This is a genomic window from Ekhidna lutea (assembly GCF_900188325.1).
Taxonomy (GTDB): Bacteria; Bacteroidota; Bacteroidia; order Cytophagales; family Cyclobacteriaceae; genus Ekhidna; species Ekhidna lutea.
On the sequence record NZ_FZPD01000002.1, the window covers coordinates 749,728 to 807,398 of the forward strand.

The following is a 57,671-nucleotide window of genomic DNA, read 5'->3' on the forward strand; positions in this document are numbered from 1 at the left end:
CGGAAGCCAACCAGGTATACATGCGCCATGTGAAAGTAGCCAGGATAGCACTGAATGGCATGCGCGGAGCTACTGAGGCGCTGCAGCTGGCCGGCAGACGAAAGCAGTCCTACTCCGGGTGGATCAAGCAATGCAATATCTTCTATACCAATGCGCTGGGAGATACCGCCATCAAAGCGAAGCTGGCAGACTTTGGGATAGATGAGGCCGTCCTGCAGGAGGCACAAACCAAAGTACGCGATGTGGAAGCCAGGCTGGCGGCACAGCTCAAGGAAAAAGGCGAAGCACAGGAATCTACCCAGCAGCGAGACGAAGCACTGGAGGCATTGCTGGACTGGACCAGTGATTTTGTAGCCATTGCACGCATAGCACTGGAAAGCGACCCGCAGCTACTGGAGATCCTGGGGATAGTGGAGCCCGGCTGATAACGAATGGAGTGCGCGTTTACACGCCATATTGGATGTAACCGAGCACTCTGACTATATTTGAAAGGTAGATAACGTGCACTGGTGTGTGTTAGATTGATGTTGTGTTTAATTACTGCATATGGAAGAAATAGATTCTAATAAGGTTGTTGCCGAAATTGTTAAATCAAATCTTGACTCATTATTTGAAGTGTCAAAATCAGTTGCAAAAAATGCTAACCAACAACTTAAATCTCGATTAAGTAGAACCTTTGCAACCTACCTAGCAGGAATTCAACGTAAGTATTCAAGCACAAAGACTATAATCTACAGAGACACTCCCCAATCAATTAAACAGTTTTATGAACCAATTGACCTGAGAAACGATAAAATGGAGTTAAAAACTCCAAAAATTGGCGATATCGTAAGCCTGAATTTACCTCTAATAATAACCGGAACTGGAGGTTCCGGAAAGTCAACACTGCTAAAATATTTACTCCTAGATACATTAGAAAACACAAAGCTTATTCCTATCTTCATTGAGCTTAGGCATGTGGAGCAAGCTCAATCCAGTTTGTTAAATTTTATTACCACCTCTCTGCAACTAAAGAGTGTGAACCTTGATTCAGAATTTTTGGAACAAGCTTTTAATAGGGGTAATTTCATATTCTTTCTAGATGGATTTGATGAACTATCAAATCCCTTTTCACAAAGCATTAGCCAAGAAATAGAGCATCTCACAGACAACTTTAGCAAGTGTACTTTTATAGTCACATCAAGGCCAGGTCAAGAGTTTATTTCATGGAATAATTTCATTGAGCTCAGAACTAAACCCTTAACTCAAAAAAAGGCAACAAGCTTGATTAAAAGATTAAATTTTGATCCCGAAATCAAAGAAAAGTTCTTGAAGGATTTGAAAGGAGATTTATATAATTCGCACAGATCTTTTTTTGAAAATCCATTGCTTCTCTCAATCATGCTTTTGACTTACAGGGATAGTGCTTCAATACCTTCGGAATTACATAATTTTTACTCCTTGGCTTTTGAAGCTCTTTATTACAGGCATGATGCTTCCAAAACTTTTAAACGACCAACCTTAACAAATTTGCCTGTTGGTAAGGGTAAGGATATTATGTCATCTTTTTCATTAATAACATACCTTAAGAATGTGACCTCTTTCAATCATTATGAATTGAAAGAATATATTAATACAGCCCTCAAGCTAGCGGATTGTGAATGCAACGTAGACCAATTAATAACTGATTTACTACAGGCTTACTGCATGTTATTACAAGATGGAACTGTATTTGAATACACTCATAGGTCTTTCCAAGAATATTTTGCCGCTTGCTATTTAATCTCAACTAATGAACAAAATCAAACGCAATTAATCGAGCATTTTTCAAAACGTGCTGATACTGATATAACACTACAGTTGGCATATGGAATGAATCCAGCAATGATTGAAGAAAAGTTGATCATACCATTCCTATCAGATTTTAAGGAGCGCATAGGGTTCAAAGGAAAAATAACAAAAACAGTGTTTAAGAAATTTTCAAAAGAATATTTTGATAATGTTACTTTCCACCACGAAAGATCGGCAAGTTTGTCCGTCCAAAGAGATGAAGAATCAAAGACCATAAACAAAAAAAGTTTGGACTTGGGAATAACAAGGCTCATCATACGAATTTTCAACATAGATACGTGGTTTGAACCTGATAAGAAGAACCAACTCTCTAACAAATACACTGACGATAAATCGCGAGTACACCAAATCAAGGTTACTGAAGCATTAAAGGATATTGAATTACTCGAATGGTTTATGAATCACTCCGTAGAATTAAGAGTATTGAGAGAACTAATGAAACTTGAGTCCGCTCTTAAAGAGAAAAACGAAAAGAATAATCTCTTATTCAATAGACTCCTCAATTAATAACTAAACACAACAAGCACTAAAATGAATATGCGAACTGAGCACTTTGATAAGACCATGCGAACCTCAACATTCAGTGCTTTTAGCAAATGTGACTGCATACTCATTTTAGTTTAGGTGTTATGGGCAATTATATCATCGATATTGTATCTACAAAATGAAGAATTTAGTCACACTCCTGTATTTTATTTTGTGTCCGATTCTACTCGTTGCACAAGTAAATTCCACACATGTTTATGTAAATGGATATTATAAAAGTAATGGCACTTATGTAAGTGGTCATTATAGAACTTCGCCTAATAGTACGAACAGAGATAACTTTTCGACAATCGGAAATGTAAACCCATATACAGGTAAATCAGGTTGGATTACTCCTGACAATAACACTTATGATTACACATACACGAATACATATTCTAATCACTCTACAAACTCATCCAATTCGAATAATTCAGGCTATACATCAAACTCAAGCTATTCATATAAAACAGAGTGGAAAGCAAGTGAAACTGGGTATAACTTCTATTACAAAGGAAATAATGTATCAACCACGAATGAATGGAAAGGAAATGACTTAGTTGTCTATTATGACAACTACGCTTATTTACTTCCAGATTACGGGGATAATAAGGATGGGATTAAGAGAGAACCGTTACCACTTGCCACATGGAAATCTACTGGTGACAGCTACTATTTCTATTACAACGAGAATAGCATAGCAAATGAAACAACTAATGATTGGTTTGGTGATGATTTAATGGTTTTCAATGGAAATCATGCCTACTTGTTAGAAGATTATAAATTGAGAAAAGATGGAAAAATTAGATTGGCAAGGAATATTCCTACATGGAAATATGATGGTAAAAGTTACTATTTCTATGTGGATGGCGAGAGTGTCGCGAACAAAACAGAAAATCTTGTATATGGAAATGACTTATTAGTAGAATACAAAGAGGACGTTTATTTATTGCCTAATTTTTATAATGAAAAAAATAATAGTCTAAAGACAGCAATTGAATTACCAAAATGGACTTCAACTGGCAATAGCTATCATTTCTATATCAATGACAATAGTGTGGGCAATAAGACCCGAAATGAATGGCTTGGTGATAATTTAATAGTGTACTTCGAGACTAATGGATATATCCTGCCAGATTATAAAAATCAAAAAGATGGAAAAATGAGAATCGCTTTACCCATCCCTACATGGAGTAGCAAGGGAGATTCTTACTATTTCTATTTGAACGGAGAGAGCATTGCTAATAAAACGTCTAACAAATGGAACGGTAATGATTTAATAGTTACATATCAAGGAAAAGACTATATCTTGGAGAATTACAAAAACTTAAAAGATGGAAAAATCAGATTCGCTAAGTATGGAAATTAAAGCCCATAACAAACACTAAAATGAATATGCGAACTGAGCTATTTGATAAGATAATGCGAACTAGATACTAACTTGCTTCTAGCAACTGGAGCGCATACTCATTTTAGTTGGGCGGTATAATGGCAATGTCAAAAATTGAAGTAAAAACCTTTAACCCTTTTGTTGGTAAATTTTCAGAGGATAAAGTAATAACGCATGAAACTTTAGCACTTGTCAAAACCCTTCGAAATAAAGGTTTCGAAGTTGAATTTATACCGGACGATTCACGTGAACTCAAGTACCTTTTTAGAAAAGGTGATTTTACATTATTTCAAGATCCATTCTTCCTTTTCTTGATTGGCATACCAACAACTATAGTTATAAATGTGATCAATGAATTCATTAAAAAGAAACTTGAAAAGTCTAAAGAGAAAAATCCAACTTTTGAAACTAATGTGAATACAGATAATGTCATAATCAACAATATCTCGGGCAATGAAATTGTGTCTATTGACGGTAAAACTTTAAGTCAAAATTCATTAGTGAGAAAAGAAAATGAAGTTCAGAAAGTCGCTAACGAATTCCATGATTCATTCAAAGCTAATTCTCCTCATCCAGAACTACCAGTTCCGATTTTTCTTGAGCACACTTCCAAGATTATTGGATGGGCAGATATTAGTATAAATGACGAAGGGATTGTAATTGAAAGTTGTACAATAGACGACCCAGAAAGCTGGAAGAGAATTAAAAACAGTGAACTTAGAGGTGCAAGCATTTCGGGAATCGCAGATAAGACCACTTGCTCAATTTGTGAAAAAGATTATGTTTCCTGTAATCACGTATCAGGTGAAATTTATAACAACAAAATGTGTGTTAACTACATAGTAAAAGCAAGACTGGCAGAAATTAGCTTAGTTAAGCATCCAGCTAATTCTGAATGCGTAATCGACATCTTAAACAAGAATAAAAAATAAACCCACTCTAGCGAAAGCATCCACTTGTGCTTAGTTAAAAACATCTCCTCCTTTCATAGCCTCGGTTCGCATCCTCACGAATCGAAAACCTAAAAAATTCAAGATGATACAGTCCCATATCCCGGCCTTGTGCCGGGATCTTCCAGTTACTTTTAGGGTTCAAATGGAAAACGATCTGTTAAATCCTTCCAGTCAGGATTCAAAGAATCAATGAGGTTTCGCTTCCACTCCTTTCTATATCTTTTCAGTTGATGCTCTCTATAAGCGGCCTGATCGCTACCCTCAAATTCTTCATAATAAAGAAGTAAATCACAATTGTACTTTTCAGTAAATCCGGGATAGATTTTGTTCTTATGTTCATACATCCTCCTACCCGGATCATCTGTCATCCCTACATAAAAGACCGTCTTTGAATAGTTAGAAAGGATGTAGACATAGTACAGTTTCAAATTAACAATTCTAAAACTTAATGGAAGATGTTTCTGTGGAAGATCCCGGAATAAATCCGGGATAGTTAATCAATATATCCCGGCCCTGTGCGGAAGATGGTTCTATGGAAGATCTCGGCTAGCGCGCGTTTACAACGCGTGCAGAAGAGAAGCCGGAACATTATATATTCAGCTCAGCAAAAGATTATCTCCGCTAGCGCGCGTTTACAACGCGTGCTTAGAACAGAAGACCGGACAAAGTGTTCGAAAACCTAAAAACCCAACCTAGCGCAAGCATCCGCTTGTGCTCAGTTAAAAACATCTCCTCCCAGCCTCATTTCGTGTCCTCACGAATCGAAAACCTAAAATCCAATATTGGATGTAACCGTGCACTCTGACTATATTTGATAGGTAGATAACGCGCACTGGTGTGCGTTACATTAATGTTACAAGTCATTTTACTTCAAGAAATAATTATATATTTATTCTCGAATCTTACCTAACTGAAAAAATTATGAAGAAAATAGTCTATTCATTTTTTGTATTATTCTTTTGTCTAGCTTGTAATGAACAGGGATTAGAACCTGAAAAAACTGAGTTAGAAACAGACCTTTTCAATGCTTTAACAGAATTATCACAATCGTCATGGAAGTTGAACATTGTAAATAATGATTTTAATACAAGTGGCAGAACAACCAATGAAATCCCAGAAGTATCTGAACTAGAAGGAGAAATTTCTATTGAAATAGTAGATGATTCTATAATACCTGAATTAAGAAAAATATTTGAGGAGTATCAACCTAACTTTGATTTCAATACATTTTTAGATTCATTAGAAAAAAATGAAAACGGTAGAATAGAAAGTTGTAGAGAAATTTGGACCTTTCAAGTATATACATACAGTGATGGAAGCTCTTTCGGTGTAATGTGGGTTTGTACTGACTGCAGCGGATCTTGGCAATGCGCACACTATATCCAGTAGACTAAAATTTAAAGGTTATGAAAAAGAATATTATTATAACAATTTTAATTATAACTGTTGTATTTGTTTCATATTCATATTTGAAATCAAATTCAAAGGTTAAGGATTTAACCGTTGAACTAGTTGACAGTAAAAATGCAATAGATTCTTTGAATTCTGAATTGGATTCCAAAATTAACGAACTAAAAGCATCTAAAGCCATAGCCAATACTTGGGCAGCTAAAGCGTACCAGTCTGGCTACAAGACACCAGAGAAATAACTATTCCCAACCTAGCGCAAGCATCCGCTTGTGCTCAGTTAAAAACATCTCCTCTCCCAGCCTCGGTTCGTGTCCACACGAATCGAAAACCTAAAAAATTTATATGGTTTGTTAATGCGTCCTATCGCGCCCTTACAAGGCATACATGAAGGAAGATGCCGGACTAGGCGTCCCCGAATTAATCCGGGATAGTTGTAAGTCCCATATCCCTGCACTGTTGCTCAACCCTTCAGTCTACATCTAAGATCCCGGACTAGGCGTCCCAGAATAAATCCGGGATAGTTGAAGTCCAATATCCCGGCCCTGTGCCGGGATCTTCCAGTTACCTTTAGGGCTCGAATGGAAAACGATCTGTTAAATCCTTCCAGTCAGGATTCAAAGAATCAATGAGGTTTCGCTTCCACTCCTTTCTGTATCGCTTCAGTTGATGCTCTCTATGAGCGGCCTGATCGCTACCCTCAAATTCTTCATAATAAAGAAGTAAATCACAATTGTACTTTTCAGTAAATCCGGGATAGATTTTGTTCTTATGTTCATACATCCTCCTACCCGGATCATCTGTCATCCCTACATAAAAGACCGTCTTTGAATAGTTAGAAAGGATGTAGACATAGTACATGTTCTAAAATTAACATTTGCTATCATGACCTAAATGGAAGATGCCGGACTAGGCGTCCCCGAATAATCCGGCAACCTGCGAGTACATATCCCCGGCCCTGTGCAGGGATCTTCCAAAAAGACATAGTTTCTTAAATAATAAACCGTTCTGATCTATCCAGAAGATCCCGGACTAGGCGTCCCCGAATAAATCCGGGATACTGCGAGAACATATCCCGGCCCTGTGCCGGGATCTTCCAAAAAGACAGAGTTTCTTAAAAAATAAACTGTCCAGATCTACGCAGAAGTTACAGGACTAGGCGTCCCCGAATTATTCGGGATAGTTGCAGTCCCATATCCCTGCACTGTTACTCAATCCTCCAGTCTACATCGAAGATCCCGGAATAAATCCGGGATGGTTAATCAACATATCCCGGCCCTGTGCCGGGATCTTCCAGTTACTCCGCTAGCGCGCGTTTACAACGCGTGCAGAAGAGAAACCGGCAAACTATATATACAACTCAGCAAAAGATTATGCTGGTTTTAAAGGTATTATTGAGGTTGAATGGATAAGTTAACAGCTTAAATTTTTAAGAATCCTCGTTGCAAACGAGGACTAGATAAGAGCTATTTAAAACCAAAGATGAGATTCATTGCACATTACCTAATCGGATTGCTCCTTCTAACATCATGCGTCCAAACTGAAAATAAAAAACTAGCAATTGAATCCACTTTAGAAAAGAAAGCCATTACACTGACAAATCGCCAAAAGGAATCAGACAGTATTGGTGGTTTTAGCATAATCAATACAGGACCAAGGGGTGGTCGTTATTTAAATTCTAGTGGCATTGACTATAGATATACAGTTTTTAGAATACAAATTATTAATGACACGATTGCACCAATAAATTTTGACATAAAACTTCCCGGAAGCTCTATATCACTTTTACCTGATTCTACTATTGAGTTAAATGTTTTCCTTGTACCTGAAAAATATATCCCAATCGCAATAAAGGACACTTTCAATTTCGGCCTGGATTTAGAAAAGTTTTTTGAGTCTGGTGATCCCCAGAAATTTGAATTCAATTCAGTGATAGAGCCGAATAAACAATCCACTATATATATAGGGATGCTTTTTGCCTCAGAAATAGCAAATGGTGCCACAAGGTCTCAATTGGCAGTTGAAGGGCATGATGAATCACCACATTATCCTGTAGAATCAACCGTCCATTACCATTTGAAAAATCAGCCTTTAGATCTTATCTACGGTATAAGCTTTGATGCACCCAATAATTATATATCGATACCATGTGGACAAGTCCGAATCAAATAATTTTGGGGTTGATCAATATTAAAAAATGAAAATGCTCGCCAACAATGAATAATAGCAATAGTGCTTCGGGAGTACTCTCGAGCCATTTATATTTTTAATTAGGTATCTTGTTCTGACATATATCCACTACTGATCTACACTAGATTATAATCAATGACTACTGATCATGATAAGGTTTGAGAGAGGAAACAATCAATTTAATTTTAGAAGTATTGCCCTTCTTATCGAAGACAACAGCATTCTAATTCAAAGAGATTTAAAGGATGATTTTTGGGCTTTACCAGGTGGCCGTGTTGAACTCTTTGAAAATTCCAATGATACTGTAGTAAGAGAGATTTATGAGGAACTTGGATGGAAAGTACAGGCGAATAGACCTGTTTGGTTCATTGAAAATTTTTTCAAAATCGGAAGAACCAACTTTCATGAGATTGCAACTATATATCTGATGGATTTAGTTGATTATGCTAAACACGAACCGGCCCATGAGTTCAAAGGGCTTGAAGATCATTTAATCTTCCAATGGTTTGATATATCCAAACTAGACCAAATTAACTTTAGGCCCAGAGAACTTCGATCAAAACTTGGTCACTTACCGAACACCGTAGAATTTTTAACTGTGGGACGAGAATAACAACTGCTAGCTCACAAGCCTCACTCTCGTCTTCGTTGTAACGAGGATGAATTAAACCTCCTCTCCCAGCCTCGGTTCGTACCCTCATGAAACGCTGGTTTGTGAAAGATACAAACCATGGCATGAGAAATTGGTTCAGAGGCAAAGTGGAAAACGTCTCCTTTCTTCACTTCAAAGCATCGCTATGGACAGCAACAAAAAACCCCAACCAATAGGTTAGGGTTATACAAAAAATAGTCTCTATAAATTAGTTGTCGTCATCTTCCTCCTCATCCATATCAGCGTCCATAGCAGCCACCTTTGCTTTTTTCTCGGCAATCAATTTTTCCATTTCAGCAATCCGAACCTCAACTCTTTTGATGGCTTCTTCTTTCTTAGTCAGCTCCTCTTCTGACACACTGCCATCTGCTTTCATTTTCGCCACTTTCTCTTTAGCTACTGCCAGCCGTTCCTTGCGCTCATTTAGTTTGTTTTCGTTTTCCTTTATTTCCTCCTCTAGTATTGCCTTCTTCTCATTCACCTTACTGCGAGCCTCTTCAGAACGCAGTTTTCCAAACTCTTTTCCAGAAAGATCACCCTTATCCTTACCATAGGCATTGCCTTTAGATTCGTCTTCATCATCTTCGTCTCCATCTTCCTCTTCGTCATCTTCGTCTCCATCTTCATCCTCTTCGTCTCCATCTTCATCGTCATCTTCATCATCATCGTCATCATCGCCTTCGTCATCCTCATCCTCATCCTCATCGTCTTCGTCACCATCATCCTCATCCTTTTCATCATCGTCTTCTTTCTTCTTATCCTCATCTTTTTCCTTCTCATCTTTTTCTTTCTTCTCTTTCTTCTCCTTCTTATCTTTCTTTTTGTCTTGATCCTGAGCGTTAAGCTCCACTGAGCCAAAGATCAAAAAGAACATTACTAGAAATCCTATTAGCTTTTTCATATTATTCTATGTCGTTTAGTAAAGAATCAATTTCATTTAAGGCTTCATCAGCTTCCGCATCCAATGCTTGAGTTTCGGCCTCCAGGTCGTCATTTAATGTCTGAACAATCTCGGCCTCCTGTTCTTCGGATATCTCTTCGTTTGCCTCTTTGGAAGAACCTCCTCCACAAGCAGCCAAAAAGAGTACGGCCAGTAATAAAGTGATTGATTTTTTCATATTCAGTTAGGTTATAAGTTTCAATAAAGGTAGTAAGATGCTAATTATTGGATTCAGGTTTATAAATAACCACCTGTTTTCGATATTGTTTGCAAACAAAACAATGAAAAACAAAACTTATTTCCACCCCACTGAGTAAGGAGGAATAGAAAATAGACTCAACTAGCAATATGGCCTGGAATTAATCCGGGATAGTTGCAAGTCCTATATCCCGGCCCTGTGCGGAAGATGATTCTATGGAAGATCCCGGACTAGGCGTCCCCGAATAATCCGGGATACTGCGAGTACATATCCCGGCCCTGTGCCGGGATCTTCAAGTCTCTTATACTTCTCGTACCTCCCCACTCTTCAGGTATAGCAGATATCCTTCCACCTCATAGCCCATCTGGGCAAGCAAAGAGGCATATTCCTTTAGCTGGCGGTTATCCTCTGATTTAGGAAAGCCACTTTTGAAGTCAATAACCCTGGCTTTGTTTCCATCTATAACTACCCTATCCATACGCTTCGTATCTCCGTCTTTTGGTAGCACTACTACTTCAGTCTTCACCTCACCTATTCCACTAAACCAAGACTTAATTTGTTCGTCTTTCCAAAGATTATTGATCAGGGTTTCGTATCGTTTGCGGTCTTCCGGAGTGATCTGCATTGACCGTTCATATCGATCCAGCACATCTTTCGTTTGTTCCCAATGAATGATCTCGGAAAGAATCTGGTGAAGTAGAATTCCTTCATTTCGTTGCTTTTCGACCTCATCGTCGTAGTAGGCCTTTCCGGTCTTGCGTACGGTCAGCTTCTTACTCCATTTAAAAGTCGGGTAGCCTTTTAAAGCAGTTAATTGATCCGGGGCTTCTCTATGCTTGACGGGAAGTGTACCCTTATGATAGATGGAAGCCGCAGCATTCCAACCTTCAGGATTCTCAGAATCAAAATATTTAAACAATAGCTTGGAAGCTGTACCAAACATGGTGTCCTGCTTCTTCGGTGGTGGTTCACAAAAGGCATAAAGTCCATTTTCTGCCCGTGTAAAAGCTACATACAGCACATTCAGGCTCTCAAGATGCCATTTCGCAAAATCCTTTTTGTAGCTGGGCGAGAAGTGGGTTTTATCCAGTTCTGACTTATAATCTACCGGTACTGCTTCAATATTATTGTAAGGCGACTGGTACCAGGTAGGTTGCGACATGGCATCAAATCGATAGTTGCAGAATGGCACAATCACGATCGGGTATTGGAGCCCTTTAGACTTGTGAGAGGTGATCACCTCCACGGCATCCAATGCTCCGGTTAGCTGAACGGATCGCTTCTTCCCGGCATCTTCCCACCACTCTAAAAATAAGCGCAAATCAGATCGGTGATTTTTACTGTATTCCAACACGGCATCCTGAAAGGCCTGTAGGTATGCAAATTCAGCCTTTACTTTGTCCAGTTCAAAACAACGAATCAAAACTTCAGTCAACTCAAGAATGGGAAGGTGAAGCAAATGCTGCTTATACTTGGTAAAACTTCCCGGTAAGCCTCCGGTCGCGAGTTTCGAAAAGTCTGCATGAGATTCAAAATGTCTGTTCTTACTGTCTTGCTGATAGCGATACACCAGATCGGCTAAAATGCTTTTATCTTCCGGTTGGATCAGGTGCTTAAAGGCAGAGAGTAACAACTGAACGACTGATGAATTTGCAAGCAACATCCCTTCTGCCGATATCACCTCCACTTTGGTTTCCGTCGTGCGTCTGTACTCCAGGACGTGATTGACTATATCTGCGGCATCTCTATTAGATCGGACGAGGATTGCCATATCATTAAGCTGATGTCCTTCAAGCAAGAGTGATTCAATCACTTCTGTTGTTCGTTCCATTGCGCGCTGCTTCCACTCCCCTCTTTCAGCTTCCAGAAACTCTACTTGTACGAGCCCATCTACCAATTGATTTTTGGGTGCCACCTCCTGCTCTACTTCATCGTAGGTTGCTAAAATGGTATCTCGCTCTTCAGAAGTAATAATTTCACTCATCTCATCTGCCATGATTCGGGGCAATGATGAGAACAGTTTATTATTAAACTCCACAATGTTTCGTGCACTCCGCCAGTTGGTGCTTTTGGTGTGGTCCAGCTCCGCTGACAAATCCTTTTGGATTCCTTTCAGTAGCAAAGTAGGATCGCCCCCCCTCCAGCCGTAGATAGATTGCTTAGCATCACCTACAACCACATTCTCATTTCCGTTTGCAAGACTTTCTTCCAGTAGTGGCTTGAAGTTGTTCCACTGAAACTGGGAGGTATCCTGAAATTCGTCAATAAGAAAATGCGAATACCGGGTCCCTACCTTTTCGTAGATAAAAGGAGAGCCTGAATCATCTATGATCTGAGAGAGGAAGTCCGGAAGATCTGAGATCATGATAACCTCTTCTTCTCTTTTGTATTCCTGTAGCTGTTGTGAAAGGTTGGCGATAAGCCCAACAGTAAACAGGTGCTTTAAAATAGCCTTTACCGTCAAGTAGTCTTTCTCATTTTGCTCCACATATTCACTCATCTGCTTTAATAAGGCAATACCGTTATTTTCCGCAAACTGAATGATTAAATCTCTTTTAGGGCTCGTTTTGGCTGACCAGGCTGAAGCATCATCTGTCGCACTTTGAATGGTCTTATTTATGGAGTAGTCTGCGTTGAGTAATCGATTAAAGAAATTGGGAATGGTACGCTTCTTCCCCCCGCTAAAATCGTCCAGTTCTATTCCTGTACCCTCAAGGGCATCAAAAAATTGTTGACCGTATTTTTTGATTGTTTGTTCAAAAGCCAGCTTCTTCTTCAACAACTCAGACTTGAGCTCTTTTACTTTCTCCCGGGCTTGCTCATCTTCAAACTGCCCTTTCGGGAGCTTCTTAAATTCTTCTTTGAAAAGCTGCCTGGCCAGCTCGTTTACATCATCCTTAAATTCATAGCTGCTTCCATCAAGTACTTTGCTCATGGAGAAATCCACCAGCCAATCCCGAAGCTGTTTATTCTCCTCTACTCCCTGAAATACATGTGAGGTGATAAATTCTGCTACTTTATCTATATCCAGCTCTATCCCAAAACTTCCCTGCAAGCCAATCTCTCGTGAAAAAGCCCGGATTACCCGATGAAAGAATGTATCAATCGTGGTGATGTTGAAGTAACCATAGTGGTGTAATAGATGTGTCAGCGACTTAGTTGCAGCCTGCATGATTTCATCACGTGACTTGCCTAATTCCTCCTCGTAGACTGAAATCAGCTCATGCTTTCCTTTAGAAATATCAATGAGAAATTCGAGTACACGCTCTTTCATCTCTTCGGCGGCTCTGTTTGTGAAAGTCACAGCAAGTATGCGCTGATAATAATCAGGGCTCCTCAAGGCCAGCTTTAAATACTCTTTGGCGAGAGTGTAGGTTTTACCCGAACCCGCAGAAGATCGATATATGGTGAGCGACATGGATACGAAAATAAGTCTTAGTCAGGCAAGGCAGAAAATTTCAAATCAATATATAAAAAAAGCCACTGCAACAAAGTCACAGTGGCTTATCAACTTAATCCAAATAGCTGTTATTCTTTAACAAATTTATTGGTTACAACTTCACCATCTTGTGGAATCATGCGCATCACATAAATACCTTTAGGAAGACTGGCAATATCAATGGTAATAACGCTCATTTGCTCAGGTAAAACCTGCTTCATCAGCATTCCTGATAAGCTATAAATCTCAATGGACCTAAGGGTAGCTCCAGCATTTCTCACCTGAATACTATTTGTAGCCGGGTTTGGATACATCGTGTAATCATAGGTGGAGGTGTTTGCAGGCTTGGCTGATTCAGCTCTTCTTGCACTAGCGCTTTGAGCGGTTTGTGTCACCTGTACATCACTAAACTCCGCTGTACTAAGCGCTCCGTAAGAATGAGAAGTAACCGCTAATCCTACATATGCTGTTTGTCCCATGTTTACACTTCTTGTTCCAATTTGCTGCCAATTTCCGTTGGTATCAGAAACGTAAGAGGTGAACGTATTTCCACTTCTCACAATTCGAATAAATTCCGGCGTTTGAACGCTATTGTAACCTTTACCTTTTGCATTTGCTCCTGTTGAGTTTCTGTATTCCAGTTGAGCCTGCGTTCCGGTCAACAATGGATTTGCAACTACAGCGGTCATTGCAAATTTTGAATTTGCATCCAGTGATTCCCTAAACATGACTGCCGCTTTCGCCTCACGGTGTGTATTCTGCAATGAATTTACCCGTGCAATAATTTCTCCATCACCATTGAGCTGCTGATAAGTAAAGTAAAACGAATCAGACTTTTTACCGATTCTTCGACCAGAGCCAGAAAGCTCAAAATTGCCGTCGATGTGACAGATAGATCCTGTAGCACCCACATTTCCTACATCTGCAGATGTCCATGGTGAAGGTGCATCCGTGCAGTATGCAAAATCCTGAACAATACTGGCGGACCCAGAACCTGAGAATGTGCCAGTATATGCGCGATACATGTCTTCACTATTAACATCAGTGACAGTACCATTTAACTGGAAGTTGCGCGCTCTATCATCCGCATCATTAATGTCACTAGAATTCACTTTGATAGGAATTAAAGCAATGGTTTCATCAAATGCGTTTAGTTCATTATCTGTAAAGTACATTGTCAGATCATACGTGGCGTTACTATTTTCCACTTCAATCCCAAATGCTTTTGAAGGTCTTGCCGTAGAAATGTTTGAGAACACGCTAAAGCTTGACCCTTCGTCTGTTACTGAAAGCGTGACACATCCTAAATCCTCGGATGTATTCTCAATCATCCCGATAAGTGCTCCATCCTGATCACTCATGAAGTAAACCACTGAACCTTTATTCACAGACGCGGAGGCAGTTGAACCTGCTTGCGTCTCAATGCCAAGTGGCGTGGCTGTCACAGTCACGTTATCAATAGCAAAACTGAACTGGGTTCCAGCGTTGGTGTCATTGAACCATTTCCATCCCAGTATGAAATCTTCACCATCCAGATCTCCCAAAGTTGCGGTATACGTCCCGCTGGTGGTTTCAGCACCCAGCACTCCGTCTCCAACAAACTTTTGTACAGGTTCAAACCATACACCATCCAGCGAGTACATCAACTCGCCATGATCATAAATAACACTATGATCCAGGGCATCTCGCTCACCGCCAGCTTCCCAGTCGAAGCTTACTGTCACATCCTTCGTTCCTTTAGCGTTGATAACGGGCGAAAGTAACATTACAGATGTCGGAGAGTTTTGGTCGTAGAATGGGATATCTGTGATTCCATCACTAATGTAAGCCCTTCCAGCTGCAGTCAAATCTCCATTGACTTTCCACATGTTATTCCCTTCAGATAAGGTTACTGAAGACCACCCCGTAGGAAAACCGAATGTGTCAAAGGTCTCTGTAGGTAATAATTCCATCACGCTACTACCGGTTCTTGGGGTAAAATCATTGTCTGAGATTGAAAATTCCTGCTTGAAAAATTCCCCGTTAAAAACGTATGAAAGACTTATAGTTTCTACATTTTCAATATCTGCATCATCGTACACAGTTATATCAACTCTTTGAGTTTCTGTGCCACTAAAAGTCAATGTTCGCGTTGAAATATCATAATCGTATCCCTCTGAAGCAGTGGTTCCGGCTGTGCTTAAATTCACAGTAGTACCAGACGGAACCTCAACACTTGAAATGAACACTGGATACACGTTGAAATCTTCACAACCATTTAAATCATTGTCCTCACTGTAGATTAACGGATTGCTATCGCTGAACATGATGGTATTAGGCTCACCTATGCTATAGGCCTCACCAACATTAACCGCATGCCAGGCATTAGTTGTCTGAATCTCTTCATCTGAAGCAAGTCCAAATAGTGTTTGAGCTGTCAAAATGGACACTTCTCTCATCTCAGCGTAAGTTGCGTTCGGAGATAACAGTGTCTCAGATATGTAAGCAATCTGAGAAGCTCGATCATAGCCCAGGCCATTTACAGCATATGACTCGCCCGCATCATTGATTTGATCATCTTGCGCACTTTTATTCAATCCTACTGAAAACGACTGCCCACTTCCTGTTACAAGTAAGTAGTACCATTTATTCAGTACTCCACTGTTTGTATGCACCCCGCATTGATCATTGGTTAGACCTGGCGTACAACCTACTTGATTAATCCAGTTTTCTCCACCATAAGAATCCGGGTCTCCGGCAGCTTTAGGATCATCCATCCATCTCAGGGCTCTCGCCATTGGATCTCCTGGCTGAAGTCCTCCATCTCTTTCGTCTACTTGCTCACCAATTCCCCACGGATCGAATTCTAAAGAAGCATCTATCTCGGTCAGCACGTAAGACTCAACAGCAGCTGCCCAAATATCTGAGAATCCCTCATTCATAGCACCCGATTCACGTGCGTAAACCAGATCAGAAGTATGCTCGCAAATACCATGTCCAATTTCATGGGCACAAACATCCATTGATGTGAGAGGTGCAAAACTTCCATCAGGATTCGTTCCTCCCTGATAGCTTCCGTCACCATATGTCATAGATTCTCCATTCCAGAAGGCATTATCATAGGCGTTTCCATAATGGACGTAATTGAAAAGCTTAGCGCCCTGATCATCATAGCTATTTCTTCCGTGCTTCTGTTCCCAGTAATTAAGCACGACCTCAGCTCCCCAATGTGCATCTAATGCTATGTCATCATTATTAGCTTCGTTTCCTAGCGGGTATGGAGTGGTGTTAAAATCATCCACTCTGTGCTCAGATTCATTCCATATATTATCAGCTACCTCAGGATGAAGAACGGTACCGTCACCATCAGCAATTGCCACAGAGAGTGGTGTTACCAGCTGGGTGTATATGACCAATGGTACTGCATCTGGCACAAGTCCATCGTAGGATCTGGTTTCATTTGCTACCCCAGTTGGAGTAAATCCGTTTAACACCCAATTACCATTGCTATCCTGAGAAGTATCAAAATTTCTCGTTCCTGCATATCGGGTATCCCCGGTTGCCTGAGTACTCTGCACTCGTTTTTTTTCTACTGTCTCAAGAATTTCATCTTTGGAGTGTCCGTTCGCATGTTTGATCGTCGCATCAACCAGGAGGACTTCTCCAGTAGCAGCATCGACATAGATATCATCTCTTGACAATGGCTCTGCCGCGTAAATATCAAACTTGTAAGCCAGCGATACATCTACTTCAAGTGTATTGTAATTATCAACTAAAACCAGGTCTCCTTTTGGGTAGGCTTCCTGATACGCCGCGTCGAAATCTGGCCCTGAGCCTAAGCTTGCGATATAGTCCCAAGCGTACAAGCTGGCATCTATATGAGAAAGTGCTGCTGCCAAAGCATCAGCCTCTGAAAGTGAGGGTGTGTTGATCAAAGAGGGAGAAAGCGCATAATATTCTGCTGCGAACCCCGTCACCACTCCTTTTCGTGACAAAGCCTTAATTACTCCATGTTCGGCTTTTATCCCATTAGTGTACTGCCTAAACTGTTCCACAGTAACACCATGTGATGTAGTAATAGATTCAGAAACGAACTCCGTTTCAGTTCCATACCCCAAAACTGACTGTAAGAATGCCGGAACTTCTGACACAGCCAGTGTAGCCCCGGATTCATTCATTTTAATAATCGAAGGAGTACCTCTATTAGCATCCATCGTGTAATCAGAAACTCTTGAATCAGAAGATAAATTGTTTGCAATGTCTTGAGAAGACAATTGCCCATTAGCTGAAAGTAACCCAAAGCAACAAAAGAATGCAGCCTGAATCACCTTTGTAAATAGTGATTTTAACATAGTGATAAGGTTGAATTAGTAATTGTATTTATTCCATAAAAAATGGCAATGTACAAAGACTGTATTTTTTTTTCAAAATATTATATCTGCATGCATACCTTTTTTCAGTATAATAATCTGCATGCATACTTATTATAAGGGCAAAACACTATAAAAAGAAAGATAAGCGCATATTAATTCCAATGTTATCTTAATGTTAACAAATAATTGCGCAGATTTTGATTTTTCATAACTTTGAGATAACATTACATCCTCACCTAGATAATATTTAGGAAACATTAAAGGAAACACGATTATGAAAAAACAATTACTGATACTTACAATGGTGCTGTGTGTACTTGGGGTACAAGCAACTAATGGAGATGGTGAAGCGGTAAATCCAAAACCAACTAACTACAAAGAAGTGATCTCTACCATTGATTATCCTCAGGTATGCAAGGAAAAAGGCATTGAGGGAAAAGTAATTGTGACTTTGAAAATAAATAAAGAGGGAAAAGTAATTAATCACAGGTTTGAAGAGTACCCATGCTCTGATCTTAGAGATGCTGTAAAAGATATTCTACCAAACTTGAACTTCGAACCTGCAAAAAATGCAGCAGGACAATCGGTTGTTGGATTAATCGCAGTTCCTGTTAACTTTAAGCTAACTATCTAATTTAGAAATAAGTTAGATCAATTTGTAGACCGCTCTGATTCTTCAGGGCGGTTTTTTTTGTGCCTAAGTCTTCTTCGATCTCATTCGTCCCCACTTAAAGTGGTGGGACGACTCACCTTTCAACCTTTTTATATTATTTACGTTTAGCAATTTTATTATTTAATTTACATTTAGAAATTAAAGTCTATGTAATGAAAGAGTATCAGTTAGGAGAGTTTGAAGAAATCGTATTGCTTACGGTAGCCATCTTACATGAGGAAGCCTACGGCGTTTCAATAAAAGAGGATATTGAAGAACGTCTTAAAAGAAGTGTGAGTGTTAGTGCTTTGCAAACAGCATTGAGAAGGATGGAAAAAAAGGACTATTTGAAATCCGAACTTGGGGAAGCCACAGCGATCAGAGGTGGCAAACGAAAGCGATACTTCAAGGTCACTAAGACAGGCAAGGCGGCACTGGATTATGCTAAAGAGACACGTCAAAAACTTTGGTCAGCCATCCCGGATGTATCATATGAATACGTAAAAGCATGGATAAGCAGCGGAAGACTCCCCCATCCTGGTCTACAAAATTCCTAGCATGGTTCCTCAAAGAGGACTACTATGAGGACGTGCAGGGAGATTTGGAAGAGGAGTTTAATCAAAAAGCGCAAGGTATTGGACTGCTACGGGCTAAGCGGTGGTATACCCTTCAAATACTCAGGTTATTTAAACCTGATAAGGTCAAAAAAATAGAAGCTCAAAACTCAATTGAAAAGGAAACGACTATGTTTAAAAACTACTTTAAAATCGGACTAAGAAACCTCTGGAAATATAAATCCAGTACGGTAATCAATGTAATCGGTCTCTCTACAGGGATAGCCGCATTTGTGCTCATAGCTTTATTTGTAAAAGACGAACTTAGCTATGACAGGCATCATGAGCATGCAGAGAATATCTATCGCGTAACTGTGAAGAACTATACAACTGATGGTGATATCAGTCGTCAATGGGCTTTTGCATCGGCGGGACACGCTAAATTATTAAAAGAAGATTATGCTGAAATCACCCATTCAACCAGGTTCTATCCATGGGCTTTCCCAGACCTGGAGTACCAGGAACAAACATTTCGTGGCGAACCTGTGATCTTTTGTGATCCTGATGCATTTGAAATTTTTGACTTTAAGTTTTTGGCCGGCTCTGAAGAGTCCGCATTTCCAGACATCTACTCTTTAGTTCTCACACGTGCCTCCGCAATTAAAATATTCGGCAATGACTGGGAGGAAAAAAACATTATAGGTGAAACGGTGAGCTTATCACGGGATGATAATGAAGCTCCTTTCAAGGTAACTGCTGTTATTGAAGACATGCCCGATCAGCAACATTTTCATTTTGACTACCTGGCTCCAATCCGATTTGTGGAAATGATAATGGGAGAAGATGCAGCCAACAATGTTGGAGGAAATTACAATTGGATGACCTTCATCCGCACCAACCCGGAAGCAGACATTCCAAAATTAACAGAAGCTGCCAATGATGAGTTTTGGGATAAGTACATCGGAAATTTTGATTCCGGTTCAGCTGCACGAGACTTTTACGATTTTGAATTTCAGCCACTGCTTGATATCCATTTAAAATCTAACCTGGAAGGTGAATATGAAACAAACGGATCCATAGAGCAAGTGTACATTTTTAGTGTTGTAGGTATACTCTTACTACTTGTTGCTTGTGTTAATTATATGAACATCGCTACCTCCCATTACTCCAGACGTATGAAAGAAGTAGGCGTTAGAAAAGTGATAGGAGCATTTAAATCTTCTTTGATCAAACAGTTTTTATCTGAATCATTATTGGTAGTGATAGTCTCTCTCCCGCTTGCGGTATTGCTGATTTTATGGGCACTCCCCTATCTCAATGAGTTTATGGAAAAACAGCTTTCATTTAATCCGCTCGTTCAGACAGACATCTTTATGGGGCTCATTTTATTGATGGTATTAGTAGGTGGATTAGCCGGCCTTTATCCAGCAGTTTTTCTTTCTAAAATCAATCTTGTGCAGGCATTGAAAGGCGAGCAGTCAATGAATTCCAGTAAATGGAATTTTAGGTCCTTTCTGGTCACATTCCAATACATTGTAACGATCGGGCTCTTGTTTGCAATTGGGGTAATAGAAAGTCAAATGAATTTTATTCAAAATTCAGATCCGGGATTTGACAGGGATTATATGGTTACCCTAAGATTACCTCGGGGAGACTATAGCAACGAGACATTTAGAAGTGAGCTTCTAAAGAATCCACAAATTGAAAAAGCCGCATTTTCTTCCCGGATCCCAACAGGCAGGTTAGCTGATAATTGGGGTTCCCGCTTTTACAAAGGAGACTCTGCAATTGCCACAAGCTTTAGACTACCAGTAGTTACTGTTGACAAATATTTCCTCGACACCTATGGAATAGACATTTTGGCTGGCGAAAACTTTAGAGATGGAATGGAAACAGACCTAGTACAGGACACCATGGTAACAGGCTATTACATTATTAATCTGGAAGCTTGCAAGGCATTGGGATTCGAAGACCCAGCTGAAATAGTGGGACAAAAGTTAGGCTATGGTCCATCGGAAGGGAGAATCATTGGCGTAATGGATGATTTTCATTTTGAATCATTGCATAGTCCAATCGTACCTACCCTGTTTCTTACCAGAGATAGATATCGTCGCATTAGTCTCAAAATAGGTGCTGAAGATATTAGAGGAACACTTGATTATATCGAAAATATTTTTGCTCAGTTTGATCCGGAAAGTGATCCGAATTACCGATTTGTTGATGACCTATTTAATGATCAATATCAAAAAGAGGAGCGACTGGGCACTATGATCAAAGTATTTGCAGTCATTGCTATTCTCATTGGGTGTTTGGGGCTTATCGGCATGGTTGGTTTCATTATTGAAACTAAGCTCAAGGAAATAGGTGTTCGAAAAGTGTTGGGTGCGTCCACTCAAAATATCTGGATGATTATAAGTAATCGTTTCCTGATACTCATTGCAATTGCATTTATTATTGGATTACCAGTAGCCTATTGGTTTATGAGCGATTGGCTTCAGGGGTTCGTTTACCGTACCAATATTTCTTTTATGCTAATAGCCATGCCGGTAGTGGTCGCAACCCTGTTGACATTGGCGGCCATTGCTTATCAAACCTTAAAAGCAACTAGGGTTAACCCTGTGGAGTGTCTAAAAGACGAATAAATAAGAAGCGAAAATTCAAAGAAGCCATCTGTGTTTTGCGGATGGCTTTTTTTATTTGCACAATCGCAATAACTTCAAACCATGATTGATAAAGTAGTAGCCAATGCGGAAGAAGCCATCCGCGGAATTGAAGATAATATGACACTCATGCTCGGCGGTTTCGGGCTATGTGGCATCCCAGAAAACTCCATTGCCGCTCTTGTGAAATCAGGAGTAAAAGGACTTACGTGTATTTCTAATAATGCAGGAGTGGATGATTTTGGTCTCGGACTCTTACTTCATAAACGACAAATCAATAAGATGATCTCTTCTTATGTTGGCGAAAATTCCGAGTTTGAGAGACAAATGCTGAGTGGCGAACTAGAAGTAGATCTTATTCCCCAGGGATCGCTCGCTGAGCGTTGCAGAGCTGGTGGTGCAGGTATACCTGCATTCTTCACTCCGGCTGGATACGGAACAGAGGTAGCTGAGGGAAAGGAAGTAAGGGAGTTTGACGGCAAGCCACACATTTTAGAATCGGCTCTAACCGCTGATTTTGCTATTGTAAAAGCATGGAAAGGCGATAGGGCTGGTAATCTCATCTTTAAAGGAACAGCACGGAACTTCAACCCACCCATGGCGATGGCTGGTAAGATCACTATAGCTGAGGTAGAAGAATTGGTAGAACCCGGTGAGCTTGACCCCAACTTCATTCACACACCGGGAATTTTCGTTCAGCGGATCTTTCAAGGTGAGAAATACGAGAAACGAATTGAACAACGAACAATTAGAACTTAGTTGATTGGTGAATTGGTTGATTAGTCCTGCTAAGATTAAAACCAATTGCAAATCCAATTAACTAATTACTAATTATCTAATTAACCAAATTATGCTTGATAAAGACGGAATAGCGAAACGAATCGCACAAGAACTGGAAGACGGATGGTATGTAAATCTTGGCATTGGAATACCGACGCTGGTAGCCAACTACATCCCTAAAGGAATTGATGTAGAGTTTCAATCGGAAAATGGATTACTAGGCATGGGTGGCTTTCCCACAGAAGAGCAAGTGGATGCTGACCTTATTAACGCCGGGAAACAAACAGTCACAACATTACCCGGAGCATCGATTTTCGATTCTTCTACCTCTTTTGCCATGATCAGAGGGCAGCATGTCCAACTGACTGTTCTTGGAGCTATGGAAGTAACGGATACAGGAGATATAGCCAACTGGAAAATACCAGGAAAAATGGTAAAAGGCATGGGTGGTGCGATGGACCTGGTAGCTTCTGCAAAGAACATCATTGTCGCAATGATGCATACAAACCGAGCAGGCGAATCCAAGCTTCTTTCTGAATGCACGCTACCCCTCACCGGAGTTAAGTGTGTAAATAAAGTCGTGACTAACCTTGCCGTTTTAGATATCACGGAGGAAGGATTTAAACTAAGAGAACGAGCTCCCGGCGTGTCTGTAGAAGAAATCAAAAATGCAACCGCAGGAAGACTTGTAGTGGAAGGAGAAATTCCTGAGATGAAAATTTAGCTCATGCACAGTTAAGTTCGTTTACCTTTGCAACCTATGCATGTAGGCGAATATCAAACACTCATGGTGGATCGATTAACTGATCCGGGGGCGTATCTTACAGATGGAAGCACGGATGTCCTCCTCCCCACCAAATACATCCCAAATGGCACAAAAAAAGGCGAAAAGCTAAAGGTATTTGTCTATCGTGATTCAGAAGATCGGATCATCTGCACTACACAAACACCTTATGCCACAGTTTTTGAGTTTGCCTATCTGAAGGTAAAAGATGCAGGTAGTGTCGGAGCATTTTTGGATTGGGGGATAGATAAGGATTTACTCATCCCGTTTTCAGAGCAGAAAAATAAACTTCGAACAGGTCAATGGTGCCTGGTCTATATCTTTCTTGATGAAAAGACGGACAGACCGGTGGCTACAGCCAAGGTAGCAAAGTATTTCAGTGATGAGATTGATGTAGAAGAGGGCGAGGAAGTGGACTTGCTTATTACCAACACCACTGACCTGGGTGTGAATGTAGTGGTGAACAATCAATTCAAAGGCTTGATCTACGAGAACGACCTCTTTCATGATGTGCTAGAGGGAGATAAGATAAAAGGATTTGTGAAAGCTGTGAGACCTGATGGCAAGCTGGATATTAGCCTAAGGAAGGAAGGTCTTGAAAATCTGGAAGCTGGTGCTCAGCAAATTTTAAACGAGCTTAAAAACAATGATGGCTACCTCCCTCTTCATGATAAAAGTGATCCGAATGAAATTCAATCACTGCTTCAAATGAGTAAGAAGAACTTCAAACGATCGGTTGGAATTCTTTATAAAGGGAAATTAATTTCACTAGAAAAAGACGGGATTAGATTAGTCAAATAAAAAAGCCTCACAGTAATCTGTGAGGCATATAGTTTGATCTCTTATTTAACTATTCCTCAGATTCTTCCTCCTCCTCAGTAGCACTTTCATTTTTCAATCCTTCGTAGATGGCCTGATATCTGGTTTTGATCTCGTCATTAGACTTTAATTCCTTCTTCAATGAATTATAAAGACCAGCACCAATATCCCCTTTGATTTTGCCTATGTATACTTCCTTAAAGGATGAAGTCATTGAGTCGTAGCTTGTTTGAATCTGTTCAAAAGCAACTAACTCCTCATCTGTCACTTCAAACTTCTGAAGCTTCAAAGAGTCTCCACCTGCACTTTTGATCTTAACAAATCGAGCGGCTTCAAGTGTTTGATCATTGTTAATCCAACCATTATAGGTTTCTGTCATTACTTCTTTTTGCTTTTCAGCCCAAACCATCACGGTTGCATACTTCGTCAACTCCTCATCGCTAAACGTTATTTCTTCCTGCGCATTTACAACACCGAAGTATGCGATCATGCATATCATTAAAACTGCTTTCTTCATCGTTCTCTATAGGGTTTTAGTTTTAAAAATGGCAAGTATATATAATAGAAATGAACCATTTCATCTCATCAAAAGATCATTTGGAAAACAACAAAAAAGCCGACATTTCTGTCGGCCATATGGAAGATTGGGAATAACCAATCAACTTTTGAACTTATCGAACAGGTACGAAAACCCATTCTTAATTCCAGTGTATGCTGTTTCAGTTTCATCTTTCAGATCATTAATCTTAGCTGAAGCTTCACCTTTTACTTCACTCCACTTGCTTTCACTAGTCTCACGTATCTTTTGATAATGATCCAAAGCTTCATCTTTTTTTTGTTTGAGTAGATCAACCCTATTTTCATAGGTCACGCGTGCAGACTGCTCTACATCAGAAGCTTTTTCTTTTAAGAAATTGATCTTTTCCTCAAGCTTATCAGCAAAAGTCTTGATACTTTCTTCGTATTTATTCTTTTGATTTATGTATGCTTCGTTTATAATATTTAGTTCTTCCATGGTTATTTAAAATTTTCAGGTTCCGTAAATGTTTCTTATTGATTAACAGATTCTTTTTTATATCCGTTCTTGGAGGACACTTGCATATTCATATCTGATAATGTCTCCCCTCCTTTTATTCCAAAATCCAGTGTTCGTATTGGAAATGGGATTGTAATATCATTTTCATCATATGCTTTCTTCACTGCCATAATCGCCTGACTTCTTGCTTCGAGAAAACCAGGTTGGTCCGGATACTTAATCCAAAACTGTAGCACGTAATTAATGGAACTATCTCCAAAACCTGTATAAAAAAGCTTTACTTCAGAATTGTCCATGATGAACGATTGTGACTCCACAGCTTCCACAGCCAGCTCCTTGGCTTTCTCAAGATCATCACCATAAGAAACTCCACACTCCAAATCAATTCTACGTTCGTTGGTCTTGGTATAATTAGTGAGTGCATTCTGAAATATCTTCCTGTTTGGGATTATGACATGTAATCCCTGAAAGGTTTTGATGATGGTTACGCGAAGGTTGATCTCCTCCACTGTACCCATGAAATCATCTACTTTAATAATATCTCCAGGTTGAATAGGTTTTCGGATCGCTATTAAAACACCGGAAATGAAATTGGCCGATATATCCTGGAAAGCGAAACCAAGAGCCAAACCAATGATACCAGCACCGGCTAACAATGAAGTCACAGTTTGTTTTAGGTGTAACACGTTCAATGCCACCATGAGTCCTATAGCAATTACTGTGATATATACTGTGGTACTAAATAAATTTCGAATAGCCGGATTGTCATAAAATTTCTTGAAAACCCGATCTGATAATAACCTTACACCTCTTGCTAAAAAGAAAAATAACACGAGCACAACTATCGCTACCACAAAGTTTGGTAGCATGGCCGTTAGCGACTCAAGCCATCCCTGAAGTTTATCCGTTAAAATTTCTACTGCTTTAGTTATTCCAAATTCCATATTTAAAAAGTCGTTGTTAATACAACTATTTTATATGAAAAAACTATTCCAGAGTCTTTAAAAGTACATTCAGGGTATGAGGAAGTGGATGAGGTATTATGAGTTTTTCTCGAAATGAGAAAGTTTTTACTAATCAAAGAAAAAACCCCGATGAAAATTCATCGGGGCAGCCTTAGTCGTCACTTTTGACGAACTTTCCTAGTTGTTTCATTAATTAGAAGTTGAAGATAGAAATTACCCATTTCCTTATCAATACCTAACATGGGGTATTCTTTAATCAAGCTGTGTTAATATTCGAGCCCAATCTGCCTGGTTTTTAATTTGAAGCTTAATGCGTATATTTTTCCTGTAAGCATCATAGGTGTGTACACTCATGCTCATCTTTTCTGCAATTTCGCTTCGTGAATAGCCTTTGCTTACCCATTGGATTAGCTGCGTTTCACGATCACTTAATGAGGCAATTACATTCTCTTTGTTCATAGATATGCGGTTGTGATATTAAAAGAGGAATTACCTTAATCAGCTTGCTATCTGATACAACACCCTACCCCAATCTGCATGATTTTTAATCTGTAGTTTATTTCGAATATTTTTTCGATACCCATCGTAAGTATGGATACTCATGGCCATTTTGTCTGCTATTTCACTCCGTGTATAGCCTTTGCTTAACCACCTAATCAACTGAATTTCGCGGTTATTAAGCTTTTCTTCGATGATTGTGCTAGTTGTTTCCATACCCCTAATTAAGTGCCCTTACTTCGGTAAAAACAAACTTTTGTCGTGAGTGACATATAGCTTGACGTGAAATGCAGAAATCTACTTAATCAACCTTTCCTCAACCTTCTTTTTGAAAGTTCTGGATAATCTCAATTCAGTGTCGTCATACAGCAGCAGGTGATTGCTATAGATCGTTTTTACATACTCCAGATTTACTATTGTGGATCTGTGGGTTTGCACAAATTGCATGGGGAGGGATTGAAGCAACTCACTAAGTTTATTCCGGTCTATTTCCGGTCTTTCTTTATCGATCAAATAAAACTCCAGGTAGTGATCGTCTGCCTGAATGTATTTAATGCGCTTAGGATCAAGGAGCGCTTTGGTTTTTAAAACCACATAAGAGTTCTCTGTGGCTTTAGATTTTTCCTTTAGGTTTTCCAGATTGTTTTGTAGCTTTTCATTGTCACTGCTAAGGGTATTTTTCTCTCTCACGATGTTTACAATCAACACAACCATGGCATAAGAGAGCACTCCTATCTCCATGAAAAATCCTGCAAAAAGTGGATCTCCTGGAACTAATGATCGGTCTATTGCCCCATACTCCATTAAAATTTGACTAAAAACCCCGAGGAAGAACATTGAATAGCCAAGCAGAAACATTTTGGCACGGAAAGAATTGATCTTTAAATGCTGAAAAGCACTGTAGTAAGCGAATACAATAATGGTACAAACCACTACATATCGCATCGATATCAAAACAGGTCCGAATGAAATGATGAAGCCCGGAAATAGAACCCATACAATAGAACTAACAATAAACAAAAGTAAAATTCCATCCATGACACGATGGAAAACAGGCAGGTTTTTGACCGTGTTGAAATATTGCTGAATATACATAATGAGAAAAACCATGGACAGCTGAGTCGTAAATGGGAAGAAGTGGGTGTTAAATTCCGGAAGACCAGAAGTGATATACTGATAACCATAACCAAGCTTAGCAAAACACCTTAACCCAAACGTGAGTACATAGAGCGCGTACCATAGAAAAATAGGCATACTGAGTCTAATTCCTACCAATAAAGAAATCAATATCACAAGTGCCAGCGTGCCAAAACAGAATCCATAGAAAATGGTCTCCTTGTTATACATCGTCCAGAATGAATTGGTGGTATAAAGTGTAAGCGGGAATCGAACAGCAGATTTCCGCTTGTCTATATTCAGTAGGTACTCCTTTTCCTCCCCTTCCTTAATGGATATTGGAAAAGTGAAGTTACGATATTGAACCGGTCGTTGGCTGAACACAAACCGATCTCCTGTTTCATATAATCGAACTGCTGAATCATCAACAATTTCGTAAAGCTGCATATAGTCTAACTGTGCATAGTCTACTTCCAGATAGAAAGCTTCTGACTGAGGTAGGTTATTCTTTAGTGGAATGTAGATCCAATAAGCAGCATTTGATATGCCTGGGTTAACCTTTTCTGACAAAGGCGTCAACTTTCCTTCCTTTATTAACTGCCAGGCCTTACTACCTTCAAGCGAATCCTGTGTTGAAAAAACCTGTGTGTGTGGATTGATATTAAATACACCTTCATCACCCTCCAAGATGAGTTTTTGTTGAGCAAAAACCTGAGCGTGATTAACGAAAATGAATAAAGCTGCTAGTTGAAAATACTTTATCAAATACACCTACAATCCTGTCAAAAACATTCAATTCATAAACGACCTCAAAATATGAAAGAAAAAGGAATCTTCAACTTTATCTTTTGATAAAATAACGGGGAAATGATAAAAGGTGATCAATTGAATCCATGAAAGCAATGACGAACCAGTACTAATCTTTATTTCATCCATAAAATCTTTCAAACTTTTTCTTCTATTGTTTTTAAAAAAACGCTCTACTTAAAAAAATAACAGAGGGATGTTTTATCAACCATCCCTCTGAAATGGAAACCCAACAATCGAATCACTCAACCGATTTTGACAATAATTTCGAAAATTTAAAGGTTGAAAAAACTCATAAGATTAAGATGGAATGAAGATGAAAGGTCTTCATATTTACATTGATTTGAGGTAATAGATGCCTTTTCGATTGTAAACAAGATCGTATTTGACCATAACGAAATTGAATTAAACTCTTCAATTGCAAAATTATCTACCGGTCTCATCTAGATTACTATACTAAAGTGCCCGCAAATCCACTATAACACTTGTATTCATCTAGAGTGATTTTTATACCCAAAGTAGGTATAAAAGCGTGTACAACTTTAGTATAACTTTTTTGAAGCAAAATCAGGAGAAAGCGAGTAATGGGCTATTTGAGAAATGTGCTTAATTGTACTGAAAATAGATATTCAGACACAAAAAAGCCCGGAACTACTTGAATTCCAGGCTCTTACTGTAGTCCGTAGGGGAATCGAACCCCTGTTACCAGGATGAAAACCTGGCGTCCTAACCCCTAGACGAACGGACCATGTTTCAATAAAATCCCAATCAACAGCAGAACTTTTTCCTTTCGAAAGCCAGGTTTTTTTAAAACCTGTCGCCCTGACCGGGCCGTGCCTAACACCTAGACGAACGGACCGTGTTTGTTTTGGGAGTGCAAATATAGAACGCTAGGCCTTTTTAGCAAAGAACAGAAATAAAAAAAGCGAAGAATTTTTCTTCGCTTGATTATATCATTAAAAATGGGAGGTCAATCCAATGCTTCTTTTATTATGGAAGCTCCTAATAAATAGGAATTTACAAGTAAAGCTTTGTTGTTTTGAATCGTGGTTTTCAGTGAATCATAAGATTCTTTGGTTGAACTCAATTCATGCTTGCCCTGACTTAAACTCTCTAAAACAATCATTCCGGAAAGGATGAAGCCAAGCGTTATGGCAAACATTCTCAATTGGCTTTTTACTTTTTGATAATTCTGTTTCATTGTTCGGTGCTTTAGGTGATTAGTACCAGAATCATAACATTTATTACAACATTACGAAAAAAGAAGTCATAGGGTGACGTTTTAACATTAATTAATTGAAATCAAATTAAATGTTGCTTTGGATCAAGTGATGGATAATGCATAAATTCACCGAATCAATTTTGGGAAGTTAGCTCAGTTGGTTTAGAGCACCGCCTTGACAGGGCGGGGGTCGCTGGTTCGAATCCAGTACTTCCCACTTCACAAAAAAATAGTCTACTAATTGAATTCAGGGGCGAGGGTCGCTGGCCGGTACGCCGGTCCGCTGGAACTCCAGCCCGGTCAAATCCAGTACTTCCCACCATTAGCCAGCAATATGTCTGGCTTTATACTTTAGGGCCTGATGGTTCGAAAGCGAAGCTTCACGAGGGATCGTTCGGTATGGTTGTAGGTATGAGTAATCCTGCCGCCCTGATACTGATGAGAGTTTGCTTAAGGTAAATCCTGGAGCTTAAAGTAGTATATCAGGTTGATTTCCAATGCATGAAATTTATAACCTGACATGTCTGCTTCCGAAAAATACTTTGAAACATCCATGAAATTTCTATTATAAAGGAAACTGAAGTCAATTCTCTTAAAACTAACTGTTGGACCTAAGTTTATACCAAAATCAAATTGTTCAGATTCATATTTTGCCTTACTATAGTATCCATAATCATTTGGATTGCCTTCATTACTAACGCTATGATAATAGCTTACATCCAAATTTGGTCCACCGGTTATTTTGATTCTTGGTGTAATACTGTATTCTAAAAAAAAAGGTATTGATATATAGGCTTGTGAAATATCATAAGTCCGTTCTATTTTGCTAATTCCGTAAAGCGGACGGCCATTATCATCATAACCTATAGCACCATCAACATAAAATTCCCAATTCAATGTAATTCGCTTCAATTTCGTCAGTACTCCTGACTTTAAATTCACTTTACTGCTTAGTTGTTTGGTAAGTATTATTCCAAACTGACCTCCAAAAAGCGGTTGAGTAGAACCATTGTCACGGGGACTAAAGTAATAGATATCAAAATCCGGTCTCATTTGATTACCATTCAGACCTCCAAGTACGCCCAGTTTATAAGATTGACAAATTGAAGTATGGGATGTAATAAATAGAGCTAGTAGTATAAATGGTTTCTTTAGCATGACATGGCGCTTCAATTAAGTTTACTGCTCTTTCTCTGACTTTTGGTAAAAGATGATTTCAATTTGCATTGAAAACCAATACCCATAATGAAAAGAACACCCAAATTGAGAACATATTAACCCTTATTTCAAAATCAATATACAAAATAGGTTTGATAATCTTCCAGAGGACACACCTATCCTTGATCTGAAGGAAGTGGCTCCAGTGAGAATTTTTGATATCCGATAGGAGATAGTTCAATTGAGAAAGTAAATGAATACCCCCCTATCCCAAAAAAATAAAAACCAGCCAAACACCTCCTAAAAAATGCCAGAACGTGAAAACATTGTAGGCGTATTGCCTGGATTTTGAATGAACCCTATACTCCCTGATTTTTCTAAAAACAGTAATAAGCAGAGTAAGCCCCACAGCGACATGGATGAAGTGAATGAATGCAAATGGGAAAAGTATATTTCTAAATGAAAGATTCGAATTTAGGAGTTCCTGCCATCCAATGACCTGTAATACAGAAAACAACAACCCAAAAAACAACCCCAGACCTGTGAATCGAAAGGCCTTCTCAATTTCATCCTCTCGGATTTTCATTTGGCTCATAACGATTAAGGCACTACTGACTAAAATAAACCAGGTGGCCACTTCATAGATAGTAGGGATAATCAGATCCGGGAGCTGTTGAAGAATCCAAACGATTAAGAGCGTAACGAAAATGAGAAAGCTGGTAACAATAAACAGTTTTGTCATGTGCTTTCCAGCATTGATCATACGCTGCTTTTCTTGCAATCTTTCCTGAACTATTTCTTTTTCACTCATACCCCTGTACTATCCTTTAACCGGTAGATCAGGAAGTAGGTTTCACATTGCAAGCCAACAATTTTACTTTCATTTTGACCGATGTATCCTTTATCTTGGACTTATGAGAAAGAAGATGAAGAAAATCAATCCCATTGATTTAGTCAGACCTGATAAGTTGCTTTTTACAGGGCTAAAAACACTGACTGAGCTCACCCTCACCCCTATCAATATGTATGCTGACCTAAAGGCTAAATCCAAGGGGAAGGCTGAGATCACATTCATCGGCGAAAAAAAACTAGAAGAGGTAAAGGCTCAGCTATTTACCTTCAACGAATCCGAAGTATCCGAATCCAATGAGAAGGATTTTAGTCCGATGGCTAATCCTAAAGATTCTCATATTCATTGGCTGAATATTCATGGGCTGCATGAAGTAGACCTCATTCAAGACCTTGCAAAAATCATGAACCTGGATCGACTGTCTGTTCGTCAATTGCTGGATACTACTCAGCGTCCCAAAGTTGAGGAATTTGATGATTATTTATTCTTCAATATCAAGTCCATGCTACTGGATGAAACTGATCACATGGACGTAGAGCAGCTTTCATTTATCCTGGGCAAAAATTATGTTGTATCCTTTCAGGAAAAGGAGAGCGATCACTTCGATGATATTCGTTTTAAAATCAGAGAAGGAGTTGGGTTTGTCAGAAAGCGTTCGTCTGATTACCTCTTGATTCAATTGCTGGATGCCATTCTGGATAATTACTTCGAAACCATTGAAGACATCAATGAAGACACAGCAGAACTGGAGCAGGATGTTTACAAAAATCCACGACAAGAGACGCTACTTGAACTTGAGAAAAGCAAAAAGCGAGCGGATCTAATTAAAAAATCCCTTACTCCATTTATGGAATCCATCAATTACATATTAAACAACCGAACTTCCTTTTTTCAAAAGCCAAACGTTAAATACATCAATGATCTTCGCATGAGCTGTGCCAATGCACTAGAAGAGGCAGACTCAACCGCTCGCTCCTTAGAAAGCCTAACCAACATATACTATGCTTCTTTAAGCCAGAAGATGAATGAGACCATGAAGGTGTTGACTACCGTGGCAACCATCTTCATTCCACTAACATTTATAGCCGGGATTTATGGGATGAACTTCCAGTATATGCCTGAATTACAGTATAAAAATGGCTATTTTATCGTCTGGGGGGTGATGATTGCTATTTTTATTGGAATGCTTATTTACTTCAAACGTAAAAAATGGCTATAGGCTAATCTTTAAAAACAGGGTGATCATCTACACTCTTTGCAGCTTCAACGAACAAAATTGCAGGTGGTTTTTTTTATGTCTTACTTCATATTCATAACCAACAAATTACCACCATGGCTGTACTTCAATTAACCAAGAAACAACAAGGAATAATCAACAAGAGTTTTGTGATATGTTCGACAGGGTTAGCCTTATCTCTTTTAGTAGTAAATATCCTCGTAAGCTAATCCAACACAAGTTTACCACTGTCAAACAATAAATTTCTGCTTTCAAAAAAGGGTTACTCTCAGAGTAACCTTTTTTTATGTTTAGCCACTATTTCAAATGTGAGCGGTATCAGCTTAACTTTGTCGAATGCAAGAAATTACCGATTTCATCAACGCCCTCAATCCACCTATCCTTTTTAAGTTTATCCTCACCATCCTGGTGGTAATACTCTTTCTGACCACTCGTTGGCTGCTTCAAAAAAGCATCACCAAATTGGGACGAAAATATCACCACGAACCCAACCGAACCGCAGCGACCAAACGAATATTAGTTCTTTCTCTTTATGCCATAACCATCGTTGTACTGGTGATCGTGTGGGGCGGAAACCTGAATAACCTATGGATATCTCTGGGAAGCATACTAGGTGTCATTGCAATTGGTTTTTTTGCCATTTGGAGTATCCTCAGCAACATAGTTGCAGGAATCATCATTTATACCATAAACCCTTTCAAAATTACTGATACGCTTGTATTGGTGGAAAAAGAAGTGACGGGAAAGGTGATTGACATTGGCTTGATCTACACCAAACTTCAGGATAAGGACGGCATATTCACCGTCCCTAATAATATCTTTTTCCAGCAAATCGTTAAGGTGAAAAAACCAAAATAATGGTATCTCTACCCTTTCTTGTTTGATCAAAAAACTTCGATGAAAGGCTGGATAAAATCTCTCACTTCCGACAAATACCTGACTCCAATTCGAGAGCAAATGATCGACATGCTGGATCCGGGGGCTCGTGTCATCGACCTGGGTTGTGGTTCAGGGGACTTCCTTATAAAAGCTCATTCTAAAATCGAATCTGGTTTTGGTGTGGATGGCTCAAAATCACTAGTCAAGTATGCACAAAATCGAACGAAGGATTTGAATATCGCTAACCTCACATTCGAACATCGGATGATCCATCAGCATTTCAAACCAAAAGAGTATTTCACTCACGCTACCGCATCCCTCTTCTTCCATGTCCTTCCTCAAGAGCTTGCTGCTCAAATCCTGAAGTCAACAGCCACTTATTCCGACCGATTGATCATATGTGCCTTTGCTCCTCCTGAGAATAAAAAACAGCGATTTTTGATGTGGTTCGATCAGCGTTTCACATCGCATTACCGGCACTACATAGAATACTGCCAAAATGGATACATGGAAGGGCTAATAAAAAAGTGTCAGCTAACTATAAAAAGTATAACCGACACTTTTGATCCAACTATGAAGATCTACTCGATAAAATTATAATTACTCCGTTCTTAACGATTCCACTGGGTTAATTCGTGTAGCTCTCATCGTATGATAACTGATTACCAGAAAGGCAATCAGCAATGCTACAATACTACTGAGAATAAACAGCCATGCCCCTATCGATGTACGGTAGGCAAAATTGTCTAACCACTTATTCATCATGTAAATAGTGATGGGAATAGAAAGTATAATCGCAATCAATAGCTGAATTGAAAATCCTTTTGCTAACAACCGAAAGATTGATGTAGGTGATGCTCCCATTACTTTCCTAATACCAATCTCCTTCACCTTGCTATTTACTACCAGCATGGAGAGTCCAAGAAGTCCCAGGCTCGCAATTATGATGGATAAAACTGTAGCAATGGTTACAAGCTTATTCATTCTCGTTTCACTTGCATACTGAGCTGCAATTTGTTCATCAATGAAATTAAAATTCCAGCTTTCATTTGGAAAGAGTGCTTCCCACTCTTTTTTTAGAATATCTGTTCCTTCTGATAAATTGGAGCCATTGTAGCTAAACACTAATTTAGGTATTGGGGTATCGATGAAATCTCCATCTGAGACTCCCATGAATATAGGCATTGGATTCATTACTATTACCAATGGCTCTACTTCGGAATGTAAGGAGGAATAATGAAAATCATCAGTCACTCCAATGATTTGATGGTCGCCAAACTCATCACCAGGTAATTTTGCTCCGAGAGGATTTTTTAAACCAAAGTGCTCAACTGCTGACTTGTTTAAAATTACAGATTGCCTCATATCCAGCCCATTACCCTCCTCAAAGCCACGACCCTCAAGAATATCGATATCAAAGGTTTTAAGATAATTGGCGTCCACACAAAGCAACCTAAACCACCGAAAGACTCCCTTATCGTCAGTATAAGCCAGATGAGCCCAACCACTTGTTCCAAACACATGGGTCCCCATTGCTACCTCTGAAATCTCTGGATATTTTTCCATCCTTGCTTTTAGCAACTGCCCATTTTCAAATCCGGAAGTAATTCTTTCTGATAAGCGCTGTGCTGAAGGGCTGGCTTGCAGCTGAGTGGAAATCACCGCTTCATAATTTATTCCCAGATCTTTTTCCTGAAGGTACTGAATTTGTTTTCTCATAATCAGCGTGGTAGTAATCAAAAACACTGTAATCAGAAATTGAAAAACAACCATTCCTTTTTTGGCTGTCATCTTTCCACCAGATTGACTGCCACCACGAAGGATGTTTATAGTCTTAAAACCTGAAAGAATTAAAGCTGGGTAGGAACCGGCAATTGTACCAATTATTAATACTAAGAGTGTATAGACACCCGCATGCCACCATTCAAACTGAAGAAATATCTCTGTACCCGTCAGTCTATTAAATGTTGGGATCAACAGGTATGACACTGTAGCTCCTATCAACATTGCCAGGAATGTTAATAAGATACTTTCGTTTAAGTATTGATAAATGAGCGTCTTTTTATATGCACCCAGAACCTTCCTTATTCCCACTTCTTTTGACCTTCGGAGCGACTGACCGGTAGATAGCGTGGTATAGTTAATACATGCTATAAATAACACAAGGAGACCTATTGTTCCTAAAATGAAAACATATTGAGGGTTAGCTACAGGTGCATATCCTAAAGGAATATCGGGGTTAAGATGAATATCTGTTAGAGGTTGCATGCCAATGTTATATTGATCTCTTTGCATCGCTTCATCTCCATAACCCGTATCACCCATTTGGCTAAGCACAACATCCTGCATTTTACTATTTACACTCTCAATACTCGTACCCTCTTTTAACAGCACATATGTTTCAGCTATCACGTTAAACCATGCATTCATGGCTCGATCACTAAAAAGCAATCGATTATTATCGGTTGAAATAGCTAAATCAAAATTGATACTGGATTCGTATCGGATGTTTTTAAAAACGCCAGAAACATTAAAATCACGAATATCTTCTCCTACCTGCAGTGAAATTGTTTTGCCAAGTGCCTCATTATCCGCAAAATACTTTTGCGCATACTCCTGTGAAATAATAATATCATTTGGCGAGGGTAAAGGGTTCTCCCTATTTCCTTCAACCATTTGAAAATCAAAGACCTCAAAGAAATCCGGACTTATGATAGATACTGTCTCATTGATTCTATTCTCACCCCTGCCTACCAAAAAATTTTGCTCAATGTATTGAACTGCTTTTTCCACTTCAGGAAAATTGTCCTCAAACAGAGATTCAAAACGAAGTGGTGTTTGTGAGTTGAAAAAGATCTGACCTTCTCCATAATCTTCTTTTAACCAGCTTCTGTAAATGCGATCTTTCTTAGAATGAAATTTATCGAAACTAACCTCCTGTTTAACATAAAAGCCAAGCAGCAGGAAGCATGTAATCCCAATCATTAGCCCTAAAAGATTCAATGAGGAATTGAATTTATCCCTCCATAGCACACGCAGGGCTATTTTAAAGTTATTCTTAGTCATAGTCATAAATGAGTTATTGAGTTTTTGATTCCTTTTCAATGCAGATAATCGAAATGAACGGAGAACCCACCATACGTATAAAATATTAGCTAGAAGCTTTCCGCTTTGCTCTCGACGTTTTATATAAAGCTCATACAAGTCTCCCTGCAAATCTTCTATTAGTCCCTCATCACAGAACCATGCAAGAAACCGATCAGCCCATTTTGGAGGCGAGTGTGTCATGATAAAACTGCAAATGTGAGTTTGGGCATCTTTTGATATAAAGAAAGCCTTAGTTCCATCGTTTCATCCAGCACTCTTCTACCAGCTTTGGTAAGAGTGAAAAAGCGCTTGCGCCTTCCTCCTCTGTCGCTTGTAGCTCCTCCCATCTCGGAAGTAACAAAGCCCTTCTTCTCTAGCCTTCTCAAAACAGAGTGAACAGCAGTTACATCCATTTTACGATTCGTGTTATTTACAATCTCTTCCAGAATAGCGACGGCATAAGCCTCGGTTGTCAATGAACCTACAGTAAGTAAAACCAGCTCTTCTAATTCGCCTAAGTGTTCTCCTCTCATAAGTGTTAGTTTGATTTTGGATACATCAACTCTAATGAGTCAAACGACCCTTCAATAGTATCAATCGTAAATCCTGCAATTCGATAAGGAGGGTTGTCTTCAAAATAGAATCCCATTTCCATCCATTCATTTGATTTGGATCCTTTAACAATCAGCTTGTATTCAGTTATTTTCTTTCTATCAGCCTGATACATAATTAATGTACCATCGTTCATTTTTATATTATCAAAAGCTCCCATTAACTGATCAGCTCCCATTTTCTCAATGAGTTTTGGAGAAAAATATTTTTCAATCGATTCATCTGAGACACCTCCGGATTTGACAGCATCAAAAAACCAGATAATCTTTGACCCTGCCGGGCTTTCTTCGAGTTGAGCAAGTGATTGTTTGCCTTGTTGTTGCGAGTTGGCTGAAATAGCTATTCCAATTGCTAAAAAATAGAGTAGTGTTTTCATATTTAATTGATGATTTGTTGTACAAACGCACAAGTTAAATACTTAGTTGTGTTTTTGTACAAGTAATGTGTTAAAGTAGGTTAAATGGAAATAAAAAAGGGCTGCAGCAATAACTACAACCCTTTAGCCTCATCACTATGAGAATATTTATGTGATTAGAATGCGGCAATTGAAAGCATGATGATGCAAATGCCTAGTGAGATAATGAACGCATTAAAAATGAACTTTTGTTGCTTTAGATTCAGTTCGAATATTTTCATATCAATTAATTTTTGTTCAAAAGTCTATATCCGGATTATCTGTTTTCAGCATATTCGGTGGGCTATCAAAAATGAACGGTAAATGGCTGAAATTATCGATGATCAAATTCAAATACTCCATAACTTAGACCTATGGCTGTAGTAATACATATTAAAATATGGTATGCCCAGATGCATTGAAGCGGTAAAAGATGCTTTAAATGAATCCAATGTAGGATTTGAAAAGGTGGAACTCGGAGAAGCTCAGCTTAAAAGGAGGCTGGATAAAACACAACAAGCTAACCTCGCTCCCCTTTTAGCAAAAAAAGGTTTTGAGCTTTTAGAAGACAAAACCTCCGCGATAATCAGTAACATTAAAGGATTGATCATTGAGCAAATCCATTATAGTCATGAACCACTAAAAATGAATTTTTCTACCTACTTATCTGAAAAGATTGGAAAAGATTATTCAACAATGAGCAAACTATTCTCATCGGTGGAAAGCATCACAATTGAAAAGTTCATCACCAAACAAAAGATTGAACGTGTGAAAGAATTAATCATCTATGATCAGCTCTCTCTTTCGCAAATCTCTTACCAAATGAATTACAGTTCGGTGGCGCACCTCTCAGCACAATTCAAAAAAGAGACTGGCCTCACTCCTACTGAATTCAAAAAGCAAAAGCAACCTCAACGACGCTCTATCGATAATATTTAGTTTCTTTTTAATATAAAAACTGCAATTACGAATAATATTTGTAACTATTTTTACTGCAATTACGAATAATATCAAGCATGCTGCTTGATCTATTTATTGAGAGAGATTGGTTTAATGCCGTTTAGTTAAGGAAGTTTTTAGCTATTTGATGTAACCCCTGACCCCTAAAGGGGGAATGTCTGAAACCAGTAAGTCATCCCTTTAGGGACTGAGGGTAAGAAAATCTTAGCTAGGCGGCATTGACTAGTTAGTTTTTCAATTTAGGGATTGTGGCAAACAGCTGAAAAAAGTACAAAAAAAACAGACAAATGAAGAAGACAAAACTTGGTGAGTTTGAGGAGATGGTGTTGTTGGCAGTGATACTGCTAAAGGAAGAAGCATATGGTGTAGAAATCAAGAAAGAGCTGGAAGCGCGGTTAGGCGAACGATTAAGTGTTGGCTCCATTCAATCGGCACTCAAGCGGATGGAAGAGAAAGGATTTCTTAATTCTGAATTTGGGGAGGCTACCAATAAACGAGGTGGTAAACGAAAGCGGATATATACTGCTACCCCCCACGCATTTAAAGTGCTGAATGAAATTAAGGAAATCAGAGCTGGGTTTTGGGAAAACATTGCATTAGAAGGAAGTTATAAAACCATTTAATAATGGAAAATGCTTTCCCACCAAAATGGCCAGGAAAACTCCTGAGGCTATTCATAAATAAGGACTATCTAGAAGAGATTGAAGGAGATTTGGAAGAGGTCTTCTTCGATGATGTGGAGCACTTGTCACTAAAGAAAGCGAAGCTTCACTACACCTTAGGTGTGTTTAAACTCTTCAGGCTTAGCCTGATAAAAAACTTAAAATGGATTTATAAAATAGGACTAATCATTACAATCATGAGAACTATCAAACTTGCATTTCGCAACCTTTTAAAATTCAAAACACATTCCGGCATCAACCTCATCGGTCTTTCGTTGGGGCTGGCTGTTGGAGGGCTGATCCTTCTGTATGTTATGGATGAACTTGCGTTTGACAATTTTCATGAAAAAGGTGATCGGGTCTACAAAGTAGTCACGGCTTCTGAGGGTGGAATGGAAACCAATGCCTGGCCTATTGGATATAAGCTAAGAACCGAATTTCCGGAAGTTGAATCTGTACTGTATGTGAAAAACTTTCCTTCAACTGCCAAACTGAATCATAAAGACAAAAGGTATGATCAAACCATATTCTATGCTAGTCAGGAGTTCTTTGATCTATTCACTTTTGATCTCACTACCAAAGGAAACCGTGAAAATGTGCTCACTGCTCCATATACCGTGGCGATCACCAAATCAGTAGAAGACACATATTTTGATGGTGACGCGCTGGGTAAGACACTTACACTTGCCGATACACTAGATTTTGAAATTACAGGAGTAATTGAAAATCCACCCAGCAACTCCCATATCCAATTTGATGTTCTTGTTTCATTTCCAACCATCGAAAAGTTGCAATGGTGGAGCTACACGGAAGGTTGGGGCAATTTCAATGCACGGAATTACCTCCTGTTGAAAGAGGGGATTGACCCATCCGTTTTTCAGGTTAAAATCAAAAACCTCTATGATGAAAATATCGGCGATTGGTTAGATGAAATGGGGGTATCATTTTCAACCGAGCTCATCCCACTTAAGGATGTCTACCTGAATGAAACCTATTATAATGGATTTGGGCCTAAAGGTTCGAAAAAAAGAGTGAATACTGTCACCTGGATTGCGATCTTTTTATTAATCCTTGCTTGTATAAACTATGTCAACCTGAGCACCGCCCGATCATCTTATCGAGCCAAAGAAGTAGGGATGAAAAAAGTGGTGGGTTCTTCCAGGACTTCCATAGTCGCTCAGTTTATGACCGAATCGTTTCTACTCACCAGTATCGCATTTATTGTTGGTCTACTGCTGATGTACGGTTCATTACCCTTTTTCAACAACCTGATGGACAAAGAGTATAGCGTTGTTTCCTTCTTGTCTTTAAAGTTTATTACAGGCATAGTTTTATTAATCATTGCTGTGACCATTGGTTCGGGATTTTATCCAGCATGGATCATATCCAGTCTTAATCCATTACATGCACTTAGTGGAAAGTTGGGACAAACTTTCCAGGGACTTAGTCTACGGAAGATTCTTATCACATTTCAATTCTTTATTTCTTCCGGATTAGTCATAGCAACTTTTATTGTAATAAGTCAGATCGATTACATGCGTACTCAAGATCTTGGTTTTGAGAAAGAGCAGGTATTAATCATCAATGCTACAGATGCTCCTTCAGGTTCGAGTCGCGATGTTTTAAGAGGTCAATTACAATCTATTTCAGGGGTACATGCTGTATCACATACCAACGCTTTGCCCGGGCGGCCGGGATGGCTCGGACAATGGGCCTACCCTGAGAAAGAAGGTGGTGAGCAGGTAGATACCGAATACATGGCGATTGATGAAAACTATGCAGAGGTGTTGGGGCTCCAATTCCTGGCCGGAAGAAATTTTGATGTGGAAAGACCGTCAGAGTTAGAAGCAGGCTTGATCATAAATGAAACCTGTGTAAGAGCTATGGGATGGAATACTCCCGAAAATGCTATTGGAAAAGAAATAGTCTCCCCTTCTCAAAGACCCGCAGGAACCGTCATTGGAGTAGTCAAAGATTATCATGGACTTGGGCTTCAGGATATAATCTGGCCGCAAGCGATGGATTACCGAAGCTACTCTTACGGTAAATATTTTGCCATCAGATACAGTTCCGAACAGACCTATGATTTGATTAAAAGAATCGAAAGTGCATGGGACGATGTATATGGTGACTATGAGTTTGATTATTTCTTCCTCGACGAAGACTTTGATCGGCAATACAGAGAAGAGAATCAACTAGCGAAAGTGCTTACCATTTTTGCCGTTATTATTCTGATCGTTTCATCCATAGGATTATTCGGTCTCATCTCCTTTGTAGCCCTAAGCAGAACGAAGGAGGTTGGAATCAGAAAGACCATGGGTGCAAGCATTGGTCAAATAATTGTTATTCTTTCCAAAGAATTTATGCTACTTGTCTTAATCGGAAACTTACTGGTGATCCCACTGGTATGGCATTATGGAAATGAATGGCTCAATGATTTTGCATTCCACACCTCTATAAACCCGATGATTTTTGCAATCACTATGCTTATTACTGTTCTGATTGCGTTCATTACGGTCAGCGTTCAAACATATAAGACTGCCAAAATGAATCCGGTTAGAGCGTTGAGGTATGAATAATTCTAAATGAATGAGGATGTCACATAATGACATCCTCATTTTATTTCCCAACTTGTTTCAAGCCGAATAATGGCCTTAAGAATGCTACTCTTCTAATTAAAAACTCATAGCTAATAAAGCATCCCAGGAAGGTAAACAATGTCAAAAATGTAAGTGTCCACGCTCCTGAAATATTGAGGCTAAAAAAGAATAACGAGCCCAGGTAAATAAATAGCATATGAATAATATAGATCGGATATGCTGATTCGCTCAGATATACCAATGACTTACTTGGTTTATTCAAATGCCTGTTCCCAAATCCAAATACTGCGAATATCCAAAAGCTAGATTCAATCGCCATAGCATAATCAGGGGTTTGTAAGTTAAATATCATCCATCTAATCAGATAGAAAGTAATAGCTACTCCTAACCAAAGCCACCTCCACTTGGCAATCATTGGCCAAAATGTTTGTGACATCATGCAAATAAATCCAAGAAAGAATGCACACAATCCTAGCCAGAAGCCATGCGTAGAAAAAGCATACATTTCAAAATTTTCAGGTTTTACAATCATTGCTTCTGCAACAAATGGAATAATCAGAATGACCACCCCTACTGGAGTTTTAAATATTTTGTCCAGTACCCTACTTACTGAGTCGTTTTCAACCTTTCTGAGCAGAAGAAATATGGGTAAGAGTACCAGCACGTAAATAAAAATGTTTCCCAAAAACCATAAATGCCCGGGACTAAACTCGTAGCTCAGTGGCTGATGGTAATAGCCTTGCCACATTAGAACATGCACTGGTACAATTACTGTCATGCCAAAAAGAAAAGGAAGCAAAATACGTTTGGATCGCTCCATGATTAGTTCTTTCCAGTTTCTGCGCTTCATGGCAAAATACACACCCATCCCTGATACATAAAACAGCAGCGGAATCCTCCATACATTAAGCATAGACATGGGGGTCCAGATGGATTCCACAGTATCATTATTCTGTATAAACCCAATGAATACCCCCCACGGCTGAAAGGCAATTGCGACATGATAGACTAACAGTAGCCCAATCGCAATTACCCTCAACCAATCAATATCATATCTTCTTTCCGTCATGACTATGAATTCTCAGCATCACTGATAAGCTGCGCTATTTGTGGACGTACTTTTCTTAATTGATCGTAATCCAGTTTTAAGCCCATCGGACCCAGATCTCTACTCATTTGATCATAAAATCCTTTTACATCTTCAAAATCTGTAGAAACTGATTCAAGAGCTGTATTTCCATAGTTATTTTTGATCGATGAATCCGCCCCCTTTTCCAAAAGCATTTTTACGATCTCGGTTCTGCCAAAAAATGCCGCAGTATGCAATGGTGTACTCCCGTCTGCACTTCGGGCGTTTAGATCTGCTCCCCCATTGATAAGCAACTTTGCAACATCCGGTTTTCCGAATAGTGCTGCGATTGATAAAGGACTGGAACCATAGGCATCTTTCTCATTGAGATCAGACTTATTAGCGATATGAGCTTTTATGGCGTTTACATTACCAAAAAAGGCAGCTTCATGTATAGATACTTTGGGTGCCTCCCCGGCATCTTCACTGCTTTGTCCCTTAGATTCACAGGAAATAGTAATCAAGGAGAATAACATTAGAATGACCAATGATGATTGACTTGAGATAAACTTTAATTTCTTCATTTTTTGTAAAATTTAATTGTTGCAATAATTTGATAGTACAAAGCTCATAAGGGATTCAAAGGCACATTTAGTAACCATGCTCACAGTATTATTAACTATGATTTATCTCTAACAACTATGCTGATTGGATATAAACTATGACGCAAAAGCACATCTTCTGAACAAAAAATGTCGATTATTGCATCATCAATAATCCAACCTGATGTCAGACTTTCTCCAACCAAAAGATCCCTTTCTCCTTAAAGCAATTGGTGTTGTTGAAGAACACCTCTCGGAGGAAGAGTTTGGAGTCACAGAGCTGGCTAATCAATTGAGCATGAGTCGCTCCAATTTATTGAGGAAGATTAAGAGCCTGACTAACCTATCCGCAAGTGTATTTATTAGAAAAGTACGTCTTCATCATGCCAGACGATTGCTTCAGTCCAATGAGTTAACCTCTTCGGAGGTTTCTTACAAGGTTGGATTTGGCAGCACCTCCTATTTTACCAAATGCTACCGGGAGGAATTCGGTACAACTCCGGCCAAACAACAACCGGATAAAGAGAATGTAGATGAAAATGGATCTAATGCGTCAAAAAAAAGAAAATGGATCTATTTTGCTGTCCCTAGCCTCATCATTTTACTAGTACTGGTTTGGATTCTTCATCCAGGTGTGGCCTCCCAAAAGGAATTTAAATCCATTGCGGTTTTACCGTTTAAAAACGACAGTAATGACACCACCAATGTGTACATCATTAATGGGGTAATGGATGCCATTCTTAGTAATCTCCAGAAAATCGAAGAGCTTAAAGTAACTAGTAGAACAACAGCTGAAAAATATAGAGGTTTGAACAAGTCTATTCCTGAAATATCCAAAGAGCTCGAAGTAGAATACTTTGTGGAAGGAAGTGGCCAGAAAGTAGGAGATCGAATAGTGCTATCCGTACAGTTGATTGATGCTGAAAAAGATCAGCAAATTTGGTCCAGTCGGTTTGAACGAAAAAATGAGGACATCTTCGAGTTACAATCCGAAATTTCAAAAACAATCGCAGATCAAATTCAGGTCATTATTACTCCAAAGGCAAAACGTCTGATTGAGAAGGTTCCCACTGAAAGTTTAGAAGCCTATGATCTATTCCTGAAAGGGCTTGATATCACAAATAAAGCAAATGGTGGTGCAGAACTTGAAAAGGCGATTGACTATTTCAAAAAGGCCATTGATGAAGACCCATACTTTGCAAATCCACATGCCTATATCGCCATTTGTTATTACTACATAGACATTTACCAGGTAGACAAAAAGTATGGCAATACGATCAACAGTTACGCTGATAAAGCGATTTTGCTCGACCCTGAATTAGGAGAAGGTCTCATTGCGAAAGCGATGTATCACACCCAAAATGGACAATACGACCTGGCAATTGAATTCTTAGATAAAGTCCTGAACCTGAACCCCAATTCCGGCTGGGTGCATAACTTCCTCTCTGAAATCTATCGAAACAACATCCCAAACACAGAGAAATACCTAAAACATGCTATTCGAGGGATTCAAAATGCCATTTCTGATCAGGACTCTATCGAAGCAAGCTTTACTTACCTCCATTTGGCCAATGCATTAGCACAAACAGGCTTTATAAAAGAATCAGTAAAATATGTAAAGCAGGCACTCGCTTACAATCCGGAGAATTATTTTGCTGAGTATTTGTATATCTATATTAAAATGGCTCAGGATTTAAATCTTAAACAAACTAAAAATGAGCTTATTGATATTTTAGAGAAAGACTCATCACGAATAGATGTCATGCAAGAAATAGCCAAGTTATGTTACACTATGGAAGATTATGAGGAAGCCTGGAAATATTACGAAGCATTTATATCCATTAAACAAGCGCTTCAATTAGACATCTACCCAGCAGAGGATTTAAAAATTGCCTATGTGCTTAGAAAGCTGGGTCAGCCGGATGAGGCGGAAAGATTTTTAAACGCTTACAAGGCGTACATCGACAGTGATAACTCCATCTACAAGGACCTCAGCACAAGTGCATATTATGCCTATGAGGGAGATATAAATGAGGGGATCAAATACTTCAAGGCGTTCACAAAACAAACAGACTACTTCTACTGGTTGATCTTATTTCTCGAAATTGACCCTATCCTACTGGAAATGTCTCAACATGATGACTTCCAACCCACTGTTCAAAAAATAAAGGATAACTTCTGGGAGCAACATCAAGAAATACGTGAGATGCTGGAAGAAGAAGGTGTCATTTGATGACTAAATCCTATAAAGGATTACCAAAATTCTGTAACGATTTCAGCTGAAAATCTGTTGATTTTTGTATCATGGGAGTTTTCGTCTGATTTACACTATTGATCAGATTCTTAATTGTAACTCAAGAAATTTGGCAAAGCTTTTTCACCAAAAAAATAAATATTATGGGAAGAATTGTAATTACATGCTATCGACCAAAACCCAGTAAAGAAGAAAAACTTCTTCAACTATCATTAAGTCACTACGACCGATTAAATGAACAGGGATTGGTTACCGACAGAGCACCAATCCTTATGAAAGCTAAGGATGGTTCTGTCATTGAAGTTTTTGAATGGAAATCGAAAACAGCCATTGAGGAAGCACATTCAAACGAAGAAGTACAAAAAATGTGGGCAGAATATGACGAAGCATGTGATTTTGAAAAGCCTGTCAATATAAAAGAGTTTCAGGAGGTTTTTTCTGAATTTGAACCAATCAACAAACCATAAACAGCCGATTTACGTATCTTTGCAGCAGTGCGAATAGCCAAAAACATAGTGAACAGTCTCCTGGCAATCATTTTACTGATTGCTACAACAGGCATTACCCTCAATAAGCATTATTGCCTGGGGGATTTGAAGTCTATGGCGGTGAATGCTCACGCTGATCACTGCTATGAAGGTGAAGCAGAAGATATTCCTTGCTGCAAGGAAATCTCTCAAGAACTACGCCTTGACGAACTGGTTTATCATTCTTTCGATTTTGATGCTACGCCTGACCTTTTTGAACTTGCGATTACTAATCATATCCTCCTAAAGGATATTTCACACGCGTTGGAGCAAGAAAAACCTGAACTCCAATATTATGACCCTCCCATCCCGGACAAAGACATCCCTGTTTTAATCCAGTCATTTCTGATATAATACCAGATTGTGTTTTTGTGGTGATTTAATCACCATATCAATTTTTCATTGACTAAAAAATACAATCATGGTAAAACATATATTTATACTAATAACATCAATTTTGTTAGCCTTATCAACTGAGGCGCAAACAGTTAGAGGAATGATTGGCAATGGAGCCGAGCATGAACCCCTCATTGGCGCTACTGTACAAGAGTTGGGCACTCAAAATGGAGTCATCACAGATGTGAATGGCCAGTTTTCTTTAAAACTTGAAAATAGAGAATCGAAACTTGTTATTTCTTATTCAGGCTTCATTGCCGACACAGTGAACGTCGATCTATCCGGAATGATGCACATTATGCTTGAAGAAAACGCCTCTGAATTAGAAGAAGTGGTCGTTCAGGCTAGTAGCACTTTTCTAGACGATCGTGAATCAAAACACATCGAAGTAATCACAGAAGCAGAATTGACGAAAGCTGCTTGCTGTAACCTTTCCGAAAGTTTTGAAACCAATGCGTCCGTCGATGTTTCATTCACGGATGCAGTGAGTGGAGCTAAAACCATCCGTATGCTAGGGCTTGACGGTCGTTATGTTCAGATCAATCGGGAGAATGTTCCAAATGTTCGTGGGTTAGCCGGACGGTATGGCCTTTCATACGTGCCTGGCACCTGGGTGCAATCCATTGATGTTGGAAAAGGTGCAGGAACAGTTGTTAATGGCTTTGAATCGATGACCGGTCAAATCAACGTAGAGCTGAAAAAACCAGAAAGTAGTGAAAAGGTTTACCTCAACGGATATGCTAACTCGTTTGGCCGTTTGGAAATCAACGCGAATCATGCAAGAGACATCAACGATCAGTGGAGTACTGCCCTTTTATTCCATTCAAACTATTTCAATAATGAAGTAGATCAGAATGATGACGGCTTCATGGATATTCCAAAAGGACGCCAGATCAATGTGATGAATCGATATAAATATCATGGAAAAAACATGGAGTCTCAGATAGGCTTTACGGTGATGCGGGACGAAAAAGCTGGTGGACAGCTAGGTTTTGATTTTGGAGATGATTTTCGTACATCAGCTCAATACGGATTTGAAAACAATACCACAAGAGCAGAGGTATTTGGCAAAACAGGACTCCTATTTCCTCACAAACCGTATAAGGGCTGGGGATTTATTTACTCAGCATCGTATCTGGATATTGATGGTGGTTTTGGAAGGGATAACTATCAGGGAACAGAAAAAACGCTTTATGGCAATGTGATTTTTCAAAACATTATTGGCAACTCATTTCATCAATACAAAACAGGCGTAAGTATGCTTTATGATGAGTTTGATGAAGTGTATGCTGATTCGGCTTTTAGCAGACAGGAAGTAGTTCCGGGTCTATATTACGAGTACACCTTTTCTCCCGGAGAAAAATTTACGCTACTCGCAGGAGCACGAACGGACTTTCATAATTTGTACGGCACCTATTTCACTCCAAGACTTCATTCACGCTTTCAGTTTACAGAAAACACCACACTACGAGCTGCAATTGGTCGTGGATACCGAACACCTAATACAATCGTAGAAAACAGTAACATCCTGGTCTCTTCTCGTCAGCTGATTATTGAGGAGAATCCGGAATCGGAGGTTTCCTGGAACATGGGAGGTAGTTTGGTTACAGCTGTCAATATTGGTGATAAAAAGCTGAACCTGATTGCTGATTACTTCTACACAATGTTTGAAAATCAGCTGATCTACGATATGGATCAGAATGCTAGTCAACTTAGGGTGTATAACCTTCGAGGTAAATCGTATGCTCATAGCTTCCAACTGGAAGGAAATTACCAGTTCTCTGATCGATTCAGTGCCAAGGCTGCTTACAAGCTATACGATGTGCAAGCCACAATTAATGGTGAATTGCAGGAAGTTCCTTTCAATGCCAGAGACAGGTTTTTCGTGAATGGATCATATGCTACGAAATTTGACAAATGGGAAGCAGATGCAACACTCCAATGGTTTGGAAGCAAGCGGTTACCGGACACTTCAAACAAGCCAGCAGAGTTTCAAAGAGGATCAGCTTCACCAGACTTTTTCTTGCTGAATGCTCAGGTAAGCAGAGGATTCAGATGGGGTAATATTTACATAGGTTCGGAAAACTTGCTTGGATTTACCCAGGACGACCCGATCATTGACTCGGAAAATCCCTTCAGTGATAATTTTGATGCATCCCTTGTATGGGCTCCAGTAGCCGGACGCATGGTGTATGCGGGGTTTAGATATAAGATTAAGGGATAATAAGAAGTTAGGTTTTAGACATTAGATAACAGACATCAGATATGAATAATACACAAAAACAAAATCAGAATTTTATCCCCCTTTGGAGCGGTTCGACGCTTCGAGGGTTAGGGGGAGGTTTATTAATGATTTCATTGCTAACCTCTTCTTTCTCTCAAAAAGAGCCCGTTGAAGTAGATGGAGGATTTAAAGTGGAAATTCAAACCTCTGCCATCTGTGAGATGTGTAAGAATACTTTGGAAAAAGACCTGGCCTTCGAAAAAGGCGTTAAAGAAGCCACACTTAATTTGGATGACAAGGTGCTCACAGTGGTTTATCATCCTAAGCGAACTGATGCACAGACCATTCGCAGGCGAATCACTTTAGTTGGCTATCACGCAGATACACTCGCGAGAGATTCTAAAGCTTATGACAATTTGCCGATGTGTTGCAAAGATGGAGCGCATGGCACACCGATTCCTCAGGTACCATTGAAAGCTAAGGATGATAATGGTTAACCTTGCATTCATAACGAATGCACATTGAAAGTTTACGAAAACAACATTGCCCGGCTTCAAGAAGAAGCTACCAAACTAGCAGTCAGTGATCGAAGGTTGAGCACAGCTCGCTTGCTTACCATCCTGGCTGCTGGTTTCTTATTTTACAAGTACCTGCAAACCGAAGAATTTCTATTTCTCCTATCGGGTTTGTTGGCTACTATCACCTTTTTCATGCTTGTAAACAAGCATCGATCTGTTCGCTGGATGCACGAACTGGTGAAGGCCAAAATTCAAATCAACGAAGACGAGCATTCATTTTTGATCAAAGGAGACTTGAACTTTGATAGTGGTGATGAGTTCGTTCAGCATGACCACCCCTACTCTTATGATCTGGATTTTTTCGGAGATCGGTCGCTCTTTCAAACGCTTAATCGAACAGGAACCGTAACAGGAAAGCGAAAACTGGCTGACACGCTTCAGTCAATAAAATCACCAGAGCAAATTAATGAAAGTCAGGAGGCTATTCGTGAAATAACGCCCCAGGTAGAATGGCGTCAGCACTTGTTAGCACTGGCCAGACTGAATCCGGATACTTATGAATCCTATTCAGATCTGATGAAATGGGCAGGCAAGCAGAGAACTAAGATGCTGGGTTTGCTGAATGTGTTCTCTTTCATAAGTCCTGTATTGATGTTGGTTGGGCTTGGCTTATATTTCTTTTACTCAAATGAGCTGGCAGGTCGAATCAGCCTATTGCTCGGCTTGATCAACCTGGGAGTTGTTGCTTCTCAAATTGCTGCCATTAAAGGTGAATTAATTACCTCAACCAAAATCGAGCATCTCCTCAGGCAATACTCTTTTCTGCTGAAAGAGATTGAAAAACATTCTTTTCAATCTACCCAACTTAAAAACCTTCAGAACAAACTGCAATCAACACACCGAAAAGCCAGCAGATCGATTCATGAGCTTTCACTTCTCTTTGGTAGACTGGAACATGTGCAAAACATTTTTGCCGGACCTATTTTGAATGGACTTTTCACCTATCATCTTCATGTGCTACGCTCTTTAGCAAAATGGCGGAGATTGTACGCCACCCACATCGAAGATTGGTTGGAGGTGATTGGTGAGTTTGAACAGCTGAATAGCCTGGCCAACTTTACTCATAACAATCCTGAATTTGTCTTCCCGGACATCAATTCAGAGCAACACATCCAGTTTGAAAATTTGGGACATCCACTGATCTCTAAAGAAAAGTCGGTAACCAATTCAATCGATTTTGACAATCAAAAGTTCTTTATCCTTACAGGTTCCAATATGTCGGGGAAGAGTACATTTCTCCGTACGCTGGGTGTCAATATGGTACTAGCGGGTATAGGTGCTCCTGTTTATGCTAGCAAGGCCAATGTGCATCCCATGCCTGTATTTGTATCTATGCGACTTTCTGATTCACTATCCGATAGTGAATCCTATTTCTATGCGGAAGTCAAAAGATTGAAGTCAATCATGGACCATCTGGATAATGAGCAAAGTTTTGTGCTGCTGGATGAAATACTTCGTGGTACTAATTCTGACGATAAACGAAATGGAACCATGGAGGTGATAAGAAAAATGGTGGAAAAACAAGCCTTCGGTGGTATTGCTACCCATGATCTGGAAGTATGCAACGTCACCAATGAACATCCAAAAATCCTATCCAATAAACGCTTCGAAGTAGAGATTGTAAATGACGAACTGGTTTTTGATTATAAGCTTAGAGAAGGTATTTGCGAAAACAAAAGTGCCAGCTTCATCATGAAGAAAATGGGTGTGATTTAAAGAGAATGCGTAGTTTTAACATATGGTCTTTCTGATTTTACTCATCTTTTTTTCATCTACCTCAAATCAAAATGAATGTAATGAGCTCACTATGGGAGAAGCTCTTGAGCAAGCAGATTTTGTTTTTCAGGGAATAGCAGGAACCACTTACCAAGTTGAAAATAAAGAATTTGTCAGTATTGGAATCCTTGAAATGTTTAAATCAAATTGGCAAATAGGTTTTGAATCAATTCCAATTCAAGTTAATTGTAACAATAGTTGCTCATTTTGTCCAGAGCGGCTAAAGACATATCTGATATATGGAAAAGCTGACTCTTTCAAGGAAGGCTTTTATGTTTCACAGGTTCTAAGATTAAAGCAAACAGGAAATCAATTAACCGACTTAGATTTTCTATCTCGAATCGACTGCTTAATAGTTGATTCTGATTCAAAAGGAGCATGTTCCAGACATTTAGCTCCTGTATGTGGATGTGATGGAATACATATGGAAATGCTTGCTCTGCAGGTCAGGCAGGTGTCACAAGGTGGAAAGATGGAGAATGCCGCTAACTTAATTCCTTATTAAATTTAACTATGCGCTTCCTCACCACCACCACTCTCTTATCATTTGCATTGCTTAGCAGTGCACAAGTGAATCCAACTACCACCGAATTAGTCATGTCCATGTCACAACGATCACTGGTCATGCCGGGATATCTCACCAATCTAAAAGCGCTGGTGGCCAGGCAGGCCTATGAATTTTGGAAAGAGGGGAATACAGAGCCCTACGTATCCCACCTGAATGTGTATCAGGCACTCTATGAAGCAAACAAATATCTGGGATATGATACCGTAAGAAATATGGCCTATAATCAGGTCGGTATGCATTCAAACACCGTCACCTCTCTTGCCTTTGGTAAAGACTCCAACCACTACTATTCGTCTTCTACTGACGGCAAAATCCTCAAATGGGATTTGGAGAACCCAAGGAGTATCCCGCAAACAATTTATGAATCTGATAAGATCATTCAATCCATAGAGATGTCAAAAGATGGTAAAGTGCTTATGGCCATTTTCTATCAGGAAGGCCTTGCGCTCATCCCAACGGATCAAAATATTCAGGATGACATCAAGATACTGGAAGATCCACAGCCTGTGCAAACTGCCACTTTTATTCCGGATGAACGAAAATACCTTACAGTGGCAAAAACAGGTGAATTAGTCCTCAAAGGTTTCGATGCAAAATCCGAACAGGTAGGAAAAACTGCTTTGAAAGTAAACCAATTAAAAGTAGATGAGCAGGACGGAACCATCTATGCCGGAACGGAACAAGGAGTGTTGGAGGCTTGGGAAAAACCCTATGAAGTCAAAGAAAGCCCCATTGAAGACATCATGAAAAACTGGAGGCAACAATCCTATTTTGGGTATGAAATGGGAACTTTTGCAATAAACTGTCTGGACATAAGTCCGGATGGAAAAACGTTGGCAATTGGTCGGGACAGAGGGGATGTGATCCTTTGGAGCATCCCAAAAAGGGCACTTATCCGAATCATCTCAGGACATCAAAGTACGGTGACAGATATACAGTTTGCTCCAAATGGAAATTTACTATTAACCACCAGCAGAGACGGCACAGCTCGTATTTGGGATCTCACCGATTCGCGCAAGCTCCCTATTATTCTTGATGATCATGATGACTGGGTATTGACTGGCAGCTTCAACCCTACAGGCACCCAGGTTATTACCGGTGGTGGAGATGAATACATTCGAACCTGGCCGGTTGACCCTGCTATTCTTGCATCGAGAATCTGCACTTTCATAAACCGAAATCTCACCCAAGATGAGTGGGCTGAATTTGTAGGTAGAGATATCCCCTATTCAGTGACCTGCTCAGACTAAGTAAGCAAAAAGAATAACCTATTGCTTCCTATATTTAGCTAGAAATTCTTTTTTATCATCCCTATAGGTGGCTACTGCCCCTAGCTTATACATACAATAAATGTAGACCCATGCCAGATCAAGTTGGTAGGGGAGAAAACCAGCTCTTGCACTTTCCGGGTACAAATGGTGATTATTGTGCCATTCACCTGAAAAGGTCCCTGGTCGGGTTTGGTTAATAGACAGGTTGCTGCGATCGTAATCGATTCCATCTTTATGATTTTCTTTTCCTTTTCCATGCCCGGTGTAGTTAAATGCACGAACCAAAACGAACCAAAACATCGCGGCACTAAAAGCCGTGCATGCCAATCCATTTCCACCGATTAAGAAAAAAGCCGCGTACCAAAAACCCCAGTTGAGAAGCCAATGTGAAATCGTATACCAAGGTGTGGCAACAGAACCCCATTTTTGATATTGTTTATAATTATTTAATTGTACACCCGTATGTCTCATGTAGTTAAACGCCTTCTTATATTCGGATTCCGTAAGACCATCGGCAATACTCTGATGATTGACGTCAGACATCATGCAATACAACAACCCAGCCTGAGCATTATAAGGATCTCCCGGTTCATCTGACTTTGCGTGATGTACATGATGAGAAATTACATAAATCTCTTCTGGAAAGGTTTTAATAACCAAATTCTGAGTAATGAAACGCCAAAAAGAGTTCGTGAAGGTGTAAGCTCGATGAGTACTATACCGATGAAACCAGATAGTACCATGCGTACTCATAATAATCATGGCATAAACCATGAAGAAAGCTAAAAGTCCGAGACTGAAAAAGTGAAAAATGAAAAAATAAAAGAATGGCAACATGCAAACCACCATCACCCAGCTAATATCTGAAATTCAGTTTTTCCGATTCTTGAACACATTAATTCTTGAAAAGAATTCTCGAAATAGTTGCTTCTTAGATGGTACAATTAATGCTCCATCTGCGTCTTCCCATCCATAGGAAGGCATTTTGAGCACTTTATCAATAAATGTCATGATTGCGGCCTGTTTAGAAATGAAAAAATATAGGGCAGGCTATATGTTGTGATGATTCAAAGGTAGATGAAAAGCATCAAAGAGAGTCGAATATGTCTTATTAAGTCAAGATACCTTTTAACACATCCATTATCAATTAAGTAACAGCTACATGCTACTGATTCCGCCTATCATCTGATCAGACTTCTATTTGTAACTAAGGCATTCAAGACTCACGAAACACCAACAGCCACTAAAGTCACCAATTACCTATAGAGGTGGAAAGACTTTACATAATAAAAGCATCAAACAAATACGTGTTCAATGCTTTAAATACAACCTAACCTGCGATTTTTTCATTTAGCTCAAACGAACAAATCTGCTTCGTTTAACTGAGCGTGACGCAATGCAATTCAAAAGATCTACTAGGAACTGTGTGAAACAGGGTTTTCTAACTTTCATAAACGATAAATTTTAGTTCTCAATGGTGATTCAAAGTTGGATATTCACTGTGATTGGTGTAAGCGGAAATTACCGAATTAGACAATTTGAGGGAATCACGTAGATAGGCTTGTCAGCAGTGTTTTTACAGGAAATCAATATTTTTCGAAACGATCGGGATGATTTTGGGCTTCTATTAGTGAATCAAACTAATTCAACACATGGCAAAAATCATAAACTCACTTGTAAACGGAATTAAAGGAGGTGTAAAAGGTGCTATAGATGGCACTGCTGACCTTGGAAGTACAATTGTCACATCGGTAAAAGAAGTCACCCTAAAAACGATAGAGGGAACAAAAGACATTGTAGTTAAAGGGGTACAAGTACCTGCATCCATTGTTCAGGGAACATTCGAAGGCTTAACCAATATAGGAAAAGGGGTTATTGACCTGGTAAAAGGAATTGTGAATGGGGCAGTTCAGGGCGCAATGGAAAGTGGTGTAGATCAAAAAGATGCTGTTCAGGGCTCTGTAAAGCAAGCTATTTACTCCGCAAAGAATCTAGGGCTAGATGTAGGATCAGTCGCAGTAGAAGCTGTGAAGGGTTCTATCAATGGTGTGAAGCAGGTTGGTGGCGATACAATCTCAGCAACGAAAAACTCAATCATTGCTGCTATAGAAGCAGCCGGCGAAATTAGCATTGAATCCACTGAGGCAGTAAAAAATGCAATCAACGAAGGAATAGATGGGGGTAGAGATATTCTCAAACAACTCTAATTCACATTAAAAACAAAAAATTGAAGCTCTCATAAGAGAGCTTTTTTTATTCCGTCTGAAATTTCAAATACCTTATCGAAGTTTATTTACAATTCTCATCGGAAGGTATTTTCTTGCTACAAATAACTCACTCTAACCAACCAAAAAGAACTATGCTAAAGCAATTTTCACACTCCCTATTAACTTCCGAAGAATTAGTAATCATTGCCGAACGTTTCATTCAGGCTGTAAATGCTTCCAGACTTAAAGACATTTTAGAAAATAGAATAAAAAAAACCACCGAAGCTTCAAATGTGCTTTCTGAATCATTGAATGAGGGACTTTCCAGCGTACATGCATCCCGAGTGCAACAAGCCGACCTTCTCAGAGATGATGCCTTCCAGGCATTCAAATATGGTGTTTTATCATCTTCTTATCGATCAGAGCCTTCCATTAAGCAGGCAGGTGAAAGGCTGGTAGAAATAGTAAGAAAGCGAGGGTTCAGTCTTTACAATCTTGGCTACATTGCCCAAAGCGAGGCAATGAGGAGTCTTGTTTACGACCTAGAACGATATTCTAACGAAATATCCCATGCCGGGGTGGCGGACTTATTGGTGGAAATGCTGAATTCGCATGAACATTTTGATAAGGTTTATCATGAGAAAACCACGGAAGAGATCAAGAACGAAACCCCACAGGTTGTGGTTTGGAAAACAGAATTATCTAAACAAATTACACTTTTCCTTAATCATGTCGAACTATTGGAAGAAGATAAAGAGGAAGGAGTCAATAAATTAGTCGAAACCCTAAATAGCATCATCAATGACATGATGGAGCAAGCAAAAGAAAGAAAACAAACTGCATAAAAAGATAACTTTGACTTAAGACTGACAAACCTTGCCATCCATCCAACGTTTGGTAGTGAGATGAAAAAACTAATAGCAATTATTCTACTTATTGGTTGTACTGATCCTACTCCAACAGCACAGGAGGTAGTAGACCGTGCCATAGAAGCTGCTGGTGCTAAAAGGCTAGCTAATTCACGAGCATCATTAACATTTAGAAGCATTGATTATACCTACTCAATGAGCAACGGTCAATTTTCGTATACCCGGCTCCAAACAGATACAGTTGGTAATGAAGTAAAAGATGTTTTGAATAATGAAGGGTTATTTAGGTATATCAATGACAGTTTAATTGCACTTGATGATGAAAAGCAAGTTGCATACACCAGCTCCGTTAACTCTGTGATCTACTTTGCTTTTCTACCTTTCAGACTTAATGATGCTGCTGTCAATAAGTCATTCGAAGGAACAATCAAGATTAAGGATAAAAACTACTATAAAATCAAGGTAACTTTTAATCAGGAAGGTGGTGGCGAAGACTTTGATGATATTTTTTATTACTGGTTTGATACGGATGATTACAGCATGGACTACCTCGCCTATAGCTATGTAGAAGAAGATGAAGGAAGGGGTTTACGTTTCAGAGTGGCTTACAATAGTAGAAAAGTAAATGGTGTCACAATTCAAGACTATAAAAACCTGAAACCAAAAATCAAGGATAGTGTGCCACTCAAGGAAATCGATCAGGCATATATGGATGGCAAACTTGTAGAATTATCGCTTATCGAATTAGAAGATGTGGTAATTTCTACTGGTCAGTAGAGTTGACATTACCATGATTGATAACAGTGATTGTGAGTTGGATGAATCGCGGAGAAAATACAAGAATTAAATATCAAAATAAGCTTTTCGACCTATCTGGAATAGTACCTAAACCTCTTCAAGTTTAATAGCTGAGAGTCCTGCTAATATCATAAGCAGCATCAAAAAAGCAATCATTACCTTCACTCCCAAAAAACCAGCTATTATACTAAGTGCTCCGGCTATTAGCGTAATAAAACCCATAAATGTATTTGCTACGGAAACATACAGTGGCCTTTCTTTCGATGGAGCATAATCTACAAGATATGTTTTGCGAGACATCCTGGCTCCACCATAAGCTATGA

General features: G+C 39.3%; 54 protein-coding genes and 2 tRNA genes (2 of these 56 only partly in view). 32 read left to right on the forward strand and 24 right to left on the reverse strand.

The window, feature by feature from the left end; translation table 11 throughout:
• The 4 genes from CHB71_RS07105 to CHB71_RS07120 form a co-directional block, all read left to right on the forward strand.
• Positions 1–425, forward strand: the 3' portion of a protein-coding gene (locus CHB71_RS07105; RefSeq protein ID WP_089356201.1) for a hypothetical protein. The gene continues 226 nt to the left of window position 1, outside the view; 425 of the gene's 651 nt are visible here — the last part of the coding sequence; its start codon lies beyond the left edge, outside the window; its stop codon occupies positions 423–425.
• Between the two features lie 121 nt (positions 426–546).
• Positions 547–2,337 carry an NACHT domain-containing protein gene (locus tag CHB71_RS07110; protein ID WP_089356202.1) on the forward strand — a complete coding sequence of 597 codons (1,791 nt, stop codon included), beginning with the start codon at positions 547–549 and terminating at the stop codon, positions 2,335–2,337.
• Between the two features lie 157 nt (positions 2,338–2,494).
• Positions 2,495–3,724, forward strand: coding sequence for a hypothetical protein (locus CHB71_RS07115; RefSeq protein ID WP_089356203.1), 1,230 nt, complete (start codon positions 2,495–2,497; stop codon positions 3,722–3,724).
• Positions 3,725–3,843: 119 nt separating this feature from the next.
• On the forward strand, positions 3,844–4,677 hold the full coding sequence (locus CHB71_RS07120; RefSeq protein ID WP_089356204.1) for a hypothetical protein: 834 nt from the start codon (positions 3,844–3,846) through the stop codon (positions 4,675–4,677).
• A 152-nt stretch (positions 4,678–4,829) separates the two neighbouring features.
• On the opposite strand, the gene CHB71_RS07125 is transcribed toward CHB71_RS07120, so the two are convergent.
• Positions 4,830–5,126: a GIY-YIG nuclease family protein gene (locus CHB71_RS07125; protein ID WP_221406682.1), complete on the reverse strand. Its 297-nt coding sequence runs from the start codon at positions 5,124–5,126 to the stop codon at positions 4,830–4,832.
• 493 nt (positions 5,127–5,619) lie between these two features.
• On the opposite strand from CHB71_RS07125, the gene CHB71_RS07130 reads away from it, so the two are divergent.
• Complete coding sequence (locus tag CHB71_RS07130) at positions 5,620–6,087, forward strand: hypothetical protein (protein WP_089356205.1); 468 nt, start codon at positions 5,620–5,622, stop codon at positions 6,085–6,087.
• Between the two features lie 17 nt (positions 6,088–6,104).
• A complete protein-coding gene (locus CHB71_RS07135) occupies positions 6,105–6,347 on the forward strand; it encodes a hypothetical protein (RefSeq protein WP_089356206.1) in 243 nt (80 codons plus the stop codon).
• Positions 6,348–6,675: 328 nt separating this feature from the next.
• On the opposite strand, the gene CHB71_RS07140 is transcribed toward CHB71_RS07135, so the two are convergent.
• Positions 6,676–6,966, reverse strand: coding sequence for a GIY-YIG nuclease family protein (locus CHB71_RS07140; protein WP_089356207.1), 291 nt, complete (start codon positions 6,964–6,966; stop codon positions 6,676–6,678).
• A 621-nt stretch (positions 6,967–7,587) separates the two neighbouring features.
• Here CHB71_RS07140 and CHB71_RS07145 point away from each other — a divergent pair.
• Together CHB71_RS07145 and CHB71_RS07150 are read left to right on the forward strand one after the other, a co-directional pair.
• Positions 7,588–8,277 carry a hypothetical protein gene (locus CHB71_RS07145; RefSeq protein WP_089356208.1) on the forward strand — a complete coding sequence of 230 codons (690 nt, stop codon included), beginning with the start codon at positions 7,588–7,590 and terminating at the stop codon, positions 8,275–8,277.
• A gap of 166 nt (positions 8,278–8,443) precedes the next feature.
• Positions 8,444–8,908, forward strand: coding sequence for an NUDIX hydrolase (locus tag CHB71_RS07150; protein WP_089356209.1), 465 nt, complete (start codon positions 8,444–8,446; stop codon positions 8,906–8,908).
• Positions 8,909–9,155: 247 nt separating this feature from the next.
• Here CHB71_RS07150 and CHB71_RS18800 read toward each other — a convergent pair whose 3' ends face one another.
• The 4 genes from CHB71_RS18800 to CHB71_RS07175 form a co-directional block, all read right to left on the reverse strand.
• Positions 9,156–9,848, reverse strand: a complete 693-nt coding sequence (locus CHB71_RS18800; RefSeq protein ID WP_179213332.1) for a hypothetical protein — start codon at positions 9,846–9,848, stop codon at positions 9,156–9,158.
• A gap of 1 nt (position 9,849) precedes the next feature.
• Positions 9,850–10,065, reverse strand: a complete 216-nt coding sequence (locus CHB71_RS07165; RefSeq protein WP_089356211.1) for a hypothetical protein — start codon at positions 10,063–10,065, stop codon at positions 9,850–9,852.
• A 322-nt stretch (positions 10,066–10,387) separates the two neighbouring features.
• The gene (locus tag CHB71_RS07170; RefSeq protein WP_089356212.1) at positions 10,388–13,504 is read right to left on the reverse strand and encodes a UvrD-helicase domain-containing protein; all 3,117 of its coding nucleotides are present in this window, start codon (positions 13,502–13,504) and stop codon (positions 10,388–10,390) included.
• Between the two features lie 110 nt (positions 13,505–13,614).
• Entirely contained in the window at positions 13,615–17,856 is a 4,242-nt protein-coding gene (locus tag CHB71_RS07175) for a M4 family metallopeptidase (protein ID WP_089356213.1), read from the reverse strand.
• A 295-nt stretch (positions 17,857–18,151) separates the two neighbouring features.
• Between CHB71_RS07175 and CHB71_RS07180 the strand changes: the two genes are divergently transcribed.
• The 6 genes from CHB71_RS07180 (at position 18,152) to CHB71_RS07205 (ending at position 24,108) form a co-directional block, all read left to right on the forward strand.
• Positions 18,152–18,511 carry a TonB family protein gene (locus tag CHB71_RS07180; RefSeq protein ID WP_089356214.1) on the forward strand — a complete coding sequence of 120 codons (360 nt, stop codon included), beginning with the start codon at positions 18,152–18,154 and terminating at the stop codon, positions 18,509–18,511.
• Between the two features lie 191 nt (positions 18,512–18,702).
• Positions 18,703–19,086 carry a PadR family transcriptional regulator gene (locus CHB71_RS07185; protein WP_089356215.1) on the forward strand — a complete coding sequence of 128 codons (384 nt, stop codon included), beginning with the start codon at positions 18,703–18,705 and terminating at the stop codon, positions 19,084–19,086.
• Positions 19,038–21,725: an FtsX-like permease family protein gene (locus tag CHB71_RS07190; RefSeq protein WP_089356216.1), complete on the forward strand. Its 2,688-nt coding sequence runs from the start codon at positions 19,038–19,040 to the stop codon at positions 21,723–21,725. The genes CHB71_RS07185 and CHB71_RS07190 overlap by 49 nt, the downstream gene beginning before the upstream one ends.
• An 81-nt stretch (positions 21,726–21,806) precedes the next feature.
• On the forward strand, positions 21,807–22,502 hold the full coding sequence (locus CHB71_RS07195; protein WP_089356217.1) for a CoA transferase subunit A: 696 nt from the start codon (positions 21,807–21,809) through the stop codon (positions 22,500–22,502).
• Positions 22,503–22,590: 88 nt separating this feature from the next.
• A complete protein-coding gene (locus CHB71_RS07200; RefSeq protein WP_221406694.1) occupies positions 22,591–23,247 on the forward strand; it encodes a 3-oxoacid CoA-transferase subunit B in 657 nt (218 codons plus the stop codon).
• A gap of 36 nt (positions 23,248–23,283) precedes the next feature.
• Entirely contained in the window at positions 23,284–24,108 is an 825-nt protein-coding gene (locus tag CHB71_RS07205; protein ID WP_089356219.1) for a CvfB family protein, read from the forward strand.
• A gap of 49 nt (positions 24,109–24,157) precedes the next feature.
• Here CHB71_RS07205 and CHB71_RS07210 read toward each other — a convergent pair whose 3' ends face one another.
• The 8 genes from CHB71_RS07210 to CHB71_RS07245 form a co-directional block, all read right to left on the reverse strand.
• A complete protein-coding gene (locus CHB71_RS07210) occupies positions 24,158–24,616 on the reverse strand; it encodes a hypothetical protein (protein ID WP_144017357.1) in 459 nt (152 codons plus the stop codon).
• A 168-nt stretch (positions 24,617–24,784) separates the two neighbouring features.
• Positions 24,785–25,141 (reverse strand): sll1863 family stress response protein, encoded by a 357-nt coding sequence (locus CHB71_RS07215; protein WP_089356221.1) that lies wholly within the window; start codon positions 25,139–25,141, stop codon positions 24,785–24,787.
• Between the two features lie 35 nt (positions 25,142–25,176).
• A complete protein-coding gene (locus CHB71_RS07220; RefSeq protein WP_089356222.1) occupies positions 25,177–26,106 on the reverse strand; it encodes a mechanosensitive ion channel family protein in 930 nt (309 codons plus the stop codon).
• A gap of 273 nt (positions 26,107–26,379) precedes the next feature.
• Positions 26,380–26,586 (reverse strand): response regulator transcription factor, encoded by a 207-nt coding sequence (locus CHB71_RS07225; protein ID WP_089356223.1) that lies wholly within the window; start codon positions 26,584–26,586, stop codon positions 26,380–26,382.
• Between the two features lie 39 nt (positions 26,587–26,625).
• Entirely contained in the window at positions 26,626–26,841 is a 216-nt protein-coding gene (locus CHB71_RS07230; protein ID WP_089356224.1) for a response regulator transcription factor, read from the reverse strand.
• Positions 26,842–26,922: 81 nt separating this feature from the next.
• On the reverse strand, positions 26,923–28,512 hold the full coding sequence (locus CHB71_RS07235) for a 7TM-DISM domain-containing protein (RefSeq protein WP_089356225.1): 1,590 nt from the start codon (positions 28,510–28,512) through the stop codon (positions 26,923–26,925).
• A gap of 712 nt (positions 28,513–29,224) precedes the next feature.
• Positions 29,225–29,296, reverse strand: a tRNA-Glu gene (locus CHB71_RS07240).
• Positions 29,297–29,518: 222 nt separating this feature from the next.
• Complete coding sequence (locus tag CHB71_RS07245; protein WP_144017358.1) at positions 29,519–29,749, reverse strand: hypothetical protein; 231 nt, start codon at positions 29,747–29,749, stop codon at positions 29,519–29,521.
• Between the two features lie 163 nt (positions 29,750–29,912).
• On the opposite strand from CHB71_RS07245, the gene CHB71_RS07250 reads away from it, so the two are divergent.
• Positions 29,913–29,987 (forward strand) — tRNA-Val (locus CHB71_RS07250).
• A gap of 233 nt (positions 29,988–30,220) precedes the next feature.
• Here the strand turns inward: CHB71_RS07250 and CHB71_RS07255 are convergent.
• Positions 30,221–30,928 (reverse strand): outer membrane beta-barrel protein, encoded by a 708-nt coding sequence (locus CHB71_RS07255; RefSeq protein WP_089356227.1) that lies wholly within the window; start codon positions 30,926–30,928, stop codon positions 30,221–30,223.
• Between the two features lie 265 nt (positions 30,929–31,193).
• Entirely contained in the window at positions 31,194–31,739 is a 546-nt protein-coding gene (locus tag CHB71_RS07260; RefSeq protein ID WP_089356228.1) for a cytochrome c oxidase subunit 3 family protein, read from the reverse strand.
• Between the two features lie 103 nt (positions 31,740–31,842).
• Here CHB71_RS07260 and corA point away from each other — a divergent pair, with 103 nt between their 5' ends.
• From corA to CHB71_RS07275, 3 genes are all read left to right on the forward strand, one after another.
• A complete protein-coding gene (gene corA, locus CHB71_RS07265) occupies positions 31,843–32,997 on the forward strand; it encodes a magnesium/cobalt transporter CorA (protein ID WP_089356229.1) in 1,155 nt (384 codons plus the stop codon).
• Between the two features lie 354 nt (positions 32,998–33,351).
• Positions 33,352–33,873, forward strand: coding sequence for a mechanosensitive ion channel family protein (locus CHB71_RS07270; protein WP_089356230.1), 522 nt, complete (start codon positions 33,352–33,354; stop codon positions 33,871–33,873).
• Between the two features lie 39 nt (positions 33,874–33,912).
• Entirely contained in the window at positions 33,913–34,494 is a 582-nt protein-coding gene (locus CHB71_RS07275) for a class I SAM-dependent methyltransferase (RefSeq protein ID WP_089356231.1), read from the forward strand.
• On the opposite strand, the gene CHB71_RS07280 is transcribed toward CHB71_RS07275, so the two are convergent.
• Genes CHB71_RS07280 through CHB71_RS07290 form a run of 3 tightly spaced genes read right to left on the reverse strand, consistent with a single transcriptional unit; the run spans position 34,495 to position 37,969 of the window.
• On the reverse strand, positions 34,495–37,182 hold the full coding sequence (locus CHB71_RS07280; protein WP_089356232.1) for an ABC transporter permease: 2,688 nt from the start codon (positions 37,180–37,182) through the stop codon (positions 34,495–34,497).
• The gene (locus tag CHB71_RS07285) at positions 37,179–37,514 is read right to left on the reverse strand and encodes a PadR family transcriptional regulator (protein WP_089356233.1); all 336 of its coding nucleotides are present in this window, start codon (positions 37,512–37,514) and stop codon (positions 37,179–37,181) included. Before CHB71_RS07285 ends, CHB71_RS07280 begins: the two co-directional genes overlap by 4 nt.
• A 5-nt stretch (positions 37,515–37,519) precedes the next feature.
• The gene (locus CHB71_RS07290) at positions 37,520–37,969 is read right to left on the reverse strand and encodes a hypothetical protein (RefSeq protein ID WP_089356234.1); all 450 of its coding nucleotides are present in this window, start codon (positions 37,967–37,969) and stop codon (positions 37,520–37,522) included.
• A 423-nt stretch (positions 37,970–38,392) separates the two neighbouring features.
• Here CHB71_RS07290 and CHB71_RS07295 point away from each other — a divergent pair, with 423 nt between their 5' ends.
• The 3 genes from CHB71_RS07295 to CHB71_RS07305 all read left to right on the forward strand — a co-directional run bounded on the left by CHB71_RS07295 (position 38,393) and on the right by CHB71_RS07305 (position 42,188).
• Positions 38,393–38,926, forward strand: a complete 534-nt coding sequence (locus CHB71_RS07295) for a helix-turn-helix domain-containing protein (RefSeq protein WP_089356235.1) — start codon at positions 38,393–38,395, stop codon at positions 38,924–38,926.
• A 308-nt stretch (positions 38,927–39,234) separates the two neighbouring features.
• Positions 39,235–39,570: a PadR family transcriptional regulator gene (locus CHB71_RS07300; protein WP_089356236.1), complete on the forward strand. Its 336-nt coding sequence runs from the start codon at positions 39,235–39,237 to the stop codon at positions 39,568–39,570.
• A gap of 2 nt (positions 39,571–39,572) precedes the next feature.
• Entirely contained in the window at positions 39,573–42,188 is a 2,616-nt protein-coding gene (locus CHB71_RS07305) for an ABC transporter permease (protein ID WP_089356237.1), read from the forward strand.
• 40 nt (positions 42,189–42,228) lie between these two features.
• Here the strand turns inward: CHB71_RS07305 and CHB71_RS07310 are convergent, their stop codons facing one another.
• The gene (locus CHB71_RS07310) at positions 42,229–43,278 is read right to left on the reverse strand and encodes an acyltransferase family protein (RefSeq protein WP_089356238.1); all 1,050 of its coding nucleotides are present in this window, start codon (positions 43,276–43,278) and stop codon (positions 42,229–42,231) included.
• A 2-nt stretch (positions 43,279–43,280) separates the two neighbouring features.
• On the reverse strand, positions 43,281–43,862 hold the full coding sequence (locus tag CHB71_RS07315; protein WP_089356239.1) for an ankyrin repeat domain-containing protein: 582 nt from the start codon (positions 43,860–43,862) through the stop codon (positions 43,281–43,283).
• Between the two features lie 202 nt (positions 43,863–44,064).
• On the opposite strand from CHB71_RS07315, the gene CHB71_RS07320 reads away from it, so the two are divergent.
• From CHB71_RS07320 to CHB71_RS07355, 8 genes are all read left to right on the forward strand, one after another.
• Positions 44,065–46,113: a helix-turn-helix domain-containing protein gene (locus CHB71_RS07320; protein ID WP_089356240.1), complete on the forward strand. Its 2,049-nt coding sequence runs from the start codon at positions 44,065–44,067 to the stop codon at positions 46,111–46,113.
• Between the two features lie 164 nt (positions 46,114–46,277).
• On the forward strand, positions 46,278–46,601 hold the full coding sequence (locus CHB71_RS07325; RefSeq protein WP_089356351.1) for a hypothetical protein: 324 nt from the start codon (positions 46,278–46,280) through the stop codon (positions 46,599–46,601).
• Positions 46,602–46,649: 48 nt separating this feature from the next.
• Positions 46,650–47,015: an HYC_CC_PP family protein gene (locus tag CHB71_RS07330; RefSeq protein WP_144017359.1), complete on the forward strand. Its 366-nt coding sequence runs from the start codon at positions 46,650–46,652 to the stop codon at positions 47,013–47,015.
• Between the two features lie 67 nt (positions 47,016–47,082).
• On the forward strand, positions 47,083–49,281 hold the full coding sequence (locus CHB71_RS07335; protein ID WP_089356242.1) for a TonB-dependent receptor plug domain-containing protein: 2,199 nt from the start codon (positions 47,083–47,085) through the stop codon (positions 49,279–49,281).
• Positions 49,282–49,406: 125 nt separating this feature from the next.
• Complete coding sequence (locus CHB71_RS07340) at positions 49,407–49,778, forward strand: heavy-metal-associated domain-containing protein (RefSeq protein ID WP_179213333.1); 372 nt, start codon at positions 49,407–49,409, stop codon at positions 49,776–49,778.
• Positions 49,779–49,802: 24 nt separating this feature from the next.
• Positions 49,803–51,575 carry a MutS-related protein gene (locus CHB71_RS07345; protein ID WP_089356244.1) on the forward strand — a complete coding sequence of 591 codons (1,773 nt, stop codon included), beginning with the start codon at positions 49,803–49,805 and terminating at the stop codon, positions 51,573–51,575.
• A 91-nt stretch (positions 51,576–51,666) separates the two neighbouring features.
• On the forward strand, positions 51,667–52,140 hold the full coding sequence (locus tag CHB71_RS18805) for a hypothetical protein (protein ID WP_179213334.1): 474 nt from the start codon (positions 51,667–51,669) through the stop codon (positions 52,138–52,140).
• Positions 52,141–52,148: 8 nt separating this feature from the next.
• On the forward strand, positions 52,149–53,453 hold the full coding sequence (locus CHB71_RS07355; protein WP_089356246.1) for a WD40 repeat domain-containing protein: 1,305 nt from the start codon (positions 52,149–52,151) through the stop codon (positions 53,451–53,453).
• Positions 53,454–53,471: 18 nt separating this feature from the next.
• Here the strand turns inward: CHB71_RS07355 and CHB71_RS07360 are convergent, their stop codons facing one another.
• Positions 53,472–54,311, reverse strand: coding sequence for a fatty acid desaturase (locus CHB71_RS07360; RefSeq protein WP_245811228.1), 840 nt, complete (start codon positions 54,309–54,311; stop codon positions 53,472–53,474).
• Between the two features lie 33 nt (positions 54,312–54,344).
• A complete protein-coding gene (locus CHB71_RS18995; RefSeq protein WP_245811229.1) occupies positions 54,345–54,485 on the reverse strand; it encodes a hypothetical protein in 141 nt (46 codons plus the stop codon).
• Positions 54,486–55,126: 641 nt separating this feature from the next.
• Between CHB71_RS18995 and CHB71_RS07365 the strand changes: the two genes are divergently transcribed.
• The 3 genes from CHB71_RS07365 (at position 55,127) to CHB71_RS07375 (ending at position 57,327) form a co-directional block, all read left to right on the forward strand.
• Positions 55,127–55,681 carry a hypothetical protein gene (locus CHB71_RS07365; RefSeq protein ID WP_089356247.1) on the forward strand — a complete coding sequence of 185 codons (555 nt, stop codon included), beginning with the start codon at positions 55,127–55,129 and terminating at the stop codon, positions 55,679–55,681.
• A gap of 152 nt (positions 55,682–55,833) precedes the next feature.
• Positions 55,834–56,526, forward strand: coding sequence for a DUF6261 family protein (locus tag CHB71_RS07370; protein WP_089356248.1), 693 nt, complete (start codon positions 55,834–55,836; stop codon positions 56,524–56,526).
• Positions 56,527–56,586: 60 nt separating this feature from the next.
• Positions 56,587–57,327, forward strand: a complete 741-nt coding sequence (locus CHB71_RS07375) for a DUF6503 family protein (RefSeq protein WP_089356249.1) — start codon at positions 56,587–56,589, stop codon at positions 57,325–57,327.
• Positions 57,328–57,435: 108 nt separating this feature from the next.
• On the opposite strand, the gene CHB71_RS07380 is transcribed toward CHB71_RS07375, so the two are convergent.
• Positions 57,436–57,671, reverse strand: the end of a protein-coding gene (locus CHB71_RS07380; protein ID WP_089356250.1) for an MFS transporter. 1,075 nt of this gene lie beyond the right edge of the window; only the last 236 of its 1,311 coding nucleotides appear in the window; its start codon lies off the right edge, out of view — the gene reads right to left on this strand; its stop codon occupies positions 57,436–57,438.

Excerpts from the sequence above, each read along its gene's own strand:
- CHB71_RS07110 (WP_089356202.1), top strand. The coding sequence starts at position 547 with ATGGAAGAAATAGATTCTAATAAGGTTGTTGCCGAAATTGTTAAATCA.
- CHB71_RS07115 (WP_089356203.1), top strand. The coding sequence starts at position 2,495 with ATGAAGAATTTAGTCACACTCCTGTATTTTATTTTGTGTCCGATTCTA.
- CHB71_RS07120 (WP_089356204.1), top strand. The coding sequence starts at position 3,844 with ATGGCAATGTCAAAAATTGAAGTAAAAACCTTTAACCCTTTTGTTGGT.
- CHB71_RS07130 (WP_089356205.1), top strand. The coding sequence starts at position 5,620 with ATGAAGAAAATAGTCTATTCATTTTTTGTATTATTCTTTTGTCTAGCT.
- CHB71_RS07135 (WP_089356206.1), top strand. The coding sequence starts at position 6,105 with ATGAAAAAGAATATTATTATAACAATTTTAATTATAACTGTTGTATTT.
- CHB71_RS07140 (WP_089356207.1), bottom strand. The coding sequence starts at position 6,966 with ATGTACTATGTCTACATCCTTTCTAACTATTCAAAGACGGTCTTTTAT.
- CHB71_RS07145 (WP_089356208.1), top strand. The coding sequence starts at position 7,588 with ATGAGATTCATTGCACATTACCTAATCGGATTGCTCCTTCTAACATCA.
- CHB71_RS07150 (WP_089356209.1), top strand. The coding sequence starts at position 8,444 with ATGATAAGGTTTGAGAGAGGAAACAATCAATTTAATTTTAGAAGTATT.
- CHB71_RS18800 (WP_179213332.1), bottom strand. The coding sequence starts at position 9,848 with ATGAAAAAGCTAATAGGATTTCTAGTAATGTTCTTTTTGATCTTTGGC.
- CHB71_RS07165 (WP_089356211.1), bottom strand. The coding sequence starts at position 10,065 with ATGAAAAAATCAATCACTTTATTACTGGCCGTACTCTTTTTGGCTGCT.
- CHB71_RS07170 (WP_089356212.1), bottom strand. The coding sequence starts at position 13,504 with ATGTCGCTCACCATATATCGATCTTCTGCGGGTTCGGGTAAAACCTAC.
- CHB71_RS07175 (WP_089356213.1), bottom strand. The coding sequence starts at position 17,856 with ATGTTAAAATCACTATTTACAAAGGTGATTCAGGCTGCATTCTTTTGT.
- CHB71_RS07180 (WP_089356214.1), top strand. The coding sequence starts at position 18,152 with ATGAAAAAACAATTACTGATACTTACAATGGTGCTGTGTGTACTTGGG.
- CHB71_RS07185 (WP_089356215.1), top strand. The coding sequence starts at position 18,703 with ATGAAAGAGTATCAGTTAGGAGAGTTTGAAGAAATCGTATTGCTTACG.
- CHB71_RS07190 (WP_089356216.1), top strand. The coding sequence starts at position 19,038 with ATGGATAAGCAGCGGAAGACTCCCCCATCCTGGTCTACAAAATTCCTA.
- CHB71_RS07195 (WP_089356217.1), top strand. The coding sequence starts at position 21,807 with ATGATTGATAAAGTAGTAGCCAATGCGGAAGAAGCCATCCGCGGAATT.
- CHB71_RS07205 (WP_089356219.1), top strand. The coding sequence starts at position 23,284 with ATGCATGTAGGCGAATATCAAACACTCATGGTGGATCGATTAACTGAT.
- CHB71_RS07210 (WP_144017357.1), bottom strand. The coding sequence starts at position 24,616 with ATGATCGCATACTTCGGTGTTGTAAATGCGCAGGAAGAAATAACGTTT.
- CHB71_RS07215 (WP_089356221.1), bottom strand. The coding sequence starts at position 25,141 with ATGGAAGAACTAAATATTATAAACGAAGCATACATAAATCAAAAGAAT.
- CHB71_RS07220 (WP_089356222.1), bottom strand. The coding sequence starts at position 26,106 with ATGGAATTTGGAATAACTAAAGCAGTAGAAATTTTAACGGATAAACTT.
- CHB71_RS07225 (WP_089356223.1), bottom strand. The coding sequence starts at position 26,586 with ATGAACAAAGAGAATGTAATTGCCTCATTAAGTGATCGTGAAACGCAG.
- CHB71_RS07230 (WP_089356224.1), bottom strand. The coding sequence starts at position 26,841 with ATGGAAACAACTAGCACAATCATCGAAGAAAAGCTTAATAACCGCGAA.
- CHB71_RS07245 (WP_144017358.1), bottom strand. The coding sequence starts at position 29,749 with ATGAAACAGAATTATCAAAAAGTAAAAAGCCAATTGAGAATGTTTGCC.
- CHB71_RS07255 (WP_089356227.1), bottom strand. The coding sequence starts at position 30,928 with ATGCTAAAGAAACCATTTATACTACTAGCTCTATTTATTACATCCCAT.
- CHB71_RS07260 (WP_089356228.1), bottom strand. The coding sequence starts at position 31,739 with ATGAGTGAAAAAGAAATAGTTCAGGAAAGATTGCAAGAAAAGCAGCGT.
- corA (WP_089356229.1), top strand. The coding sequence starts at position 31,843 with ATGAGAAAGAAGATGAAGAAAATCAATCCCATTGATTTAGTCAGACCT.
- CHB71_RS07270 (WP_089356230.1), top strand. The coding sequence starts at position 33,352 with ATGCAAGAAATTACCGATTTCATCAACGCCCTCAATCCACCTATCCTT.
- CHB71_RS07275 (WP_089356231.1), top strand. The coding sequence starts at position 33,913 with ATGAAAGGCTGGATAAAATCTCTCACTTCCGACAAATACCTGACTCCA.
- CHB71_RS07280 (WP_089356232.1), bottom strand. The coding sequence starts at position 37,182 with ATGACACACTCGCCTCCAAAATGGGCTGATCGGTTTCTTGCATGGTTC.
- CHB71_RS07285 (WP_089356233.1), bottom strand. The coding sequence starts at position 37,514 with ATGAGAGGAGAACACTTAGGCGAATTAGAAGAGCTGGTTTTACTTACT.
- CHB71_RS07290 (WP_089356234.1), bottom strand. The coding sequence starts at position 37,969 with ATGAAAACACTACTCTATTTTTTAGCAATTGGAATAGCTATTTCAGCC.
- CHB71_RS07295 (WP_089356235.1), top strand. The coding sequence starts at position 38,393 with ATGCCCAGATGCATTGAAGCGGTAAAAGATGCTTTAAATGAATCCAAT.
- CHB71_RS07300 (WP_089356236.1), top strand. The coding sequence starts at position 39,235 with ATGAAGAAGACAAAACTTGGTGAGTTTGAGGAGATGGTGTTGTTGGCA.
- CHB71_RS07305 (WP_089356237.1), top strand. The coding sequence starts at position 39,573 with ATGGAAAATGCTTTCCCACCAAAATGGCCAGGAAAACTCCTGAGGCTA.
- CHB71_RS07310 (WP_089356238.1), bottom strand. The coding sequence starts at position 43,278 with ATGACGGAAAGAAGATATGATATTGATTGGTTGAGGGTAATTGCGATT.
- CHB71_RS07315 (WP_089356239.1), bottom strand. The coding sequence starts at position 43,862 with ATGAAGAAATTAAAGTTTATCTCAAGTCAATCATCATTGGTCATTCTA.
- CHB71_RS07320 (WP_089356240.1), top strand. The coding sequence starts at position 44,065 with ATGTCAGACTTTCTCCAACCAAAAGATCCCTTTCTCCTTAAAGCAATT.
- CHB71_RS07325 (WP_089356351.1), top strand. The coding sequence starts at position 46,278 with ATGGGAAGAATTGTAATTACATGCTATCGACCAAAACCCAGTAAAGAA.
- CHB71_RS07335 (WP_089356242.1), top strand. The coding sequence starts at position 47,083 with ATGGTAAAACATATATTTATACTAATAACATCAATTTTGTTAGCCTTA.
- CHB71_RS07340 (WP_179213333.1), top strand. The coding sequence starts at position 49,407 with ATGATTTCATTGCTAACCTCTTCTTTCTCTCAAAAAGAGCCCGTTGAA.
- CHB71_RS18805 (WP_179213334.1), top strand. The coding sequence starts at position 51,667 with ATGGGAGAAGCTCTTGAGCAAGCAGATTTTGTTTTTCAGGGAATAGCA.
- CHB71_RS07355 (WP_089356246.1), top strand. The coding sequence starts at position 52,149 with ATGCGCTTCCTCACCACCACCACTCTCTTATCATTTGCATTGCTTAGC.
- CHB71_RS07360 (WP_245811228.1), bottom strand. The coding sequence starts at position 54,311 with ATGTTGCCATTCTTTTATTTTTTCATTTTTCACTTTTTCAGTCTCGGA.
- CHB71_RS18995 (WP_245811229.1), bottom strand. The coding sequence starts at position 54,485 with ATGACATTTATTGATAAAGTGCTCAAAATGCCTTCCTATGGATGGGAA.
- CHB71_RS07365 (WP_089356247.1), top strand. The coding sequence starts at position 55,127 with ATGGCAAAAATCATAAACTCACTTGTAAACGGAATTAAAGGAGGTGTA.
- CHB71_RS07370 (WP_089356248.1), top strand. The coding sequence starts at position 55,834 with ATGCTAAAGCAATTTTCACACTCCCTATTAACTTCCGAAGAATTAGTA.
- CHB71_RS07375 (WP_089356249.1), top strand. The coding sequence starts at position 56,587 with ATGAAAAAACTAATAGCAATTATTCTACTTATTGGTTGTACTGATCCT.